At 71.6% G+C, this 56,096-nt stretch carries 52 protein-coding genes and 4 pseudogenes (1 of these 56 running past the window's edge); 35 read left to right on the top strand and 21 right to left on the bottom strand.

The window, feature by feature from the left end; genetic code table 11:
- The 4 genes and pseudogenes from IE271_RS29725 to IE271_RS29740 all read left to right on the top strand — a co-directional run.
- A pseudogene (locus IE271_RS29725) lies at positions 1-96 on the top strand (NADP-dependent oxidoreductase); the annotation flags it as partial.
- Positions 97-517: 421 nt separating this feature from the next.
- On the top strand, positions 518-997 hold the full coding sequence (locus IE271_RS29730; protein WP_190193566.1) for a MarR family winged helix-turn-helix transcriptional regulator: 480 nt from the start codon (positions 518-520) through the stop codon (positions 995-997).
- Positions 998-1,329: 332 nt separating this feature from the next.
- Positions 1,330-1,977 carry an SMI1/KNR4 family protein gene (locus IE271_RS29735; protein WP_190193567.1) on the top strand — a complete coding sequence of 216 codons (648 nt, stop codon included), beginning with the start codon at positions 1,330-1,332 and terminating at the stop codon, positions 1,975-1,977.
- A 258-nt stretch (positions 1,978-2,235) separates the two neighbouring features.
- Positions 2,236-2,463: a hypothetical protein gene (locus IE271_RS29740; protein ID WP_190193568.1), complete on the top strand. Its 228-nt coding sequence runs from the start codon at positions 2,236-2,238 to the stop codon at positions 2,461-2,463.
- 208 nt (positions 2,464-2,671) lie between these two features.
- Here IE271_RS29740 and IE271_RS29745 read toward each other — a convergent pair whose 3' ends face one another.
- Positions 2,672-3,631: an SDR family oxidoreductase gene (locus tag IE271_RS29745; RefSeq protein ID WP_190193569.1), complete on the bottom strand. Its 960-nt coding sequence runs from the start codon at positions 3,629-3,631 to the stop codon at positions 2,672-2,674.
- A gap of 350 nt (positions 3,632-3,981) precedes the next feature.
- On the opposite strand from IE271_RS29745, the gene IE271_RS29750 reads away from it, so the two are divergent.
- Both IE271_RS29750 and IE271_RS29755 read left to right on the top strand, forming a co-directional pair.
- Positions 3,982-4,311: a hypothetical protein gene (locus IE271_RS29750; protein WP_190193570.1), complete on the top strand. Its 330-nt coding sequence runs from the start codon at positions 3,982-3,984 to the stop codon at positions 4,309-4,311.
- Positions 4,312-4,718: 407 nt separating this feature from the next.
- The gene (locus IE271_RS29755; protein ID WP_190193571.1) at positions 4,719-5,222 is read left to right on the top strand and encodes a hypothetical protein; all 504 of its coding nucleotides are present in this window, start codon (positions 4,719-4,721) and stop codon (positions 5,220-5,222) included.
- A gap of 126 nt (positions 5,223-5,348) precedes the next feature.
- Here IE271_RS29755 and IE271_RS29760 read toward each other — a convergent pair whose 3' ends face one another.
- Entirely contained in the window at positions 5,349-5,765 is a 417-nt protein-coding gene (locus IE271_RS29760) for a winged helix-turn-helix transcriptional regulator (protein WP_190193572.1), read from the bottom strand.
- Between the two features lie 104 nt (positions 5,766-5,869).
- Between IE271_RS29760 and IE271_RS29765 the strand changes: the two genes are divergently transcribed.
- Together IE271_RS29765 and IE271_RS29770 are read left to right on the top strand one after the other, a co-directional pair.
- Complete coding sequence (locus IE271_RS29765) at positions 5,870-6,730, top strand: alpha/beta fold hydrolase (RefSeq protein WP_190193573.1); 861 nt, start codon at positions 5,870-5,872, stop codon at positions 6,728-6,730.
- Between the two features lie 163 nt (positions 6,731-6,893).
- Positions 6,894-7,388 (top strand): hypothetical protein, encoded by a 495-nt coding sequence (locus IE271_RS29770; protein ID WP_190193574.1) that lies wholly within the window; start codon positions 6,894-6,896, stop codon positions 7,386-7,388.
- Positions 7,389-7,476: 88 nt separating this feature from the next.
- On the opposite strand, the gene IE271_RS29775 is transcribed toward IE271_RS29770, so the two are convergent.
- Positions 7,477-7,836: a hypothetical protein gene (locus IE271_RS29775; RefSeq protein WP_190193575.1), complete on the bottom strand. Its 360-nt coding sequence runs from the start codon at positions 7,834-7,836 to the stop codon at positions 7,477-7,479.
- A 352-nt stretch (positions 7,837-8,188) separates the two neighbouring features.
- Positions 8,189-9,679 carry an alpha/beta hydrolase family protein gene (locus IE271_RS29780; RefSeq protein WP_190193621.1) on the bottom strand — a complete coding sequence of 497 codons (1,491 nt, stop codon included), beginning with the start codon at positions 9,677-9,679 and terminating at the stop codon, positions 8,189-8,191.
- A 330-nt stretch (positions 9,680-10,009) separates the two neighbouring features.
- Between IE271_RS29780 and IE271_RS29785 the strand changes: the two genes are divergently transcribed.
- From IE271_RS29785 to IE271_RS43425, 6 genes are all read left to right on the top strand, one after another.
- Positions 10,010-11,326 (top strand): sensor histidine kinase, encoded by a 1,317-nt coding sequence (locus IE271_RS29785; protein ID WP_229919634.1) that lies wholly within the window; start codon positions 10,010-10,012, stop codon positions 11,324-11,326.
- Positions 11,323-11,985, top strand: coding sequence for a response regulator (locus tag IE271_RS29790; RefSeq protein ID WP_190193576.1), 663 nt, complete (start codon positions 11,323-11,325; stop codon positions 11,983-11,985). Before IE271_RS29785 ends, IE271_RS29790 begins: the two co-directional genes overlap by 4 nt.
- An 811-nt stretch (positions 11,986-12,796) precedes the next feature.
- Complete coding sequence (locus IE271_RS29795; RefSeq protein ID WP_190193577.1) at positions 12,797-13,144, top strand: MerR family transcriptional regulator; 348 nt, start codon at positions 12,797-12,799, stop codon at positions 13,142-13,144.
- Between the two features lie 657 nt (positions 13,145-13,801).
- Positions 13,802-14,689 (top strand): septum formation family protein, encoded by an 888-nt coding sequence (locus IE271_RS29800; RefSeq protein WP_190193578.1) that lies wholly within the window; start codon positions 13,802-13,804, stop codon positions 14,687-14,689.
- 699 nt (positions 14,690-15,388) lie between these two features.
- Positions 15,389-16,366: a DUF8094 domain-containing protein gene (locus IE271_RS29805; protein ID WP_190193579.1), complete on the top strand. Its 978-nt coding sequence runs from the start codon at positions 15,389-15,391 to the stop codon at positions 16,364-16,366.
- 40 nt (positions 16,367-16,406) lie between these two features.
- On the top strand, positions 16,407-16,535 hold the full coding sequence (locus IE271_RS43425; protein ID WP_268256229.1) for a hypothetical protein: 129 nt from the start codon (positions 16,407-16,409) through the stop codon (positions 16,533-16,535).
- A gap of 325 nt (positions 16,536-16,860) precedes the next feature.
- Here IE271_RS43425 and IE271_RS29810 read toward each other — a convergent pair whose 3' ends face one another.
- Positions 16,861-17,772 (bottom strand): helix-turn-helix domain-containing protein, encoded by a 912-nt coding sequence (locus IE271_RS29810; protein ID WP_190193580.1) that lies wholly within the window; start codon positions 17,770-17,772, stop codon positions 16,861-16,863.
- Between the two features lie 104 nt (positions 17,773-17,876).
- Here IE271_RS29810 and IE271_RS29815 point away from each other — a divergent pair, with 104 nt between their 5' ends.
- The 3 genes from IE271_RS29815 (at position 17,877) to IE271_RS29825 (ending at position 20,581) form a co-directional block, all read left to right on the top strand.
- Positions 17,877-18,134: a hypothetical protein gene (locus tag IE271_RS29815; protein ID WP_190193581.1), complete on the top strand. Its 258-nt coding sequence runs from the start codon at positions 17,877-17,879 to the stop codon at positions 18,132-18,134.
- Positions 18,135-18,368: 234 nt separating this feature from the next.
- Positions 18,369-19,220 (top strand): Tat pathway signal sequence domain protein, encoded by an 852-nt coding sequence (locus tag IE271_RS29820; protein ID WP_229919635.1) that lies wholly within the window; start codon positions 18,369-18,371, stop codon positions 19,218-19,220.
- A complete protein-coding gene (locus IE271_RS29825; protein ID WP_190193582.1) occupies positions 19,217-20,581 on the top strand; it encodes a copper amine oxidase in 1,365 nt (454 codons plus the stop codon). The genes IE271_RS29820 and IE271_RS29825 overlap by 4 nt, the downstream gene beginning before the upstream one ends.
- Positions 20,582-20,712: 131 nt before the next feature.
- Here the strand turns inward: IE271_RS29825 and IE271_RS29830 are convergent.
- Positions 20,713-21,295, bottom strand: a pseudogene (locus IE271_RS29830) (SDR family NAD(P)-dependent oxidoreductase); the annotation flags it as partial.
- Between the two features lie 226 nt (positions 21,296-21,521).
- Here IE271_RS29830 and IE271_RS42405 point away from each other — a divergent pair.
- The 3 genes and pseudogenes from IE271_RS42405 to IE271_RS29845 all read left to right on the top strand — a co-directional run.
- Positions 21,522-21,887 (top strand): DUF4872 domain-containing protein, encoded by a 366-nt coding sequence (locus tag IE271_RS42405; protein ID WP_190193583.1) that lies wholly within the window; start codon positions 21,522-21,524, stop codon positions 21,885-21,887.
- Between the two features lie 193 nt (positions 21,888-22,080).
- Positions 22,081-22,518: a glutaredoxin domain-containing protein gene (locus tag IE271_RS29840; RefSeq protein ID WP_190193584.1), complete on the top strand. Its 438-nt coding sequence runs from the start codon at positions 22,081-22,083 to the stop codon at positions 22,516-22,518.
- 562 nt (positions 22,519-23,080) lie between these two features.
- Positions 23,081-23,233 (top strand): annotated as a pseudogene (locus IE271_RS29845) (GntR family transcriptional regulator); the annotation flags it as partial.
- A 455-nt stretch (positions 23,234-23,688) separates the two neighbouring features.
- On the opposite strand, the gene IE271_RS29850 reads toward IE271_RS29845, so the two are convergent.
- Positions 23,689-24,588, bottom strand: coding sequence for a LysR family transcriptional regulator (locus IE271_RS29850; protein ID WP_190193585.1), 900 nt, complete (start codon positions 24,586-24,588; stop codon positions 23,689-23,691).
- 195 nt (positions 24,589-24,783) lie between these two features.
- On the opposite strand from IE271_RS29850, the gene IE271_RS29855 reads away from it, so the two are divergent.
- The 3 genes from IE271_RS29855 to IE271_RS29865 all read left to right on the top strand — a co-directional run bounded on the left by IE271_RS29855 (position 24,784) and on the right by IE271_RS29865 (position 27,339).
- Complete coding sequence (locus tag IE271_RS29855) at positions 24,784-26,007, top strand: FAD-dependent oxidoreductase (RefSeq protein WP_190193586.1); 1,224 nt, start codon at positions 24,784-24,786, stop codon at positions 26,005-26,007.
- A 37-nt stretch (positions 26,008-26,044) separates the two neighbouring features.
- Positions 26,045-26,938: an alpha/beta hydrolase gene (locus IE271_RS29860; protein ID WP_190193587.1), complete on the top strand. Its 894-nt coding sequence runs from the start codon at positions 26,045-26,047 to the stop codon at positions 26,936-26,938.
- Between the two features lie 161 nt (positions 26,939-27,099).
- Entirely contained in the window at positions 27,100-27,339 is a 240-nt protein-coding gene (locus IE271_RS29865) for a hypothetical protein (RefSeq protein ID WP_190193588.1), read from the top strand.
- Positions 27,340-27,365: 26 nt separating this feature from the next.
- On the opposite strand, the gene IE271_RS29870 is transcribed toward IE271_RS29865, so the two are convergent.
- From IE271_RS29870 to IE271_RS29895, 6 genes are all read right to left on the bottom strand, one after another.
- A complete protein-coding gene (locus IE271_RS29870) occupies positions 27,366-28,019 on the bottom strand; it encodes a YrhB domain-containing protein (protein WP_190193589.1) in 654 nt (217 codons plus the stop codon).
- Positions 28,020-28,200: 181 nt separating this feature from the next.
- Positions 28,201-28,995 (bottom strand): MerR family transcriptional regulator, encoded by a 795-nt coding sequence (locus IE271_RS29875; RefSeq protein ID WP_190193590.1) that lies wholly within the window; start codon positions 28,993-28,995, stop codon positions 28,201-28,203.
- Positions 28,996-29,010: 15 nt separating this feature from the next.
- On the bottom strand, positions 29,011-29,772 hold the full coding sequence (locus tag IE271_RS29880) for an ABC transporter permease (protein WP_190193591.1): 762 nt from the start codon (positions 29,770-29,772) through the stop codon (positions 29,011-29,013).
- Positions 29,769-30,578, bottom strand: a complete 810-nt coding sequence (locus tag IE271_RS29885; protein ID WP_190193592.1) for an ABC transporter ATP-binding protein — start codon at positions 30,576-30,578, stop codon at positions 29,769-29,771. Before IE271_RS29885 ends, IE271_RS29880 begins: the two co-directional genes overlap by 4 nt.
- A gap of 282 nt (positions 30,579-30,860) precedes the next feature.
- Complete coding sequence (locus IE271_RS29890; protein WP_190193593.1) at positions 30,861-31,016, bottom strand: hypothetical protein; 156 nt, start codon at positions 31,014-31,016, stop codon at positions 30,861-30,863.
- Between the two features lie 48 nt (positions 31,017-31,064).
- Entirely contained in the window at positions 31,065-31,808 is a 744-nt protein-coding gene (locus IE271_RS29895; protein WP_190193594.1) for an SDR family oxidoreductase, read from the bottom strand.
- A 158-nt stretch (positions 31,809-31,966) separates the two neighbouring features.
- Between IE271_RS29895 and IE271_RS29900 the strand changes: the two genes are divergently transcribed.
- The 3 genes and pseudogenes from IE271_RS29900 to IE271_RS29910 form a co-directional block, all read left to right on the top strand.
- The gene (locus tag IE271_RS29900; protein WP_190193595.1) at positions 31,967-32,893 is read left to right on the top strand and encodes a LysR family transcriptional regulator; all 927 of its coding nucleotides are present in this window, start codon (positions 31,967-31,969) and stop codon (positions 32,891-32,893) included.
- A gap of 855 nt (positions 32,894-33,748) precedes the next feature.
- Positions 33,749-34,267 carry a DUF2716 domain-containing protein gene (locus IE271_RS29905; protein WP_190193596.1) on the top strand — a complete coding sequence of 173 codons (519 nt, stop codon included), beginning with the start codon at positions 33,749-33,751 and terminating at the stop codon, positions 34,265-34,267.
- A gap of 582 nt (positions 34,268-34,849) precedes the next feature.
- Positions 34,850-35,257: pseudogene (locus tag IE271_RS29910) on the top strand (LuxR C-terminal-related transcriptional regulator); the annotation flags it as partial.
- A 250-nt stretch (positions 35,258-35,507) separates the two neighbouring features.
- On the opposite strand, the gene IE271_RS29915 reads toward IE271_RS29910, so the two are convergent.
- Positions 35,508-36,341: a PIG-L family deacetylase gene (locus IE271_RS29915; protein ID WP_190193597.1), complete on the bottom strand. Its 834-nt coding sequence runs from the start codon at positions 36,339-36,341 to the stop codon at positions 35,508-35,510.
- A gap of 1,106 nt (positions 36,342-37,447) precedes the next feature.
- Here IE271_RS29915 and IE271_RS29920 point away from each other — a divergent pair.
- A complete protein-coding gene (locus tag IE271_RS29920) occupies positions 37,448-38,281 on the top strand; it encodes an inositol monophosphatase family protein (protein WP_190193598.1) in 834 nt (277 codons plus the stop codon).
- 39 nt (positions 38,282-38,320) lie between these two features.
- Positions 38,321-38,917: an NADPH-dependent F420 reductase gene (locus IE271_RS29925; RefSeq protein WP_190193599.1), complete on the top strand. Its 597-nt coding sequence runs from the start codon at positions 38,321-38,323 to the stop codon at positions 38,915-38,917.
- Positions 38,918-39,356: 439 nt separating this feature from the next.
- On the opposite strand, the gene IE271_RS29930 is transcribed toward IE271_RS29925, so the two are convergent.
- A complete protein-coding gene (locus tag IE271_RS29930; protein ID WP_190193600.1) occupies positions 39,357-39,983 on the bottom strand; it encodes a TetR/AcrR family transcriptional regulator in 627 nt (208 codons plus the stop codon).
- Between the two features lie 132 nt (positions 39,984-40,115).
- On the opposite strand from IE271_RS29930, the gene IE271_RS29935 reads away from it, so the two are divergent.
- Positions 40,116-41,567, top strand: a complete 1,452-nt coding sequence (locus IE271_RS29935) for an amidase (RefSeq protein ID WP_190193601.1) — start codon at positions 40,116-40,118, stop codon at positions 41,565-41,567.
- 504 nt (positions 41,568-42,071) lie between these two features.
- Here IE271_RS29935 and IE271_RS29940 read toward each other — a convergent pair.
- Positions 42,072-43,238, bottom strand: coding sequence for an epoxide hydrolase family protein (locus IE271_RS29940; RefSeq protein ID WP_229919637.1), 1,167 nt, complete (start codon positions 43,236-43,238; stop codon positions 42,072-42,074).
- A gap of 105 nt (positions 43,239-43,343) precedes the next feature.
- Here IE271_RS29940 and IE271_RS29945 point away from each other — a divergent pair, with 105 nt between their 5' ends.
- Together IE271_RS29945 and IE271_RS29950 are read left to right on the top strand one after the other, a co-directional pair.
- Positions 43,344-44,015, top strand: coding sequence for a TetR/AcrR family transcriptional regulator (locus IE271_RS29945; RefSeq protein WP_190193602.1), 672 nt, complete (start codon positions 43,344-43,346; stop codon positions 44,013-44,015).
- Complete coding sequence (locus IE271_RS29950; RefSeq protein ID WP_190193603.1) at positions 43,999-44,394, top strand: PPOX class F420-dependent oxidoreductase; 396 nt, start codon at positions 43,999-44,001, stop codon at positions 44,392-44,394. The genes IE271_RS29945 and IE271_RS29950 overlap by 17 nt, the downstream gene beginning before the upstream one ends.
- A gap of 31 nt (positions 44,395-44,425) precedes the next feature.
- Here IE271_RS29950 and IE271_RS42415 read toward each other — a convergent pair whose 3' ends face one another.
- From IE271_RS42415 to IE271_RS29975, 5 genes are all read right to left on the bottom strand, one after another.
- The gene (locus IE271_RS42415; protein ID WP_308435224.1) at positions 44,426-44,929 is read right to left on the bottom strand and encodes an aldehyde dehydrogenase family protein; all 504 of its coding nucleotides are present in this window, start codon (positions 44,927-44,929) and stop codon (positions 44,426-44,428) included.
- Between the two features lie 393 nt (positions 44,930-45,322).
- Positions 45,323-46,228, bottom strand: a complete 906-nt coding sequence (locus IE271_RS29960; protein WP_190193604.1) for an NADP-dependent oxidoreductase — start codon at positions 46,226-46,228, stop codon at positions 45,323-45,325.
- A gap of 716 nt (positions 46,229-46,944) precedes the next feature.
- Positions 46,945-49,230 (bottom strand): FtsX-like permease family protein, encoded by a 2,286-nt coding sequence (locus IE271_RS29965; RefSeq protein WP_190193605.1) that lies wholly within the window; start codon positions 49,228-49,230, stop codon positions 46,945-46,947.
- A gap of 65 nt (positions 49,231-49,295) precedes the next feature.
- Positions 49,296-50,051 carry an ABC transporter ATP-binding protein gene (locus tag IE271_RS29970; protein ID WP_190193606.1) on the bottom strand — a complete coding sequence of 252 codons (756 nt, stop codon included), beginning with the start codon at positions 50,049-50,051 and terminating at the stop codon, positions 49,296-49,298.
- Positions 50,048-50,563, bottom strand: a complete 516-nt coding sequence (locus IE271_RS29975; protein WP_190193625.1) for a PadR family transcriptional regulator — start codon at positions 50,561-50,563, stop codon at positions 50,048-50,050. The genes IE271_RS29970 and IE271_RS29975 overlap by 4 nt, the downstream gene beginning before the upstream one ends.
- Before the next feature lie 166 nt (positions 50,564-50,729).
- On the opposite strand from IE271_RS29975, the gene IE271_RS29980 reads away from it, so the two are divergent.
- The 4 genes from IE271_RS29980 to IE271_RS29995 all read left to right on the top strand — a co-directional run.
- Entirely contained in the window at positions 50,730-52,001 is a 1,272-nt protein-coding gene (locus IE271_RS29980) for an ABC transporter substrate-binding protein (protein WP_190193607.1), read from the top strand.
- 266 nt (positions 52,002-52,267) lie between these two features.
- Positions 52,268-53,914 carry a glycoside hydrolase family 13 protein gene (locus IE271_RS29985; RefSeq protein WP_190193608.1) on the top strand — a complete coding sequence of 549 codons (1,647 nt, stop codon included), beginning with the start codon at positions 52,268-52,270 and terminating at the stop codon, positions 53,912-53,914.
- 40 nt (positions 53,915-53,954) lie between these two features.
- Positions 53,955-55,283: an ABC transporter substrate-binding protein gene (locus IE271_RS29990; protein WP_190193626.1), complete on the top strand. Its 1,329-nt coding sequence runs from the start codon at positions 53,955-53,957 to the stop codon at positions 55,281-55,283.
- Positions 55,284-55,289: 6 nt separating this feature from the next.
- A protein-coding gene (locus IE271_RS29995) for an ABC transporter permease (protein ID WP_190193609.1) crosses the window boundary here: on the top strand, positions 55,290-56,096 show its 5' portion. It continues 558 nt past the right edge of the window; only the first 807 of its 1,365 coding nucleotides appear in the window; the start codon lies at positions 55,290-55,292; its stop codon lies off the right edge, out of view.

A 56,096-nucleotide genomic window follows, 5' to 3' on the forward strand; every position in this document is an offset into this window, starting at 1 on the left:
ATCGCCGCCGCCTACCCCCTCGCCCAGGCCGCCCGGGCCCAGCAGGCCGGCGACGCCGGCCACAACCGCGGCAAGCTCGTCCTCACCCTCGACTGAAACCACGGCGGACAGGCCGCGGCACCCCGACCGGCGGAGCGTTCCGTCGAGCGGGGTGCCACGGCTGCTGCCTGCACCTCGTGATCGAATACATGGCGAAGGAGACCCCCTCATGCCCAACGCCCCGCATGCCGAGCACCGTCGGCGACCTCCGCCTGCCGCACCGCCCGGCCATGACCGCGACGCCGCGGGACCGGCCCGTCCCGGAGGGTGCCCCGGCCGCACCGAACGCCGCCCACAACGCCCACTACGCCCGCCGGGCCTCGCACGGGCTCACCCCCACCGAGGAGCCCCCAGCCCTTTCCCGATGGTCAGGACTGCCGGCTGACCTTCAGCGCCCACCGCTCCGGCCACCTTCCACGGCGGCGCGACGGGCCGCACCGACCACCCACCCGCGCTCTTTGAGGAACGAGGAACAGCGATGACCGATCCCGCGGACAGGACCCCCAGCACAGCACGCGACGGACGCCTGAGCTACGCGGTCTTCCAGCTCGCCCGGGCCCACCGCGGCTACGCCTCCGCCATGCTGCGCGAGATGGAACTGCACCCGGGACAGGAACTGCTGCTCATGCAGCTGTTCGACCGGGACGGCCAGACCCAGTCCGAACTCCTGGAGAGCGTGGGCCTTGACCACTCCACCGTCTCCAAGTCCCTGCGCCGGATGCAGGACGCCGGCCTGGTCAGCAAGGAGCCGGCCGAGCACGACCGGCGGGCGGTGATCGTGCGGCTCACCGACAAGGGCCGCGCCATGAAGAAGCCGATCACGGCCATGTGGCGGACCCTGGAGGAGAGCTCCGTCCAGGACCTGACGGCGGAAGAGATCGAGGCATTCGTCACCGTCGCCTACAAGATCGAGCAAGCGGTCAAGGACCGAGACCGCCCCCACGGCGAACGGAGCTGAGTCCGCGCACCGCATCCCCGTATGCGGAAGGACCGGCAACACGCGGCGGACGACTGTGACCCCCGCCCGGCACGCCACCGAACCGATCGCCGATGAGGTGGCCGGGACACCATTGTGCGGCTGGCACCGGTCCCGTGACCCGCTGCCCGGCGGCATCGGGACAGTCGAGGGAGGCCACCCGACGACGCGACGTCCAGGCACTGGGTACCGGCCCCTTCGAAGAACCACCTCGACCCGCATCAGCGCCCGGTTGCCGACCGCGAACGGTGCGTGCGGTGGCGCCGTGCCTGCTGCCGCGCGAGGCCGGTGCGCCGGTCGGTACGGTGGCCGGCATGGACGAGCAGGAATTACGTGTCTTGCTGGGGGCGCAACGGGCGGCGGCCGAGGCGCGACAGGTCACCGACGCGTGGCGGCGTATCGAGGCGTGGCTGGAGGCGCACGCTCCGGGGACGCTGGCCGCGCTGCGGCCGGGCGCCCTGGTGACGGAGGTCGCCGCGCTGCAGGAACGGATCGGGGTGCGGATACCGCCTGGACTGAAGGCGTTGTGGAGGGAGCATGCCGGGGTGCACGACCTGCCTTGGGCTGCGTTCCTGCTCGGCGACTGGGCGCTGATGGACTTCGAATCGGTGGCCGAGGTGTACGAGCGGATGCGGGACTTCCATCGCCGCGACGGCAGTGAGGAGTGCGTGATCTGGCGCGCCGCGTGGATCCCCGTCTGCTCCTTCACCGCTCGCGACCACACCTCGGGCCTGTTCCTGGACGCCGAGACCGGGCGGATGCACCACTGGGACCGGTACGGGGACCGCACACCGCGCTACGAGTCCCTGACGACCTACCTGGAGGAGATGGCGGACCGGTTGGAGGCGCCGTCGCTGATGACGGGTGAGAGACCGGGCCTGCTGGACCTGCGCGCCCTGGTGTGGGGACCGCCGTCGGACGCCGGCCGGGCGGCCGCGTGGGAGCCCTTTTCCGAAGGCTGACGGAGCAGTCCGTGCGGGGCGACCACCTCGTTTCGTGTGCGAGGGCTTGCCATGCCTTTTCCTCGGCCCGTCGTAGATGTGGCATGTTCATGTATGAGACGCAGAAGGCGCCGGACAGGATCAGGATCTTGTGGGGTGGGTGCGTCGGTCGAAGAGGGGGAGGCCGAGTGGGGTGACAGGGACCACCTCGCGCACCAGGGAGGGGAATCCACGGATCGTCGTACGTTCGTGTCTCGTCGTGGAGCGCGTCGGCTGGCTGTGGCCGTCGCCGTCACGTCCGGGGTGCTGCCGTCGGCCGCGACGGCGACGGTGGCCGCGGACCCGCCCGCCGTCGCGGAGGCCGTGGTCCCGGCCGCCGAGCGCACGACCGACCTGGCGGCGTCGCTCCAGGCGCCCGAGCAGATCAGGGGCGCGGACGGGGCCGGCACGCTGCTGAGCGGTTCGAGCCGGCCGGCACGCTGCCGAGCGCGCCGCCCGGCCGCCTGACCGGCCGGGCCGGTCGGCTGCAGCGCTGCCCGACCACGAGGGGGACGCGCGGCCGTGCAGGATTTCTCACCCGGCCGCGGCTCTCACTGGCCGGCAGACGGCGCACCGACGTGGAAGCGGGAGATCGCACCGAAGGGCCTGCGCGTTCACTGCCGTGCGCACGCGCGGGCCCTTGCCTGCCTGTACGGCGTGGTGCGGTGCGGGAGTCTCAGCGGTAGTCGTCCGCCGTGCCGTCCTTTCCGCCGTACCTGACGTCCTCGAAGTACGCCCAGGCGTCCGGCCGACTGCCGTCCACGTCCCGCACGCCGTATGCCTCGGCGAGCTCCGCGCTGGAGGCGGACCTGCCGTTCCAGCGGGCCGCCCGGTCCGGGTCGGCGGCGAGTGCGGCGACCGCGCGGGCGAGGTAGTGCGGTGACTCGGCGATGGCGAAGTCCGGCTCCTGGGCGACGGCGTCGCGCCAGTTCTCCTCGCTCACGCCGAAGTGGGCGAGCATCTGCTCCGAGCGCAGGAAGCCCGGTGTGACGGCGACGGCCGTGCCCCCGTACTCCGCCAGCTCCTCGCCCAGCCCGAAGGCGATCCGGATCGGGGCGTTCTTGGCGAGGTCGTAGTAGAGGTTCTCGCGGTAGCGGCGGTTGGAGGCCGCGGTGCCGTCGGTGACCTCCACGTGCAGCGGCGCGTCCGAGCGGACCAGGAGCGGGAGGGCGAGCGCCGCGGTGATCACGTGCGAGCGCACCCCGAGTTCCAGGATGCGTAGGCCGTCGGCGAGCGGCGTCTCCCAGCTCTTCTTGCCGAAGACGGAGCCGGTGAGCAGGTGTTCGCCGCCCCAGAGGTCGTTGACGAGGATGTCGAGACGCCCCTGTTCGCGGTCGATCCGCTCGACGAGGGCGCGGACCTGGTCCTCGTCCAGGTGATCGGTGGGGACGGCGATGCCGGTGCCGCCGGCCGCCGTGACCAGCTCCGCGCTCTCCTCGATGGTCTCCGTCGTCCGGCCGACCTCGCTGGCGCGCTCTCGGGTGGTGCGGCCGGTGACGTAGACGGTGGCGCCGGCCCGGCCGAGTTCGACGGCCAGAGCACGTCCGGCCCCGCGGGTGGCCCCGGCGACGAGCGCGATCCGGCCGGCCAGTGGGCCCTCCTGGCCGGTGTACTGGGTGGTGGAGTCCTTGTCCATGCCACCACCGTGCACACTAAAGACGACAGCCCACGTCACCTTTTTCCGGGAAGTTCCCGCGCACACGGCCAGGCCGCGCTCCCGCTTCATGGAGTCGACGGCGGAGCGGCGGAGCGGGATGGCCCACCGCAGTACCCCGCTCGCTTCGGTGCGCTTGTGGTGCGGAGCTGACAGGACACACGCGGCGGACGTCCGTACGTGCACGCCGGCCTGGGCGGACGGCCGGTTCCGCCGTGGAGCACCGACCGTCCGGGCGTTCTTCGTCGCCTTCCGCCTGGGAGTGATCGTGGTCCGGTGCGTCCCCCGTCGCGGGTAGGTTGGATCACTGCTCCAAGAGCCGAGGGGGAGCCATGGCACTGGGACGCAAGGGCGCGCGGCGCATCGTCGTCGACGGCACGACCTACCGCTGGCGACTGCGACGCAGGCCGACCTACTTCCAGGGCCTGGCCTGGACACCGTGCACGTTCGCGGTCGAGCACGCGGACACCCCGGGAACGACGCTCGTGGTCACCACCGACCAGCCGCACCCGAGCAACTGGATCGGACGCGAGGCCGAGCCGGTCCTGCCGTCCGACGTCGCCCGAGTCATCGACCGTGCCCTGCGCGAAGGCTGGCTCCCGACAGCCCCGGGCTCCCCTTTCCACCTCGGCCTGTCCGCCGGCTTCACGCCCTCGCCCTGAGTGAAGCGGGGGAGTACCGCTTCAGGAACTCGATCCGAGCCGGTTCCGACTGCTGCGATCGACCGGAGCGACGGTCGGACAGGATGCCGATGAACGCTCCCGTCCTGTGTCGTCGGTGGCAGCCGTAGACGTCGGGTGGCCGCTCACGCCGTCAGCCGAGCAGCACGGCAGGGGGCGCGAGCGGGCGGTGAAGCAGCCCTTCGACGAGGCGCTCGCAGAAGCGTGCGCGGTGCCGCTCCATCGCGCTCCGCCTGCGCGAGTTCGCCGTCCTGGGCTCTGTGGCCGTGCAACCTCCGTGGCGGTGCGCAGCGTCTCCAACAGTGGCACACGGGCGCCCCTTCGACAGTGAGTGGCATACGGGCGACCGCAGCCGCTGTTCGCTCACCACATCGTTCGGGAGGCACCCCATGGCCCTGGTCGGCCTGTTCTGGATCACCGAGGACTGCGTCTACGTGGGGGCCGAGCCGGTCGGTGCGGCGACCGGGGTCCGGCTGACGGAGGACGGTGTCGAAACCCTGGGACTTGATCAGGGCAGGTCGTGGACGTGGAGCCAGGTGCGGCGGATCGAAGTCCGCGACGTGGCCGTGCGGTCCACCGCCCGGCGGCTGGTGTCCGTGGCTCTCGACAGCCTGCTCGTGGCGGTGACCGGAGACGGTGAGCTTCCGGCCTCCTACACGGTGTGCGTGGACGCCACCGACGGTCCCGTCGAGGTGAGCGTGGCGTCCGCCGTCGCCGGCGGCATCTACTCGCCCGTCGAGTACGAACTGTCCTGCGCGCTCCTGACACGGCTCGCCGACGGCGGTACGGCAGTCGGCGAGCTGCTCGCGTGGCGTCGTGACCACGCCACCGACAGCACCCCGTCCCGCGAGGAGCGTGAGGCACTGCTGCGCAAGTGGACCAGCAGCCACTGACCCGGGCCTTCGGCCAGGGCTTTCCGCACCGGACGCCGACACGCCACTGTCGTCTTCGTCAGCGCTGTTGTGCAGCCGGGCCCGGACGGAGCCGTTTCCCCGCGCCGCACGAGGTGCGCTCGCCTCTCAGCGCCGGGCCGGGGCTCCCTCGGGCTGCGGCCGCTGCGGAGCCGCCCGGTCGGCGAGGCGGTTGTTGCGTTCGATGGTGGGGACGTGCTGCTCGGCCCAGGACCGCAGCGCGGCGAGCGGTGTCTCCAGGGAGAGCCCCAGTTCGGTGAGCCGGTAGTGGACGTGGGGCGGCACGGTGGGTTCGACGCGCCGGGCGGCCAGGCCGTCGCGGACGAGACTCTGCAGGGTGGCGGAGAGCATCTTCTGCGAGATGCCCGGTATACGGCGCCGCAGCTCGCCGAAGCGGACCTCGCCCGGGGCCGCCTCGGCGAGCACCTTGACCGTCATGGAGGTCCACTTGGTGCCGATCCGGTCCAGCAGCTGCCGGGTCGGGCACAGCGGATCGAAGAGGTCACCGCGCTGGGACCTGGTCACCTGAAGCTCACCACCTGTGGGGAAAGTGCCGTCTTGGAGGCTCCCAGGATAGTTCCTTACCGTTTTCTGGTCACCGATGGTTACCACCACGTCCGGAGTTTCCCGTGCCCGAACTCAACCGCGTCCGGATCAACGGCATCGACGTCAACGTCGCCTCGGCCGGTACCGGACCCGCTGTCCTGCTCCTGCACGGCTTCCCCCACACCTGGCGGCTGTGGAGCGAGGTCATGGCGGACCTGTCCGCCCACTACCGGGTCATCGCGCCGGACCTGCGCGGGTTCGGCGCGAGCACCCGGGCCGACACGGGGTACGACGCGGGCGCCCTGGCCGGGGACGCCGCCGCCCTGCTGGAGGCGCTGGGGACGTCCTCGGCCACCGTGGTGGGGATCGACGCGGGCACCCCGCCGGCGTTCCTGCTGGCGATGCGCCGCCCCGACCTGGTGGAGCGGCTCGTCGTCATGGAGTCCCTGATCGGCACCCTCCCCGGCGCCGAGGAGTTCCTCGCCGGCGGCGCCCCGTGGTGGTTCGGCTTCCACGCCGCCGAAGGGCTCGCGGAAAGGGTGCTGGAGGGCAACGAAGCCGCCTACATCGACTGGTTCCTCACCGCGGGCACGCTCGGCGAGGGCGTGGCGGCGCCGATACGGGAGGCGTTCATCCACGCGTACACCGGGAGGGAGGCACTGCGCTGCGCCTTCTCCTACTACCGGGCCCTGCCCCGAAGCGCCGCCCAGATCGAGGAGGCGGTCGCCGGGGCGCGGCTGACAGTGCCGACGATGGCCATCGGAGCCCATCCGGTCGGCAAGGCGCTGGAGCACCAGCTGCGCCCGATCGCCGACGACCTCACCGGGCGTGTCATCGAGGACTGCGGCCACATCATCCCCCTGCACCGCCCCGACGCGCTGCTCGCCCTGCTGCGGCCCTTCCTGGCAGGTCGGCGTCCCGCGCCGATGCCGGCGGACCGCTGAGAGAACCGACACCCTCCGGCAACTCTCCGCCGTCGACACCGCGGTGATCCCGCTCAATGCCCTCGGCGGACTCCGAACGCCGGGACGGGCAAGGCAACGTGTTCCGAGGCGCCGCAGATTGACGCAGGCGCAACCTGCCCGCCCACGGGTCGTTGGGCGGGCCATGGGCAGGCAGAAGCAGGGCAAGCAGCACGGGGAGCGGCCGCCGACCCCCGCCGACGGAGTGCACGAGACCCTGTTCATCGTGGCGCGCGCCGAGTGGCTCGGCTACATCACCGGCCAGGGCGATCACCCGCTGGGGTACGCGACCGTCGGGGAGGACTACGACACGGTGATGGCGTCCGTCGCCGGCTTCGCCGACCACCGCAAGCAGGACGACGGAACGTGGCTGCCCTCCCTCGACACGCGCGACGGCCGGCCGGGGCGGACACTGCAGCCGCACGAGCCGGTGACCACGCTGCACCGATCGGTCACGATCGCCTCGTTCCTCGCTGACAGCAGCCTTCCGCCCGAGGCGGTCGTACTGCACACCATCGGCATGGACCCGTACCGCTTCCTCGCCGTCTACCGGGAGCAGCACCCACACCAGACGCCGGTCGCCTCGCGCATGTGGACCGGCATCCAGAACGTCAGGATGACTCCGGTCCCGTCTTCCTAGATCACGGTACGAACCGAATCGATGAGCGCGACGATTCGGTTTGCGGGCCACCGTCGCGTACGCCGGTGTGACGGACCGCCGGGTCGCATCACGCGGGTTGCGGTGGTTGTCCCAGGCCCGTGCGGCACGCTGCACGGGCCGCACCCGGTCGCCGGCGGCTGCTGGAGTCCCACAGCCGCCGCTGGGCCCGGGGGAGGGCGTTCAGGCCCTCGCCCGGCGCGTCCTCCCATGCCGGGTGTGCGGCGGTCTCGCGCTTCTGCGTCCATACCCGCGGGTGGTCCAGGGGGAGACCCTTGACGAACAGGTCGCGCTCGGGTGTCCGGACCAGGGCGGCGATGGCGTTGTTACGACCCGCGCTCACGGCCTCGGCGCCGGTCACGGTCCCGCTGTGCCTCTCGATCAGGCGCAGCACTGTGCCCGGCAGGTCGGTCAGGCGCGGTGTGGGCACGAGAGTCCTCCAGAAAGGGACAGGGTCGGGGCAGCGTCCCGCACGCGACGGGCATGGGTACGGGTACTGGTGCTGGTACTGGTACGGACAGCCTGGCAGCTGCGGGGCAGTACCGGCTGGAAGAGAGCTGGGAGAGAGCTGGGAGATCGACCCCGAGGACCTGGCACACCTCTCGTGGTAGTGGTGACCCTGCGGCCGGGGTCCAGGAAGGCTGCCTGGCCGCAGGCGACGTCTGGAGGGCGAGCCGCTGTGAACCACCGTCCGCGGCGGGGGCGCCGTGGACCGCACTCCGGCCGGCGAGGGAACGGCCGTGCCGTCGGCGGTGTGCCGTCTCCGTCCGCGGCACGGCCGGTCAGGGGCTGTTGCCCGGCGGGTAGACGCTGAGGTCGCCGTAGGCCGACAGAACGGCGGCCGGGTCACCGGGTTTCTGCCGCAGGGTGGCGTCCAGGAAGGCGAGCGTGGTCGCGGCGACGACGCGCGGGCTCTCGGTGCGGCCCAGGGAGCCGACCGCCGAGGGCACGGGCGGCAGGTACAGGGGGCCGTCCATGAAGGTGAGGTGTGCGGCGCCGGGGACGGTGAGCCGGTAGCTCGTCGCGGTGTTGAGCTGGAGGACCTCGGTGAGGCGGGGTATGTAGTGCGGGTCGGTGTCCGGGGTGATCGACTGGGTGAGCGCGAGCGCCGGCTGGTGGAGGGAGCGTGAGGTGGGGTCGTAGGGATAGCCGTCCAGATCGATGACGGCGTCGAACCGGCGGTCCTGGCGGGCTGCCTGCAGAGCGGAACCGCCGCCTATGGAGTGGCCGGTCACCGCGGCCCGGCCGGTGTCCAGACGCCCGGTCAGCGGGCCCGCGATCCCGCCTCGGTCCAGACGGCCCAGCTGCGTGAGGACGAAGCTGAGGTCGGCGGCGCGAACCGTCGCCCAGCCGGCCCCCAACTTCTCGTCCTTGTCCGGGTCGCCCGTGGAGGCGGTCCTGGTGCGAATCGTCCGGCCGTCGGCGAGGACGACGGCGGCGGAGTCGTACGGGTGGTCGAGGGCGGCGACCACGTAGCCGTGGCTGGCCAGTTCCTCCGCCCAGGCGGTGTTCTGGGTGCGCACTCCGCCCAGCCCGGGAGAGAACAGCACGAGGGGGAACCGTCCGCTCCCGTCGGCCACCGGAGCGTCGAAGACGGCATGGGTGTGGGCGCGCGGGACGCCGTCGACCAGGAAGCCGGGCAGGCCGACATGGCGGGCGAGGGCGTCGGAGACGGTGCGCGCCTCGTGCTCCGTGCGTCCGAGGTACCGGGCCCGCTGCGCGCTCGCGGGGCTCTTCCGCGCGGGATACCAGAGCTGGACCACGACCGTGCGCCGGTCGTGCGGGTCGGCGGTGGCGGTCTCGGGGCGGTGCGGGTCGGTCCACTGCACCACGCGGGTGCCGACCGCGAAGCGCCCCGACGGTTCGGGGAACACGGGTACGGGAAAGGCCCAGGCGGCCACCGGACCCGTGGCGATCAGGCCGACGCAGGCCACCGAACCCGGCAGCGCCGGCCACCATCGGACCCGCCGCACCGTCCGGCCGGTACGGCGTCGCAGCAGGGGGGAGAGGGCGAACGGCAACGCGACGGCAGCGCCTGCCAGTACCGGCAGCATCTGCCAGCGGATCCCCACCGCACTCAGCGCGATCGCGGACAGCACGAGAACCGCTCCCGCCGCGATCGTGACGCGTGGGCGGGCAGCGAAGGGAAGCCAGCGCGCCACCACCAGCGCGACGGCACCCGCCAAGGCGAGGAACTCCAGAGGGGACATGTACAGCCCCGCGATGATCTCGGTCACCCGGCCATCCTCAGGGCGGGGCACACGATGCCACATCGATCCCGGGTCGCCCTCGCATGCGACCGGAGTCGCCATCCGAGGCATGTCGCCGGTGCGACCGGAGTGGCATCCAGGCATCTCGCCCGTGCGACCGGAGTCGTAACCGAGCACGCCAGGTGAACGACGGTTTTGCGACCGTGGAAGGAAGCGGGACTCCTCCTGCGGTCGTACCTCGGCGCGGTGCCGTCAGACGGTGGACTCATGTGCTTCGCGAGCCCGCGGCCTACCGTGACAGGGCCGCGGTTCGCCGGGGAGCGCGGGGTGTGTCCTCCTTGGACCCGACCAGGCTCCGGCTGTACGCGGTGGCGGCCCCTGCCGGGGGCCGCCATGACGCTGAACCGACAGGGACGTGTGATGACCGAGGCGGCCGCAGAGCCGGGCAGCGCCCACCCGGTGCGCCACCGGGACCGCGTGCGGCGGACGAGGACGGCCGTACGGCTGACGGGGTACGCCGACCCGGCCCCCGTGCGAGCGGCGCGACCGGGGAGAGCCGCCCGGCGCCGGGGCCTTCGGCTGCCGCCCGTGGTGTGGGACTCGCTGTTGCCGGCGTTGCTCCTGCTCCACATCATGACCATGCGCGCCCCGCGGGAGCTGCCGGCGGCCGTGGCCCTCACCGCCGCTCTTGCGCTGCCCCTGGTGTGGCGGCGCCGGGCCCCGCTCACGGTGTTCGGCGCCGTGGCAGCCGCGGCCTTCGTCCAGTGGCTGATGGACCTCCAACTGCCGGCTGACGTCGCCTTGCTGGTGGCTCTCCACACGGTGGCCGCGAACTCGGGCCGGCGCGGCACGCTCGTCGCCGGTGCCGTCGTGGAGGGCGGGGCACTGCTGGCCTGCCTGCGCTGGGCGGCGGAGGGCGCATTCCCGACCCTCTTCGTCGCGGTGACCGCGATGGTCGTCGCCGCCGCCGTCCTGGGTGTGAACGTGCGGACCACGCGCGCCTACCTCGCGGCCGTGGAGGAACGGGCCGCCCGCCTGGAGCACCAACAGGACCAGCAGGCACGGCTGGCCGCCGCCGAGGAGAGGACACGTATCACCCGGGAGATGCACGACATCGTCGCCCACAACCTGTCCGTCATGGTCGCGCTCACCGACGCCGCCGTCCACGCGCAGCACCGGTCGCCCGACAAGGCCACCACCGCGATGCTCCAGATCTCCGAGACGGGCCGGCAGGCCCTGACCGACATGCGGCGCTCGCTGGGCATCCTGCGGACCGGCGAACCGGACGCCGAGCGCCACCCGCCGCCCGGCGTCGCACAACTGGAGACCCTCGCCGACCAGATGTGCGCCGCCGGGCTGCCGACCCGCCTCGAGGTCCAGGGCGGCCATGCGCACCTTCCCGCCACCGTGCAACTGACCGTCTACCGCCTGGTACAGGAAGCCTTGACCAACACCCTCAAGCACACGCCCACCGGCACCCACGCGAAGGTCCGGGTGCTGTGCTCGGCCGAGGCCGTCGCGGTGGACGTCACCGACAACGGCCCCTGCCCGCCACCTTCCGGCGTCACACCGTCCGGCCACGGCATCCCCGGCATGCGCGAGCGCGCGGCCGCCTACGGGGGGACGTTGCAGGCCGGACCGCTTCCGGGAGGCGGCTGGGGAGTCCGTACCCGCCTCCTTCTCGGCAGCAGCGGAGCGGCGTCCGCATGACGGTCCGCATCCTGATCGCCGACGACGAAGCGCTGCTCCGGATGGCCTTCGGCACGGTCCTGGAGGCCCAGCCCGACATGGCACCGGTCGGCGAAGCCGCGGACGGCGTCCAGGCCGTGCGCCTCGCCCGGGAGCTGCGCCCCGATGTCGTCCTCATGGACGTCCGGATGCCCGGGACCGACGGGATCGAGGCGACCCGGCAGGTCATCCGGGTCTCCCCGCGGAGCAGAGTGCTGATCCTCACCACCTTCGACCTCGATGAATACGCCTTCGCCGGACTCAGGGCCGGAGCGTCGGGCTTCCTGCTGAAGAACACCAGGCCCGAGGAGCTGCTCACCGCGATACGCGGTGTGGCCGCGGGCGACGCCGTGGTCTCCCCGCGGATCACCCGCCGCCTGCTGGAGCACCTCCGCCCGCACATCCCCGACGGCAGCAGCACCGAACGCGACGAACGGCTGGGCAGGCTCAGCGCCCGTGAGCGCGAGGTGCTCGTCCAGGTGGGCCGCGGCCGGTCCAACACCGAGATCGCGGCCACTCTGCACCTCGCGGAAGCGACGGTGAAGTCCCATCTGGGGCGGATCCTGCACAAGCTCGAACTCCGCGACCGGATCCAGGCCGTGATCTTCGCCTACGAAAGCCGCCTCATCCGCCCGGCATGACGCCGTCGCCCGGAGCCGCCCGTCCTCCCGGTCACCGCGATCGACGATCCGGCACTGCCGGAGGTGCCGGCCGACCCGCCGCCTCGCCCGAGGACATCGAGGACCTGGACGGCTGGACCCTGCACCGGCTCCGCCACAGTGTCTCCGTCACGGAGCCAGCGGGCGATCGGCGCAGCGGTGACGAAGCCGTCGCCAGGGCTTCGAGATCGTCCCGTGGCTCCTTCCGGGTTCGTCCCGGCGATCGCCCTGCATCGTTCGAGATCGACTACCTCGCTGTCGAACGCGAGAAAATCTATGTCGGCCGCAGTAGACATTCGACGGCGGCATGGGTATGCTTTCCCTCGTAGCCGCAAGGAGACAACAGGGCCCGGCAGAGACGAACTGCCGGGCGGCAGTACCCGCAGATGCAGTACGCAGTACGGTGCGGCGGTGGAGTTCCGAAGCCAGAGCGGTTGCAGGACGGCGACGGAGCTGACGGCCGGACCGGGTGGCCCGCAGTGATCAGGGGCCGCCATGAGCAGGACAGCAGTACCGTTCGATAAGTAATCGATCACGAGGGAAGAACGGAGGAGCTCGCGCCATCAGGATCGCCCGGGCAGAAGGTGTGGGCCCGGGTACCGCAGGACATCGCAAGTGAGGTGGTCTCCGGTCAAGCAACCGCGATCCCCGCGCCCCCGACAGCAGTCAGGTCGGGCCCGCGGACACAACGAGCCGGCGCAGTACCAAGGCCGGCGGATGGTCTAGCAGTTCCTTCGGGGCCCTGGTGCCGTACGGCACCAGGGCCCCTCCACACGTTCCGGAAGAGGTGTAAATGACAGCGGACGATTCCTATGACCGCCTTGATGACGATGATTACCCCGCCTACACCATGGGCCGGGCCGCCGACATACTCGGCACCACCCCCGGCTTCCTCCGTGCCCTCGGCGAAGCCCGCCTCATCACCCCGTTGCGTTCCAAGGGCGGCCACCGCCGCTACTCCCGCTACCAGCTGCGCATCGCCGCCCGCGCCCGCGAACTCGTCGACCAGGGCACGCCCATAGAGGCCGCCTGCCGCATCATCATCCTCGAAGACCAACTCGAAGAAGCCCAGCGCCTCAACGCCGAGTACCGCCGCGCCGCCGAATCGGCGAACCCGACGGCCCCGGACCGGGACGGCTGAGACCCGCACCCTCCCCAAGGGTCGGCGGGCACGCGGTTCTCCACATGTTCCATCGCCTGTCCTGGACAGTGTTCCGAGTCGGCCGATGCCCTCCGTCACGTCGGGTGGTCCGGCGAGGCCGTCGGCCGCACGGCCGTCGGGAGTCCGGCTGTCCCCTGAGGCGCACCTCGCCACCGTCCCACCATCTCTTCTGCGACCGGGACGGTCGCGAGGCGCAGCCGCTCACCCTCGTGTCGGCGGGAGGGCTCCCACAGGGGTCGGCCGTGCGGGGTGGACTTCGAGTCACCCCTGCCCATGCCGAGGCCGCAAAGGGAGCACGGTCGACGCGAGTACCGCGACACCGTCCTCCGCCCTGGTCACCACTCCTCGCCCATCTGCAAGAGCGCGGCGCCCACGGGTCGGTACCGGACCCGCTTCGACCGTCTCCGCCCCCGGCCCTTGGCCGATGCCCTCGCACGCCGCGGCAGCGCCCGGAGCCACGGAAATGTCACGGGTTCATTCCGGCTCCTGTCCGTGAGCAGCCCGGATACAACCCTTGCGGCCCGATGCGAGTCAGAGATGTCGCGATGAGGCGAGGGCCTTCGTACAGCCGGGCCACAGAAATGGCATACGATGCGCACGACTCTCATAAAGATCAAATAAGAGGATGTACACGTCATGGCCTTCCGTGCCCCCTACCGTTCCCTTCGCGGCATATCCGCCGTTGCCGCCCTGCTCGCGATCGGCGCGGTGGGATGCTCGGACGTCTCCGACGCCGTCGACAGCGCCAAGGACGGCGCGAAGAAGGCGGCGCGCCAGCGCTCGGTGTTCTCGCTGGACGTCGGCGACTGCTACAACCCGAACGGCAAGGCCGAGGGGACGGCGTACGCCGTCGAGATCGTGCCCTGCGACGAGGCGCACGAGGGCCAGGTCGTCGGCGAGTTCTCGATCGACGAGGGCAAGGAGTTCCCCGGTGACGACGGGGTCACGACGATCGCGGACAACCGCTGCCCGGTCGAGGCGCAGAAGTACTTCCCGGACACCTGGGCGCTGCCCAAGGGCGTCGACCTCTTCTACTACACCCCGACCAAGGAGAGCTGGGCGACGGGTGACCGCGCGGTGAGCTGCACCTACACCGCGGAGAAGGGGACGTTCAGCGGCTCGCTGAACACCGCGAAGTCCCTTGAGCCCGAGCAGACCACGTACCTCAAGGGGTCGAACGCGGTCTACGAGGCCCTGTGGGCGAACCAGCCCGAGAAGGACACCGTCGAGGACGACCTGGCCGGCTACAAGGCGCAGGCCAAGGCCGTCGCGGCCGCCCTCGACACACACGTCGAGGGCCTGAACGGCATCAAGGGCGCCGAGGTCGGCAAGCTCCGCGCGACGCTGACGAAGGCGGCCGGGAACTGGAAGAAGGCCGCGAACGCCGCCGACGCCGACGCCTTCTACCTCGCCTACGACCCGGCGTTCACCGACATCGACCCGAACAAGTCGGTCGCCGCCCGCAAGGAACTGGGCCTGGCCACCACCGTCCCGGCCGACGAGGTCGAGGTCTGGGCGGGCTGACGCTCCGCCGGATCAGCGGGGCCGGGTCCGTCGAGGACCCGGCCCCGCTTTCTGGTCCTCCGGGCCCGTAACACGGTTCGGGCATGAGGTGGGGCGAGGCATTCGGGGGGTCTCGCCTTTTCCCGGCGAAGGTGCGGGGCGTCCACGAGCTGCCCACCCGCCGGCGACGAACTCCGGCCGGGACGTCGTCCCGGAGGGGGCGGCCACATGCGGCTGCCCGTTCTCTCCCGCCCGCACCCGCGACGATGAGGAAGCGTCCGTGGGCGTCGCAGGGGTGATGACCGATGCGCCGCCGGACAGTGAGGCACGACGACGCTCGCGGGCCTGGGGTCGCACGGCGGACGTGCTGCCGCCTTCCCCGTACGACCGTCCGTGCCGCGATCACACGGTTCGTGAACTCCGCGTAAAAACACGCAAGTTGACTGCCCCATCGAAGGCGGATATACCTTCGGGTGCCGCCATCCGCGGAGCGGGCCGGCGTTCGAGCGACAGGGCCGAGGGCCTGTGTCAGTGAGCATCCGCTCATCCTGCAGTCGTCCGGTCATTCATTTGTCTGGTAGCCGTTGGACGTCAGGACGTGGGCCGTGATGCCCCGGACGGATGCCGCCTTGACACTCTTGCAGGCCTGTGCTTGCAGTTCCATTGGAGGAACACCGCACCATGCTCCGACTCCCTTCCCGCTCTGGAGCCTCACGCCGCGTGAGCCTGCTTGTCTTCGCCACGGCCGCGGCTGTCGCTCTGACCGCGTGCGGGTCCGGCAACACCAACCGCCAGGGGTCCGGTCGGTCCGTCGCAGGCGACTCCGGTGCTCGCTCCGGCAAGCAGGAGGTTCTGACGGAGGCGGCCGCCGGCCGCATCCTGGACGACTACGAGAAGGCCAACAACAAGGCCAACGCCACGCGGGACGTGAAGCTCCTGGGGTCGGTCGAGGCGGGACAGCTGAACGTGCAGAGCCGCGCCGAGTACGAGCAGTACGAGACCTGGTCCGAGGAGGAGAAGAAGGAGTACGGCGAGGAGTTCTCCTACGTGGACCGTCACTTCTATCTGCCCGATCCGAAGAGGGCGTCGTGGTTCGCGGTCGAGGCGAAGTACGAAGGGGACGACTCGACGGAGACACTGATGGTCTTCGACCGGGTGAACGGCAAGTACAAGATGATGGCGGCGGTGGACTTCGAAGGGGACATACCGCAGGCGGTCGTCGACAAGAACGGGCACGTCGAGGCCGTCGCCGGTTCCGAACGCGTGGGAACCCTCGCCCCGAACGAACTCGCCCCGGCCCTCAACGACTTCCTGGAGACGGGCGGCAAGGGCGCCGGCAAGGACCTGGCCACCACCGACGTCACCAAGAACTACCTCACCTTCCACCGTGAGCGCGAGGCCGACGGAACGACCACCACGTACCGCACCGGCGAGCCCGCGGGCTGGTGGAAGGCGTACTCCCTGCGCCTGGCCGACGGCGGGGTCCTCACCCTCTTCCAGAACTCCTACGTCACCGAGTACCGGATGACGGCGGAGTCGGAGACCGTCTTCCACCCCGACGGTGCGAGGGCGGTGTACGACGACACGGCGCGCGCTCTCGTCGTCGACGAGTACCAGAACCAGGTGCTGGCGACCCTGACTCCGTCGGACAAGCCGAAGATCCTCGCCACCTACGACGTGCTCGTCGACTCGCGGTGAGGACATCCCCGTCCCCTGCGCGGCTGGAGCGTGCCGGCCGGTGCTGACAGCCCTCCGCGACGCACTCGTCACCGAGGTCGACGGCGCACCCGCCACGGCGTACGACGGCATTCACGGCAGCACCGCCGCGGTCATGGCCGCCGTCGGCGCCGTACTGCCGCTGTCCTGACGACGGCCACCATCCCCGCAAGGGACACCGCGCCGACGGGAGTGCTCCGATGCTCCGGCGGCAAGCACCTCGATGACTTCGGAGACCCGGGAACACCCTCCGTCCGGGAATCCGGGCACTTCCCGCACCCGTGCACAGGCGACATCACAGCCCGTGAACGGAGTCACCGGCAGCCGCCGCCGAGGCGGCCGGGCCCCGTGGCCGGCCGCGCGGCAGCAGCGGGTCGGATCCCGGCGCGGCCGCGCCATGGCGTAGGCCCGGTCGCCGAGGGGACACCGTCGCCCGTTCGGCGCGGCCGCCGGCTCCGCCGGCGCAATACGGCCGGTCAGGCCCGGTCCGCGGCGCGGAGGGCCCGCGCGAGCCACTCCAGCTCCTCGGTCGCGTCGGGCGCCGCGTCCTGCCCGCGCACGCGGGCGACGAGCCTGCGGTAGCGCTCCGCTCCCGCTTCGATCCCGGCCTCCAGGCTGCGCAGCACGGCGGCCCGGTCGGCGTCGCCGAACAGCTCGGACAGCATCTCGGCCGCCGCCGGTCCCTCGGGGGCGAGGCCGCGTTCCCTGGCCTCCGCGACGGTCTGCACGGCCTGCCTGGCCCACCAGATGGAGGCCCCGGGGAGACGGCCCTGCCCCGGTGCGGGCGTGTTGAGCTCCATCCATGTGCGCAACCGCGCGCGGAAGCCGGGGTCCCGCACCAGTTCGGCCAGTTCGATCCAGGCGTCGACCTGCTCAGGCGTGGGGTCGTCGGGCAAGTCGACGCTGAAGGCGTTCAGGCGGTCGCGCAGGCGCGGCTCGACGTCGAGACCCCCGAACACCTCCTGCTTGAACTCGTCGATGATCTGCTCGCGTTCGGCGGCGGAAAGCCGCGCCAACCGGTTCATCAGTGCTGTCTCCTCAGCGGTCGAACCACGTGCGGCCACGGTGGACAGGACGGCCCGGCTCACCTTGAGCGAACGGATCCGCGCGTCGAGCGCGGCCACATGCGCGTCGGCGACCTCGGCGACCGTGGTCCGGCCGCTCAGCACCCGGCACACGTCGTCGAGCCCGAGGCCCAGCTCCCGCAGGGTGCGGACCAGTTCGACGCGGGCCACGGACCCGGCGTCGTACAGCCGGTAGCCGCTCGCGGAGCGGGCCACGGGCGGCACCGCCCCCTCGTCCGACCAGAAGCGCAGGGTACGCACCGGAATCCCGGTGCGGTGCGCGAGCCGGCCGATGGTGAGCAGGTCGCGGGGTTCCTCGTCCATGGGAGAGATCCTGGACCCTCCAGCCGCTGGAGACTCAAGCGTTTCGGTGCGACACCCCGTGAGTCCTCCGGAACCCTGCCGGGTCCCCCGTGAACCTGCTCCCCTTGTTCTTCGGTACAGAGGGCGGGGCGCCGGGCCGCATCGAAGCTCCGGCCGCCCAGGCGGTCCACCAGGCCGCGGACAGGACCTACGCCCGCGACCACGCTTCGACCGTCCTGCGGCGGGAGGCGCCCGAGGCGCTGCGCGCCGCCTGTGACCGGCTGCGGGAAGGACGGATGACCGGCCCGGACGGGGCGTCGGCCGCGCTCCGCGACCCGGGCACCTCAGCATCGTCGCGAGTCGGCCGGTTCTGCCGGGCCTGAATCGCTTCCGGTACCCGGAAAGGCCGTAGCCACGAGAGCCGCCCGCCGTCTCCCTGCGCCGTGGGCGCCTGTGCCGTCCGACGGGAAACCCCGTGGTCAGACGGTGAGCGGGCCATTCCGGGCGTGGGGTTCTCCCTGAGGAGAGACCGGTTCGGGCGGCGCGCCGTGGCGTGCGGGCTCCTACGTTGGCCGTGCGCGGGTTCCGCTGCGAGGACGTGGCAGGGAGGGAAGGGCATGAGGGACGCACGCAGTGCAGGGGCTGGGGAGCGACGGGTGGTGCCGCCGGCGGCGAGGCGTCGAGCGGCCCTGTGGAGCCTGGCGGGCGGCACGGTGCTGACCGCGGCCGCCACCGCCGTGATGATCACCGGGACCGTTCCTCTGGCGGCCACCGGCGCCGCCGGCCGGCCGCCGGCCGGCGGCGAGCCGACCTCGACGGCTCTGTCTCCCGTGCCCACTGCGGACGGCAGGACCGGGCCCGGCCCGTGGCGTGATCCTCTGACGACCGCGGAGATCGAGCGGGCGCAGCAACTGGCGCTCGCGGAGGACACGGACCTGCGCACGGCCAGCGAGAACGTCGAGAGGGAGCGGGGCAGGCCGCAGTACCTCGGCACCGATCTGGCCGAGAGCCCACCGTCGGTCGGCGGCGTCTGGGAGCGCAAGGTGGTGGTCCGCTTCTACGACTACAGGGACGACACCCTGACCCACAAGACGGTCGATCTCCTGACGCAGAAGGTCGAGAGTTCCAGGACGGTACGCGGTGTCCAGCCTCCCCCCACCCGGGAGGAGGCGCGGGAGGCGGCGGCGCTGCTGCTCGGCGACCCGCTCGGTGACGGCCTGCGGCAGGACTTCGCCCGAGCCACCGGCGGCGAACTCACCCGTGTCGAGCAACTGCAGGTCACGGGCTGGACCTACGAGCCACGGGGCATCCAGAGGGGTCCGCTCCGCGCGTGCGGCGCCGAGCGCTGCGTCCAGGTGTCCACCCGTGTGCCCGACGGCCCGAGGATCAACGCCGACAACTACGTGATCAACCTCAGTGACCGCTCTGTGCACCGCCTTCGAGCCGAGAGCGGAGGGCTTTCCTCATGAAGAAAGTGTTCCGGCCCCTCACCACGGCCGCGTCCCTGGCGCTGCTGCTGCCGTCCGCACTGCCCGCCGCTGCCGGGGCGGCGGACGCCACGCGGACAGGCGCGGACGCGCGGAACGCCCCTGCCCGCGCCTGCAGCCCCGACAACGCCATCGAGCACACGCTCAGGGGCGGCGGTACCTGGCGGATGTGCTGGCACGACACGCGCCTGGAGGGGCTCGTACTGGAAGACGTCACCTTCCAGCCCAGGGGGGAGGCGGAACCGATCAGGATCCTGCACCGCGCCTCTCTGGCGCAGATCCACGTCCCCTACGACAACGGCACGGCCGAGTACTCCGACCTCACCGAGGACGAACTGGGGGCCCACGCCAACCCGCTGCGTCCCGAGGACTGCCCCGGCGGTGCCCTCAGGCAGATCCGGAGCAATCTCGCGACGCGGGGAGAGACCGTCAGCGGTCTGTGCGTCACCACCCAGGAGCGCGGTTTCGCCTTCCACGGCGACAACGCCGACCTGCCCCGCAGCGTCCACCGGGGGAACGAGGCCCAGCAGGGCCAGGACCTGGTCGTGTACACGGTCAACGAGGCCGGGCACTACCACTACATCAACCAGTGGAACTTCTCCGACGACGGCACGATCACACCGAGGCTGGGGGCCGCGGGGAACCTCTCCCCGGACGACTTCAACGCCGCGGACGGCACCGGCTGGCCGCTCGGCGAGGGCGCCAGGGCCTACTCCACCAGCCACCACCACAACGTCTTCTGGCGGCTGGTCTTCGACCCCGACGGCACACCGACCTCCCGGGTCGAGCAGTACGACACCCGGCAGACCGGCCACTCCGCGAAAGAGCCCAGGACCCCCCTGCACGAGACCACCCGGACATCCGTCGACAAGGAGACGGGCGGCCTCACGGACGCGGACACCCAGCGCTGGTGGCGCATCGTCAGCAAGTACGAGAACACCGACGGGCACCCGCGCTCCTGGGAGATCGTCCACCACAACCCCCATCGGTACGGCGGGCGGCCCTTCACCGAGAAGGACATCTACTTCACGGAGTACAAGGCGGGCGAACGGTACGCCAGCGACAACAGGATGTCTCCCGAACTCAGCCCCCTCGAACACGTCGGGCAGTTCGTCGGCGGCGAGAAACTGACGAGGCCCGTCGTCTGGGTGCAGGTGGGGTACCACCACATCGCGCGGGACGAGGACCAGGCGCCCATGCCGGTGCACTGGCAGAGTTTCCAGATCGTTCCGCGCGATGTGACGGCGATGAACGCGCTCACGCCGGACCACCTGCGCCTGCCCCGCTACAACGGCGGCGGTCACCCCGCCCACCACCCGCCCTCCGGCAAGGGCGACAAGTAGACCCCTGACCCGGGACGGCAGGACCGGCCGGTCCTGCCGTCCCGGGCCGGGGTGCGAGACAGGCGGCCTCGCGTCATCGGCGGTCGCGTATTCCTCGACGAGCGAGGGCCTGTGGTCACCGTGTGCGGCCGCTGTCGGGGTGTCGATCGCGCCGGGCGCGACCGCCACCACCCGGACCCCGCGAGGTGCCAGCTCGACCGCCCAGCTGCGGGTCAGCGACTCCAGCGCGGTCTTGGTCGCCGCGTAGACAGAGCTGCCGGGCCAGGCCCGCTGCCCCACCGACGTACTCACATCGACGATCACTCCGCCGGACGCCTCAAGGGACGGCAGCGCGGCCTGCGCCAGCAGGATGGGGGCGATCAGGTTGGTGGCGATCTGCGGCACGATCGTCTCCGGCTCGAGCGTGCCGAGGGCACCGCTGCGCACGATACCGGCATTGTTGACCAACACGTCCAGCCGGCCGTGCGTCTCCAGCGCGGTCCGGATGATCAGCTCGGGTCCGCCGTCGGCGGTGATGTCGGCGGCCAGCGGGGTGATCCGGTTGTGCCCGGCGGCGGTCTCGTCGAGCGGTTCGGCCCGTCGGCCGACCGCGAGGACGTGGGCGCCCTCGGCGGCGAAGGCGCGGGCGGTCGCCCGGCCGATCCCGGTGCCGGCCCCGGTGACGACGACGATCGTGTTCCTCCGAGGTGCGGTGCTGCTGTCCATGCCGGCCATCGTTCAACCCTGCCGCCAGCGGCAGGGTCAAGCGGCGCCCGGTGGGCTTGTCACCGTCTGCGCACCCACCCCGCGGGCAAGGGCGAGCGCCGCAACCCGGGCGAGCGGGACTTCATCGCGCTGATCGACGGTGTCCACCACTCGCCAAGGCACCGATCACGCCGGTACGGGACCGTCTCGACGCCCACGTCTCCCTCGCCCTGCGCGAGCTGACCGCCGAGCGTGCATGGCCGACGGTGCTCTGCCGCTTGCCTGCGCGCCCGGCCCGGTGGGTGTGGGCGAGCCCGCAGCACCCGTCGATCCGGTCTTCGGCGCACCACCGGGCGCAATGGGTGTTCGAGGACCGGATCCGGCCGAGGACGTGCCGGGCGGCCAAAGGAGCGGTCCACACCACGCGGACGATCGATGCACCGAGGCGGCCACCCTGTGGACGGAAGTCGCAGCACTGATCGCGAAAGCCGGTGAAACCGGCGACGCGCAGTCGCCGGCGCGGACAGGTGCCGTCCTCTGCGACCTCGCACGCATCGAGCGCGAAGCCATGCGGGCGCTGAACCGCCTGAGCAGCGAAGCCCCACGCGTCACCCGGTCCTGACCGCCGGACGTGATCCCGGCCTCGGCCGCGGCGGCGCCGTGGTCCGTCGCTACGGCCGCCGTCCGGACTGCCGCGCCGCCGGGGCCGCCGCTTGCTCCTGAACCAGGAGGATCTGTGCAGCACGGCTGCCGCATCACGGAGCAGAGGACCGCGCATGACGCAGGCGTGCGACTCGCCGATAGCCTGTGGCGTCATGACGCGCACTTGGATCTTGCCGGTACTGCTCGTGCTCTGCGGCTCGGTCTTTGCGGCCGGGCGGGTCCTCAGCGGGAGCCCGGGGGAAGCCGCCGCACTCCTGCTGGGGTTCGTGCTGCTCGCAGGCGTGACCTCGCCCCTGGTCTTCCCGAGATCGATCGGTGCGCTGGAGGCGCAGCGCCGCAGCGCGGTCGACGGCCATCCGATCGTCTACTGGCGGCCGGGCTGTACGTACTGCCTGCGGCTGCGCGTCCGGTTGGGACCGAGCGCCCGCCGGCTGCACTGGGTCGACATCTGGCGGGATCCGGAGGGAGCGGCGGTGGTGAGGGCGGCCAACGACGGCAACGAGACCGTGCCGACCGTCGTCGTGGCGGGCCGGCCGCACACCAACCCCGAGCCAGGATGGGTGCGCGAACAGCTCCGCCCCTCCGCATGATCGTCAGCCGCCGCCGTGCCCGGGGACTGTCCGGGCCCGTCCGCGTCGGCCACCCGGAGGATCTCCCCGCGGGCCGTGCCGACGGGCCAGTCCTGGTGGGCGTTGCCGACGAGGTGGGAGAGCCCGAAGTCCCACGACGTGTCGCGGCGCCCGGTGCCGATGGGCGGCCGGTCGGCGTCGAGACCGTCACGGACGACCCGCCACCACTGACGTGATCGGTGCCGGCCTCACGAAACGCGACGCGAACCGAGCATGCAGCCCCGCCAGTACCCTGTCCCACTCCTGAACCAGACCCACCCCGAGCTCAGCCACACAGCAACTCAACCACACGCAATTGTGCTTGCAGTGCTAACACCCGCCTCTGACAAGTGCCGTGGCCCCGGGGAGAGCGGCCGGTGAGTCCTGCGACTGCGGATGCGCACCGGCATCCGTTGAGATGAAGCCGGAGTGATCCGTGGACTGCTGTGCGTGGAACACGCGCCCCAAGTCTCCTGCGCGACGCCCGGACCGTTCCCTCCGGGATGTCGCCGCGCAGGCGCGGCCCGGTGCGGCGGCCCCGGGGGCCGACCCCGTCCCCAGCCACCGCGCGGTGCTCGACGCCGTCCGCGACCAGGACCCCGCCCGCGCCGAACGCGCCATGGTGAACCTGCTGGCGAAGGCTGTCGCAGACCTCGACCACCTCACGCGCGTACCGGACGTCGCGCCGCGGTCCTGAGCCTCATCGCTCCGCTTCGCGCCCTGGACGCACCCGCCGGCCTCGACCGCCGGCGGCGGGAGCAGGCCGACTCGACGCCTCCGGCGTCCGGTGTCCGACGTTCACGTCCGCGTCCGCACCGAGCGGCAGACCCCGAGTGCGAGGTCCGCCGCGCGGTGCGCTCCGAAGCGGCGCGCTCCGCGGCGGAGGGCGCGGCCGACGGGTTCGCCCGCGGCCACGGCATGCGACGCTGCCGCCACCGAGGCCAGGGCGAGGCTCACGTCCGGTTACGTCCTGACCGCCGTCACCGTCGGGCGACTCGGCGGACGGCCGGCGGTGGGAGGAGAACCCCCGCCCCGACGGCCGACGCGGCCTTGCGGAACCACCTCGACCGGTACGAGATCCCCGGCTCGTCTCGTGGTGAACCCTCGGCGCCCGGCCTCGGCGTCTCCGGGATCCCGGACAGTGTCACAAGCTCAGGACTGCTCCACGATGCGTCCCGCCCGTGTGGCCATGTGACGCAGCCAGATGTGGGCGGGATCCCGTTCGTGCGCGGGATGCCACCACAGGGATTCCAGCAGGTCGCCCAGTTCGAAGGGGAGGTCGGCGATGGTGACGCCCTGGTCGGCGGGGTGGAGGCGGGCGACGCGCTCCGGCATCAGTCCGATGCGGTCGGTGCCGCGTACGAGGTGGGGTACGGAGAGGAAGTCCTCCGTGGTGATGGAGGACCGTATGCGGATGCCTTCCTGGGTCAGGCGCGGCATCGTGGAGAGCGCAGAGAAGGGGTGCTGGTAGGCGAACACCCAAGGCCGGTCCGACAACTGCTCCCGGTCCAGCGGCCGGTCGGCGGTGTCGGAGGAGACCACGCAGACCCAGCGGTCCCGGTAGAGCTGCAGCATGGGCATGTTCACCAGGACGCCCTGGGGCAGCACGATCGCGTCCACGGCCCGCAGATGGTCGGAGGCGCGGTGCACGAACCGGGCGGTGCTGTGGTGGAACGTCAGACGTACGTGGGGCGCCTCCCGTTGGACCAGATCGGCCAGGACCCGGCCGAAGACCGGCAGGTGGCAGTCGGACACGACGAGGGTGAACTCGTGTTCCGACTGTTCGGGGTCGAAGTCGGCGCGGGTCTGGAAGACCCGGTCCGTCCAGCTCAGGGCGAGTGAGGTCTGTTCGGCGAGGCGCTCGCCCAGGGCGGTCAACTCGTAGGAGTTGCCCACGCGGGTCAGGAGTTCATCGTCGAAGTGGCGGCGCAGGCGGGCCAGGGCGGCGCTGAGGCTCGGCTGGCTGAGTCCGAGGCGCTGGGCGGCGCGTGTCACGCTGCGTTCCTGCAGCAGGGCGTCCATGGAGACGAGCAGGTTGAGGTCCGGACTCACGTCCCACCCCTTCGTAGGGCATCAGCTTCATCTATAACGGACATCAGTGAATTCAGCTTCCCTGATGAAACAACGCCCGGCAAGACTAGGGCACCGCGAGCCCGGGGACGTAGCCGCACCGGACTCCGCGTTCTCGGCAGGGCCCCGCGCCCGCCGCATCGACGCGTGGAAAGTTCTAGAAGGGCAGGGACGCCGATGTCGTCGTTTCACGTTCTCATCGCCGGCGGAGGAATCGGGGGCCTCTGTCTGGCGCAGGGATTGAAGAAGGCCGGAATCAGCTGCGCCCTCTACGAGGCGGCCCCCGGCATCGTGCGCACCGGATACCGGCTGCACATGAACGCCACCGGCGGCGGCGCGCTGAAGGAGTGCCTCCCGGAGAACCTGTACGAGCTGTACATGCAGACCTCGCGGATCGCACCGCGCCGCGAGGTGTTCGTCATGCTGGACAGTCAGTGCGAGGAGATCGGCGCGCGCCCCCACCTCGGGCCGCCGAACGACCCCGACTGCCCGCACACCGCGGTCGACCGGCGCACGCTGCGCCAGATCATGTACACGGGCCTGGAGGACGTCGTCCACTTCGGCCGCACCGTCACCGGCTACGAGGAGGACGGCGACAAGGTCCGCCTGCTCTTCGCCGACGGCACCTCCGCCACCGGCGACGTGCTCGTCGCCGCGGACGGACTCCACTCCCCGGTACGCCGTCAGCGGCTGCCCGACATCCCCACGGTCGACACCGGCATGCGCTCCGTCGCGGCCCGCGTCCCGCTCACCGACGACCTGGTCGCGACCCTGCCCGAGGCCCTGTTCGACGGCTTCGTGCTGGCGAGTTCGGCGGACGGGGTCAACTTCTCCCTCGGTGCCTGGCAGCCCCGCCGCCCCGTCGCCGAGGCCGTCGCGGACCTCGCCCCGGACGCGGACATCGACCACGTCGAGCCGTACATGATGGTCCACTGCGGCTTCACCGAAGGCAGCCCCTGCCTCGCCGGCGTCCCCGACCTGTGGAGCGCCGGCCCCGAGCAACTGCACTCCGTCATGCGCGAGGCCGTCCGCGGCTGGCACCCCGCCGTCGCCGAACTGGTCGAGCGCGCCGACCCGTCCACCCTCGCGCCCATGTCGGTACGCCGCCTGGAGCCCGCCGACACCTGGGAGACCGGCCGCGTCACCTTCCTCGGCGACGCCATCCACGCGATGCCGCCCTCCTTCGGCTCCGGCGCCAACACCGCCCTGCGCGACGCGGCGTCCCTGGCCGGCGCCCTGGACCGGGCGGTCAACGGCGGCGGCGACCTGCTGCGGGAGATCGCCGCCTACGAGCAGGACATGCGCGCCGAGGTCTGGCCGATCTTCCGCGCCTCGGCCGACCCGCGCTCCTTCGAGCAGGCCGACTTCCTGCCCAACGACGTTCCCGTCGCGAACCGCTGATCCCCCCGCACACCCGCCTACTTCTTGGAGAAGCCCCATGCCCGTGGTCGAGGACATCGAGTTCACCGTTGACGGCATCACCCTGCGCGGCCGGCTGACCCGCCCCGACGACGTCGAGGGGCCGCTGCCCGTCGTCATCCTGCAGGGCGGCCTCGGCGGACCGGCCGAGTCGATGAAGTTCCAGGCCCAGGGCTTCGCCGAGCAGGGACTTGCCTGTCTGGCGTACGACCACCGCTGCACCGGGTACAGCGGCGGCGAGCCCCGCCAGCTGTTCGACCCCTGGCAGCAGTGCCGCGACCTGCGGCACGTCATCACCCACCTGACCCTGCGCGACGACATCGACGGCGACCGCATCGGCCTGTGGGGGATCAGCATCGGCGGCGCCAACTCCCTGTTCGTCGCCGCCACCGACACCCGCGTCAAGGCCGTCTCGGCGATCATCCCGCCGGTCAGCGGCTGGAGCGCCCGCAAGCTGCAGCCCGCCGACACCCTCGCGGAGTTGGAGGCGCTCATCCCTGTGGACCGTCAGGCGCAGGCCAAGGGTGAGCCGGCCAGGACCATCCGGCTCCACGGCGAGCCCGCGCCCGGCGACCCCGTCATGTTCAGCGACGAGGAGGGGCTGGAGTTCGTCGAGAACATGATCCACAACCTGCCGAGCTTCAAGAACGCCATCACCGTCTCCACCCTGGACCACCTCTTCGAGATGGAGGTCCGCGCCTACGCCGAGCGCATCACCCGGCCCACGCTGATGATCCTCGCCAGCCAGGACACCGTGGCACCGGTCGAGGAGGCACGGGAGATGTTCGAGCGCATCCCCGAGCCGAAGGAGCTCATCGAGTACCCCGGCCAGCACTACGAGATCCTCTCGAACCACTTCGGCGAGATCATCGCCCGCTCGGCGAAGTGGATGGCCGAGACGCTCGCCCAGTAGCACCGCACACCGTTCCCACCGCGCGCCCGGCCCGTTCGCGGCCGGGCGCGCGGCTCCGCCCGTGCGTCCACCCGCGCCACCGGGCGACCGATCCACCGAGAGGCCCCTCAGGACGCGTCCCGCCCCGTCGGCCGACTCCCACGTCGGCGGAGACGAGGAGGGTGCTGCTGCCGCTGGTCGGCGGCGCGTTCCTCGTCGTGCTCGGCGAGCCGATCCTCGGCGTCGCCGTTCCGTCGATCATGCGCGACCTGGACGTCAGCGCCAGCACCGCCCAGTGGGCCGCCAACGCCTGCATGCCGACCATGGCGACCGCCATCCCCACCGGCGGTTCCTGCTGCGCCGCGTGGGCGCCCGGCGGCTCTTCGCCATCGCCATGGTCCTGTTCAGCGTCGGCGTCCTGACGGCCGCGCCGACGCACCCCTTCGCCCTACTGGTCACCGCCCGTGTCGTCCAGGCGCGCGGCGCCGCGGTCATGACGCCCGTGCTGATGGCCACGGTCGCCGCCATGGTCCCGCCGGCTCCCGCTACCCGCACCGGGTCGAATGGTTTCTACAGCGAGCACCCGGTCGAGAGGCTCTACGAGTTCCCTGATGGCCACAGCCGCGAGCCGCGCTGGAGCGTCACCTTCCGTCAAAGCGCTCACGTACTCGAGGGCCTCCGCAGGCGACAACGCCGGCAGTCTCCGGCGCAGGGTCCGCGCAGCGGGCTTGCGTCCGTGCGTTGCGGCGACTCCGCGTATCACGTCATGCAGATCGTCCACTGCGGTGCGTACCGGCAGACCCCGGATGCGGGCTCGGTAATCCGCCTCCCACTGCCCCGTTGCCGCGGAAACGACACCGATCCGGTGCAGTCCTCCGTCGACGCGGTCGACCAGATACGGTCCATTGCCGACCAGCGCGAACCGCGGGTTGCGCGTGCGTACGAACTCCTCGGACTGCCAGGAGACGATCCAGACCAGCTCGTGCTCCTTCACATGAACCACGGCCGTACGCATCGCACCCGCATCCGTGGCCCGCCACTCCTGATAGTCGCGCTCCAACTGTTCCGCAACAGCCTGAACCGCGGCTTCTCGCTCGATCACGATGCAGCATCCCGTACGGGCCCGAGACCCGACCAGCCAATTCCCGCTGCTCAAGACCGCGGAGAAGAGGGCCGGCAGGGTTCGCTGATCGATTTCAGGAATACGACAGCCGTGGAACGAGCGCTCCGCACCCGCACCGCCGCGCACCCGGACAACGTCGCATCGGGCTCCTGACCTGCCTTTACGATGGCGGCAGCTCAGTGTCGAGCCTGTCGGCGGGCACTCGTTCGATGCGGGTCCAGCCCTTCCAGCCCCGCTCCTCCAGGATCGCCAGCAGCCGCGCGGCGCCCGGTGAGGACTCGACCATGGTCGAGTCCAGCAGGTCGACGAACTGGTCGTCGATGCCGTCGTCACCGCCCACCTCGCCGGCCTCCACAGCGCGGATCATCAGGCGCTCCAGGAGGTCGGCGATCTCGACCATCCGCAGATCGTCCACCGGCCAGTCGAGTGCCTCGTCGAGAATGCCGTAGAGCTTCACCATGTCGGGGTCGTCCAGCTCCTCGTGCTTCTTGGCGATCACGGCGTCGATCCGGTGCGGCACCTGGGCGGCGATCATGATCCAGGCGTCCCGCTCCATCTCGATGTAGCGTTCCTCGACGCCGAGACCGCGTAGCCGGTCGAGGTAGTCCACGACGCTCTGCGGGAGTGCCAGGTGCTCACCGGCGGCGAGCCGGGCGAGTCGTCTGCGGGTGTCCTGCAGCCGCCGGATCTCGGCGCGCAGGTCCTTGTCGATCTCCTGGACGCCGCCGGCGAACTCCTCCGGGCCGGCGCCGAGGAGTTCCTGCACCCGGGCCAGCGGCACACCGGCGTCCGCAAGGCTGCGGATCCGGATCAGCCGCACGACCGCGGCAGCGTCGTAGATCCGGTATCCGGACCGGTCGCGCTCGGGCTCCGGCAGCAGCCCGATCTGGTGGTAGTGGCGTACCGCCCGTACCGTCACCCCTGCGTACGCCGCGAGCCGGCTGATGGTGAGCATGGGTCTCAGACTGCCTCAGGCGACCTTCCGGCGATAGGTGGCCATCGCAAGCACGTACGCCGCGACGAGGGTGCCCGCGCACCAGGCGAGGGCGGTCCAGATGTCGTCGCCGACCGGCCGCTGGGCGAACAGGTCGCGGATCGTGTTGACGATGGACGTCACCGGCTGGTGCTCGGCGAAGGCGCGCACCGGGCCGGGCATGGTCTGCGTCGGCACGAACGCCGAGCTGACGAACGGCAGGAAGACGAGCGGGTAGGCGAAGGCGCCCGCGCCCTCGACCGAGGTCGCGGAAAGCCCGGGGATCACGGCGAGCCAGGTCAAAGCCAGGGTGAACAGGAACAGGATGCCGGCGACCGCGAGCCATGCCGGCAGTCCTGCCCCGGTGCGGAAGCCCATGAGCAGCGCGACGCCCACGACGATCACGAGCGAGATCAGGTTGGCGACCAGCGAGGTGAGGACGTGCGCCCACAGCACACCTGAGCGTGCGATCGGCATGGACCGGAAGCGCTCGAAGATGCCGCCCTTCATGTCGGTGAACAGCCGGTAGGCGGTGTAGGAGATGCCCGACGCGACGGTGATGAGCAGGATGCCGGGCAGCATGTAGTTCACGTACGGAACCGACCCGGTGTCGATCGCGCCGCCGAACACGTAGACGAACATCAGCATCATGGCGACGGGCGTGATGACGGTCGTGATGACGGTGTCCACGCTGCGCGTGACATGGCGCAGGGTCCGCCCCGTGAGCACGGCGGTGTCGGCGAAGAAGTACGTGGTCATCCTTGTCCCCCCAGGTGTTCCGTGTCGGCGGCGTCGCTGTTGTCGCCGCCGATGATCGCGAGGAAGATCTCCTCCAGGGTCGGCTGCTTCTCGACGTACTCGACCGTGGCGGGCGGGAAGAGCCGCTTGAGTTCGGCGAGCGTGCCGTTCGCGATGATCCGGCCCTGGTGGAGGATGGCGATCCGGTCGGCGAGTTGCTCGGCCTCGTCCAGGTACTGCGTGGTGAGCAACACGGTCGTGCCGGAGCCGGCGAGTTCCTTGACGGCTCGCCACACCTCGATGCGCGCCTCGGGGTCGAGACCGGTCGTCGGCTCGTCCAGGAAGATCACCGGTGGATCGCCGACGAGGCTCATCGCGATGTCCAGCCGGCGGCGCATCCCACCCGAATACGTGGACACCTTCCGGCTGCCGGCCTCGGTCAGTGAGAAACGCCCCAGCAGGTCGTCCGCGACGGCGCCCGGGTCCTTGAGGTGGCGCAGCCTGGCGACGAGCACGAGGTTCTCCCGGCCGCTGAGGATCTCGTCGACGGCCGCGAACTGCCCGGTGAGACTGAGGGACTCCCGCACGTTCGCCGGTTGCGCGGCGACGTCGAAGCCGTGAACGCCCGCCGTCCCCGCATTGGCCTTCAGGAGCGTGGCGAGGATCCTCACGATCGTGGTCTTGCCCGCCCCGTTGGAGCCCAGCAGGGCGAAGATGCTGCCCCGCGCCACGTCGAAGTCCACGCCGCGCAGCACTTCGCGCTTCCCGTACGACTTCTCCAGACCCCGCACGCGTATCGCCGGATGGGCGGTCGATCGGGTCGTCATGGTCATCTGCCTCCTTCGGAGAGCTGTCCGGGCGGGTGCGAGGAAGCTCCTGCCGGAAGGATGGAGGGCTGACCCAGCGTCAGGGTCAAGCCCGCTCCGACCGCGGCGCCCGGATCGCCCGCTTCGACGGCGAGCAGTTCCCCCCCCCCGCAGACGCGGAACCGTCTGCCCCGCCGGAAAGCGGTCGAGCTGCTCGTGCAGGACGTCGACGCCGCGTCGCCCGGTGGAGGAGGCGATGAGGTCTGCGGGCGCGGGGGCCTCGTAGGCGGAGAACAGCCGCCGTCACATCTCCTGGCTGCGGGGTTCGGAGTCGATCAGTGTGCCGTCGAGGTCGAAGAGGGCGGCCGCGATGTACAGGGTGAAGGCCGCTTCGGCCTGTGCTGTCCTGGGCACGCCGGTTGCGGCGGCCGCGGCGCTCGGACCGCTGCCGTCGCGCACGTCCTCCGCGCAGACCGGTACGGGCTCGGCTCCTTGCGGCGCCGCGCGTCAGAGCTGGGAGCCGCCGCCGTCCACGGCGAGTTCGGCGCCGGTGGTGAAGGTTGCCTCGAAGGCGAGGAACACCACCGCCCTGGCGACTTCGGCGGGGGTGTCCAGGCGCAGCATGGGGTTGTCGGCGGCCATCTGCGCCTTGGTCTGCTCGGCGGCCTGCCTCGGCATCGACTTCTCCAGGATGCCGGAGTCGATCGGGTCGGGGCTGACCGCGTTGACGCGGATGCCCCGCGGGAGCAGCTCCCGGGCCAGGCTGCGGGTCATCGAGCGCAGCGCCGCCTTGCCCGCCGCGTACGCGCTGAGCATCGGAAGCCCCAGTACGTTGACGACCGACGTGGTGAGCACCACGCCGCCGTCCTCGGCCAGTAGCGGAGCGAGCTTCTGCACCGTGAAGTAGGGGCCCTTGGCGTTGACGGCCATCAGCTGGTCGAAGAGCTCTTCGCTGGTCTCCTCGAACGGCGCGAAGCCGTTGACACCCGCGTTGGCGAACAGGGCGTCGACCGTGCCGAACCTGGTCTTCACCCGGTCGGCCAGCGCCTCGATGTCGGGCAGCGAGGCGGCGTCGCTGCGGACCGCGACCGCGTTGCCGCCGAGCCGGTCGCGGGCTGCGTCCAGGGCGGTCCGGTTGCGTCCGGTGATCAGCACGCGTGCCCCTTCGTCCACGAGCAGCTGCGCGGTGGCCAGGCCGAAACCGCTGCTGCCACCGGTGATCACTACGTTCCTGCCCTCGTACTTGCCCATGGCGGACACACTCCATCTGCGAGAAACGGCTGTGGGATTCGGTCCGGCCGGTCGCTCCCGGCCCGACATCATCGAGTCAACAACCGCCCCCGGCCGGGCGTCCAAGACCCGTTTCGCACCCCGTCATGCAGAAACTGCATCACGAGTAGGCTGCCGGTATGACCACCGAAGTCCCGTCCTCCACCCCGCCCGGTCCCGGCCCGGACCTGGATCTGCGACTGGTCCGGTACTTCACGGTCGTGGCCGAGCATCTGAACTTCGCCCGGGCGGCCGCCGCGCTGCACGTCGCCCAGCCCTCCCTGAGCCGGCAGATCCAGCGGCTGGAGGACGCCCTCGGCGTACGCCTGCTGGAGCGCACCACCCAGGGCAGCCGCCTCACCGCGGCCGGCGCGGCCTTCCTCCCGCGGGCCCAGACGCTCCTGCACACGGCCCACCAGGCGGTGCTCACCGCACGCGCCGCCGCGCCGCCCCGCACGATCACCATCGGCTACGTCGAGGACCTCCTCGTCACCCCCGCGGTACGGGACCTGCGCCGCCGCCATCCCGAGGCCCACGTCCGCACCCGCCACCTGGACTGGGACGAGGCCCGCGCCCTGCCCGAGGGCCGGGTCGACGCACTCGTCGTGCGCACCCCGCTCCCGGTTCCGGGCGACGGCCTCGACGTGACCGTCCTCTACGACGAGCCCCGGGCACTCCTCGTGCCCGCCTCCCACCACCTCGCCGGCCGGGAGTCGGTCACCCTGGACGACTTCGCCGACGAACCCCTGGTGGCCTGCGCGGGCATGGCCGCGCTGTGGACCGGTTTCTGGCGGTTCGACCCCCGCCCGGACGGCAGCCGCGCACCGCTCGGCCCCCTGCTCGTGGACACCTTCGAGGACAAGCTCGAAGCCGTCGCCGACAAACGGGCCGTCGCCCTCGTGCCGGCCGACGACCGGCGCTGCACACTCCGCGACGACCTCGCCACCGTCCCCGTCGAGGGGATCGAGCCCTGCCAGGTGGTCGTCGCCACCCGCTCCGCGGACGCCAACCCGCTCGTCGCCCACTTCCGTGAATCCGCCAAGAACCTTCTCGTCCGCGCAGCCTGACGCGCCCGGGGTTCCGGGCGGCCCACCTTATGTGGCCGAGCCGGACGTGAGAGCAGAACCTGCGTCTGGCGCGCCCCGCCTGCTTGGCGGCCGCCGCGACGGCCGCCCGCTTCGCGGGGTCGGGGAAGCGCAGATTCATTGCTTCGGGCTCTGACATGGCCCCCGTGGTACCAGCGGTACCACGGGGCGTCTCATGGTCCGACCGAACCGACTACGACTTCGGTGATTTCCACACTCCGAGCGTGCTGCGGATGCAGCACGGCGAGCCCGGCCGCCTGCCGCGCTCGCCGGCGTCTTCGGCCTGGTCGAACCCGGTGCCGACGGCGGTGCCCTCACCGTCGAGCCGGCCTCCGGCGGTCATCTGCCGGCGGGGCTGTGAACGAGTGATGTGACTGAGGCAGTTGGGGTTACCGGCGGTCGCCGTCACCGCGTGCTGCTCGGGCGCATCGCAACCGAATAGGGGTCCGCGAGGAGAGCGCGGCCGCCTCGCAGTAAAACATGTGCATGCGCTGCTGAAGGGGCGCACGCGCTCTGATGCGACCGAAAGGGAGCGATCAAGTGTGGCGTGCCATCACTTGCGGTGGCGTCGCTCCACGCGCCCCACGCACGGGCTGCAGCGGTACGCGAGCGACGCACCACCAATACCGCCTGCCTCCTGGGCCGGGCACCCCAACGGCACTGACCGAGGCCCCGCCGGGCCCGGACGGCGCGGACGTCGCACCCGGCCTGCACTCTTCGATCTCCCGTGGCAGTCCAGGGGATCCAAGGTCGCCACTCTGCGCTGGAGTCCTCCGGACGGTTCGGCCCGCGCTTTGGTGAGGCGGGTGCTCAGGGGCGGGTCGGTAATGTGTGCGGGTGGAGTACGAGGGTGTAAGCGAGTTGACAGAAGCCGAGTACCGAAACGTCTGGGACCGCTTCTACGCGGAGTTCGCATTCCGACCGAGCGTGAACCCGGCCGAGTGGCCTGCCATCAAGGAGCCCTCCGATTCCGTCACGTGGAGTCTGGCGTCACTGGACGAAGACCCGCACTACACGCGTCTGGACCGTTTCGTCGCGCTTGTGGAGCAAGGGCTGACTGCGTGCGTCGAGCCGGAGGCCAGGCTGTTCGCGCTCGACTGGCAGCACATCTCCTACTCCTTCGCTCCGCACCGGGTCGGCGGGCAGGGACAGCGACCATGGCCGCTGAGCACCTACCCTGACGGCGATTACTACATCTACCTCTCGGCGGACTTCCGGCTCGGCAGCTTCGGGCACCCCTGGGAGTCCACGGTGTGTCTGTTCGGCCGGGAGCTGCTGAACGCGGTGGCGAACGACATCGACGACGTCCTGGGGCCACCGCTGCGCCGTGCTGGTCGCAGGCTGCCTGCACCCTGACGTCCGCTCCCATCCCGTACTGCGCGAGAAGCCGCGTCGCCGACCGTGGAGCGGTGCGAGCGCGGTCGAGCGGGTGTCCGTGGGGACCTCGTCCGGTGCCTGGAGGGAGCTGTCCGTGTCGGCGCAGGTGGCCGCGAGACGGCTCACGGTGGCCGGAAGAATCCCCCGCCGCCTGTGGATTCACAGGTGCTCGGCCACCTCGGTGTGCCGTTCCGTTTCGCTTCTCCGGTCTGTGCTGTGCGCAGACAAGAGACACCCCAGGACGGGATGGCACTTCCGCGCGCGGTTGCCGAGGCCGGACAGCGGGATGAGCCGTCCACTGCCTGGGAACGTCGTTGATCAAGCTCGTCGCCCGAGGGGACGGCCCTGAGGGGTGGGGCATGGGCTGAATCGGGGCGGAGGGCCCCGACCGCGGGACCGCACCGTATGCGATCGTGCGCGATACGCCCGTACGTGCGCGGTCGTTCCCACAGGCAGCGTGCCACCGACGATGTCTTCTCGCCGACGGGTAAGATCCGGGAGATTCAGCGGACGCGCGTGCGCGGTGAGCGCACTTGCGTGACCGTCGCGAGGGGGAACTGCATGCTCGTCCTCAGCCAGTACGTGGAACGCTCCTACGCGCTGCGCCTCCTCGACTCGGACGGCGGAGCCGGAGTGGGCTACCTGCTCAAGGAGCGGGTGAGCGCGGTGGCCGACTTCACGACCGCGATCGAGCGGGTCGCCGCCGGCGGAACGGTGGTGGACCCGGAAGTGATCCACCGACTTCTCCGGCTGCGCCAGGACCCCCTGCAGCGGCTGAGTCCCCGGGAACGCGAGGTGCTCGCGCTGATCGCGGAGGGCCGCACCAACGCCAGTCTGGCGGCGCACCCGTTCATCAGCGAGGCGGCTGTGGACAAGCACATCGGCAACATCTTCAACAAGCTGGATCTGCCGGTGGACACCGACGGCCACCGGCGGGTGCTGGCGGTCCTCGCCTTCTTGCGGGCGTGAGCCGTGGCCTTCCGCTCGGTGACCGCGGCCGGGAGCCTCGACCTGTGCGGTGGTCAGGTGGTGTGGGGGCCGGCGCGGTGTCGGGCCGGAAGTGCGGGCCCTCGCCGACACCTGTCGACGAGGGCCCGAAGACGGGCTTTCGGAGCGGACCTGGCGTGGCCGGGCCTGCGGGGCGCGCCGTGCTCGATCGCGTCGCGCGATCGATGTGCTCTCCCGGCCGGCAGGCCGGGCGGGCGGGCGGGCGGGCGGGTCAGCGCAGTCCGGCGAAGAGGTCGTTCTCGGGTGTGGCCGCGCCGGTGGTGTCCTGGACGCGTACGAAGGTCTCCATCCCCATCAGCTCGCCGAACCTCTCCTTGCCCATCTTGAGGAAGAAGATGTTCTCGCCCTGACTGGCGTGCGCGGCCAGCGCGTCGAACTTCTGGGCGCTGAACGCGGTGGTGTCCACCCACGTGGTGATCTCGTCGTCGGGCAGGCCGATCTCGGCCATCGCGGCGGCCTCGGCCGGGTCCGGCTCCGGCACGTCCTCCTGGAACTCGCGCATGATCTCGCCGAACCGCTGCATCCCCGAGCGGGGCATCGTGGTCCAGTACACCTTCGGCGTCAGCCCGGTCGTCTCCAGCGCCGCCATCGTGATGCGGTGGGCCTGGATGTGGTCGGGATGGCCGTAGAAGCCGTTCTCGTCGTAGGTGACGACCACATCGGGCCGGTAGTGCCGCATGAGGTCCGCGAGCCGGGCCGCGCCTTCCTCCACGGGGGTCTGCCAGAAGGATCCGGGGGCGTCGTTGCTCGGCCAGCCCATCATCCCGGAGTCGGCATAACCCAGCATCTCCAGATCGCTGATCTTCAGGACCTCACAGCTCGCCTCGAGTTCTTGCCGGCGCATCGCGGCGACCGCCGCCGGATCGTGCCCGGGATCGCCCGGCTTGACGCCTCCCGGTCCGTCACCGCAACTGCCGTCGGTACACGTCACCAGAACCGTGCGGATGCCTTCCGCCGCGTACCGCGCGAGGATCCCCCCGGTGCTGGTGGCCTCGTCGTCGGGGTGGGCGTGTACTGCCATCAGCGTCAAGGGCCGGTCAGTCATGAAGCAGTCCTCCTGTAAAAAAAGCCTGGTCCAAGTGCGCGGTGGGCATACCGCGATCCTGGGGCCCGGATCGTGGTGGGGCGGGCGACCTGGTGGCCCCCGTGTCTCCCGCCCGAGCGGCGCCGGTTCCCCGATGGATGCAACCGTGCCGACCGGACCGGCTGTTCCCGGCGCGACCGCTTGGTTTTCCAGAGGTCGGCATTTCAACGTGACCAAGGTACAGGCGCGACCCGCATGCCCCAGCGCCACGTCGGACTCGGTGAGTTCGAAGCCCGTCCGGTCGAGGTGTCGGCCGCCACCTGAAGCGCTCAGTCGCACACCTGAAGCGCTCAGTCGCATCCGGGCTCGCGGATTGTTCGAAGCGGGGCTGCTACCACTCGAATCGCCGGTGCTGCACATGCGTGAACCGCGCCTTTTCGAGGCTCCCGCGCCATTCGTCCGCATCCTGTGTGTCCATGATGCGGCGACCCGTCGCATTGCTTCCTCGAGCGCGCCGGCGATCCGTTGCCGCGAGAGCCCTCGGAGCCGACCAGCGCGGTACGCGCCGGACCGTGTAGCCGCACGGCGGTGAGGGCCTTGACGCGGGTGAGCGGGCGCCCTTACCCCACGACGATGACGTAGTGGGCCCCGGCCGCCTGCTCGGCGCGGATCTCGGGCGCGGGCGGGCGGTTCGCGCCCGCGGCGAGGACGGCCTCGCCGCGGACGCACCTCAGGGGCGCCGGTGCCTGGTTCCGCGATGAAGCGCAACCGCACGCCAGGCGCCTGCTTGCGCACGGCGGCGCGGAGCACGGGACCACTGGGGGGCGTCGTGCGCCCGGTGCGTACGAGGATCCGACCCCCGTCGTGCGCCGGATCCGGCCGGGGCCTCGGCTCGTCGCGAGGCGGTGATGTGCAGGCGATCGGCCGCCGCGGCCACGCTGCCGTCCTCCAGGAGGGCGTCGAGCGAGGTGAGGAGGTGCGGATTCAATTGCATGAGAGTCATTGCAAACGTGTTTTACATGCACTTGAGGTTAATGATTGTGCTCTCTACCTTCGAGACGTGGGCGCAACCGCACACGGTGTGGCCCGATCGACCGCATCACCCCTTCTCAGTTGGGAGTACCGCCATGTCCAAGTCGGTTCAGCACGTCGGTGTCACCGCATCCGCCGACCCCGTTTCCGACGCGGAACTGCTCGCGCAGACCGCGCTCGCGGTGGAGGCGGCGGGTTCGGCGCTGCGGGAGCGCTTCGGCGACGTCGTCCGCTACGAGACCCGCGAGGAGTTGATGCGGGCGCTCGCCGCCAACGACGACGCGGCCCTCGACATCCTGCGCCCCCGGCTTGCGGCCCTGCGTCCGGACGCGGGCTGGGTGGAGGACGAGCTCGCGGGCGGGGCCCTGCCTTCCGGCGAGTGGTGGATCGTGGATCCGGCCGAAGGCAACGTCAATCACCTGCACGCCCTGCCGGATTGGGCGGTCACCGCCACTCTCGTGCGTGACAACCAGCCGGTGCTCACCGCGGTCCACCTGCCGTTGACCGGTGAGACCTACACCGCGCTCGCGGGCGGCGGCGCCCACCTCGACGGCCGGCCGCTGCGCGTGTCCCGGACCGCGGACCTCGGTCTCGGCCTGGTGGCCACGAGCCAGGCCAGGCCGGACGAGGACGAGAAGGTCGTGCGGCGCATCGGCTCCTCGATCACCGCGATGCTCTTCGACGCGCTGGTGGTGCGCGCCTCCGTGCCCGCGACCCTGCACCTGCTGAACGTGGCCGCCGGTCGGATCGATGCCTTCTGGCAGTTCGCCGGGGCCCGCGCGGACCTGCTTCCGGGGGCGCTGCTCGTCGCCGAGGCCGGCGGACGGCTCTCCGATGCCGAGGGCCGCCCCTGGACCCCCGGGAGCGAGAGCTTCCTGGCCGCCGCCCCCGGCGTGCACGCCGAGGCCGTCGCCACGCTCTCCCGCTGACCTCGCACAAAGCACAAGTACCGGAAGGACCGGATCAACATGACCAAGATCGCCGTACTCGGGAACGGTCGCGTCGGCGGCGGCCTGGCCACAGCCCTCACCCGGGCCGGGCACGAGGTGACCGTGGCGGACCGCTCGCCGGGCTCTGCCGCCGCCGCTGCCCGGGCAGCGCGGATCGTCCTCAACGCCACGCCGGGCGCCGGCTCGCTGGAGCGGCTCGTCGCGCTGCGCGAGGAGCTGCGGGGCAAGATCCTCGTAGACGTCTCCAATGCCACCGTCGACGGACCGGACGGACTGCCCGCCGACCTGCTCTACCCGGGCTCGAGCCTGGCCGAGCAGCTCCAGGAAGCGCTGTCCGACACGCGTGTCGTCAAGACGCTCAACACCATGCTCTTCACGGTGATGACCGCGCCCGCCGCGCTCACCCAGCCGCCGACCGTCTTCCTCTCCGGCGAGGACCCGGAGGCCAAGCAGGTCGTCCGCGGGCTTCTCGCGGACCTCGGCTGGCACCAGGACTGGATCGCGGACCTCGGCGGGATCGGGACCGCACGGGCCACCGAAGCCGCGGTCCTGTTCGTCCCGCATGTGATCCGGTCCAGCGGATTCACGCCCTTTGCCGTCTCGATCGCCCGCTGACAGCCCCGACGCGCCTCTTCGTGACGCATGACCGTAAAACGCGGCGAGCCACCATGCCCCACCCGCGCTCCGGACACCGGAACGACGATCACGCTTGAGTCTGCATCAACACCGAAGCCCTGCGCTCTCCCTCAAGGAATGGCGCGGGGCTTCGTCGCATTCCAGGGCCGGCCGACCAGGAGACCCCAACCTGGCCGGGCGGGTCCGCTGCCCCTGCCTGCAGGACGGGCTCCGGAGCCGGCGCGGGTCGTGCCATGCGAGAAGGGCGGCTGGGCGGTTGCCGGGGAGTGCGTCTGCTCGGCGGGGAGGCAGCCGCCTTGGCATGGCGCACGCCGCCGCCGACCACCGCAAGGTGGTTGCCGTCGTGTCCGGACGATTGCCGTCCGGGACGCCCCCGTCGCCCGGTCGACGGAAGACCGGGGCTGTGGATCCGAGGCTGTCAGTCGACGGTCGCCCGGGGTGAGCCGAGGGGCGGACGGTGCCGGTCCACGATCCCCTCGACGATTCTCATCAGGCGGTCCCCCGCCTGATCGATGCTTCCATTCTGCGTGCTGACCTGTGCGCCTTCGAGTACGAAGGTGATCTCGGCCGCGGCCTGCTCGGGGTCGGGCAGTCCGGCCTCGGTGCACATGCCGACCAGTCTGCGGGTCTGGTGGGCCTTGTGCTTCTCGATCACCTGCCGTGCGGGATGGGAGCGGTCGGGCAGTTCGGCGAGTGTGTTGATGAACGGGCAGCCCCGGTGCGAGACGGCCGGCAGTCCCTCGGCGATGAAGCGGGCCAGGCCCAGGATCTGCTCCCTGGGTCGGCCGGGGTACTCGGTCCGGACCCGGTCGAAGGCCGCCTGGTAGTCGGCGGCGACGATCCGCATCCACTCCGCGACCAGCTCGTCCTTGGTTTCGAAGTGCCGGTAGATCGCCATTTTGGTGGTCTCGGCCTTCTCGGCGATCGCCTGGACGCCCACCCGCCGGATTCCCTCTCTCTGGAAGAGCTCTTCCGCCGCGTCGAGGATGCGCTCACGGGGCGGCAGTTTCGCCACCCTGCTCGGCCTTCTGACGGTCGATGCCATGACTGCTCCGTGACGTCCGGTCGGGTGCGGGCCCCTGGTCCCACTGCCCTTACGATACCATTCCGTTCCACACGATACCGCTCGGTATCACTAGGGACTCAGCGGTATCGTCTTGTCCGATGGGAGATGAGAGTGAGAGTTGCCGAGTACGTGAACTACGACGCGGTCGGACTTGCGGAACTGGTGGCCGCAGGGGAGGTGACCCCCGCCGAACTGCAAGCAGCCGCGCTCGAGGCCACGCAGGCGGTCAATCCGCAGATCAACGCCATCGTGGAGACCTGGCCGGCCGACGACGAGCCCGAGCCCGGCAGCACACCGCTTGCCGGGGTCCCTTTCCTGGTCAAGGACATCGGCGTCGCCATGGCCGGGCGACGCATGGAGATGGGCAGCCGCCTTGCGGCCGGCAACGTCGCACGCGCCGACTCCTCCCTGATGCGGCGCTTCCGCCGCGCCGGACTGGTGACGTTCGGACGTACCGCGACGTCGGAGATGGCCTACAGCATGACGACGGAACCAGTGCTGTACGGCGCGACCCGTAACCCGTGGAACCCGGAGCGGAGTGCGGGCGGATCCAGCGGGGGCTCGGCGGCGGCTGTCGCTGCCGGAGTGGTTCCGGTCGCACACGGCACCGACGCCGCCGGCTCGCTCCGTGTCCCCGCCGCCCACAACGGCCTCTTCGGGTTGAAGCCCACCCGCGGCCGGGTCTCCATGGGCCCCGACTTCGACGAGCTCTTCAGCGGCCTGGCCGTGCACGGCAGTGTCAGCCGTACGGTGCGCGACAGTGCGGCCCTGCTCGACCGGATCCGCGGTCCGGAACCGGGCGACCCCTACTTCGCCCAGCAGCCGTCCCGGCCGTACACGGAGGAGGTCGCCCGCCATCCGGGCTCGCTGCGCATCGGGGTCCTCACCCAGGCATGGGGCGGACGCCGCACCGCCGCGCCGGTGGCCGACGCCCTCTCCCGCACCGCGGATCTGCTCGACTCGCTCGGCCACCAGGTGGAGGAGGCCGAGGTCGGCCTCGGGGCTCACTGGGAGGAGTTCGTGCTGGCCAACGCCCGTCTGTTTACGGCGAACCTCGCGGCCTCGGTCGACGAACTGGCCACCGCCTTCGACCGGCCCGTCGATTCCTCCACCCTCGAACCGGCGACCCTGTCCGGCTACCACTACGGGCGGCGGGTCAGCGGTCCCCGGTTCGTCGCCGCCCTCACGATCCGCAACCGGGTCGCCCGTAGTCTGGCGCGGTACTTCGACACCCACGACATACTGCTCACCCCGACCGTGCCGGAGCTTCCCTCGCCCCTGGGCGCCCATGCCGAGAGCGCGCAGAGGCTGGACGGCCTCGGCTGGATCGACCGCGTCTTCGGCCGCTCCCCGTTCACCATGCCGTTCAACACGGCGGGCACGCCCGCCATGTCCGTGCCGGTGACGGCCGACGCCGGAACGGGGCTCCCGATCGGGATGCAGTTCGCCGCCGGATACGGCCTCGAGAGCCGCCTCTTCCGCCTCGCCGGCCAGCTGGAGCAGGCAAGCCCGTGGTCGGGTCGGATTCCCGCGGTGTGGGCGGGGAATCGCACGGGCCACTGAGGAACGCTCCTGAAGCCGGGAGCCCACGAGCCGTACCGACCAGCCCGCTGCCTACGCGCACGGGGAGCGTCCGCGCCACGTGGCCGTGTCCTGCCCGCCTGCCGTGAGGGGCGGATCCCTCTGTGTTCCGGCCGGCATACGCCCGCCTGGGGCCGCGCCCTGGGCCTGGCTCCGAGAGCCGGCCGTGACCCCCGGTCCCAGGCACGGCACCACCACGGCCAACCGCTTCGGGCGGTGCCGCTGCCCGGACCGCCGCACCGCCGAGGCCGCCGCCCGCCGGTGAACCTGAGCGACGGCCCTGTCCGCTCGCCAGGGCCGGGCGCGGTCGACCTGGATGGGCGAGGGCGCGGTCGACGTGGAGGGTGTCCGCCGCGCGCCGGCCGCCTTCCCTGCCGCTCGCGACGCGGTCGCCCCTGGGGTCCGTACCCGGGTCTGGGACGAACGGTGACGGGACCGGTGGGGGAGAGGCGGTGCGGTGCGCGTCCGGCACCGTTCCTTGCCCGTTCAGGCCGTGGGACCACCGGGACGTACGGTCCGGAAGGTGGTGCGGATCTCCTCGGTCAGGGCGGCGGGCTGTTCGAGGGCGGCGAAGTGCCCTCCGCGGTCGAGTCGGCCGTAGTGCAGGAGGTTGGGGTAGCGGCGCTCGATCCAGCGCCGCGAGGCCTGGACGGCCTCGCCGGGGAAAATGCTGAACCCGGCCGGGGTGGGATTCGGCTCGGTGGTGCCGCCCGGCTCGTGCCGCGCCTCCCAGTAGAGGCGCGCGGAGGAGGGACCCGCGTTCGGCAACCAGTACAGCATGATGTCGTCCAGGATCTCGTCGCGCGGGACGACCGTCTCGGGGTCACCGTCGCTGTCGGTGACGTCCTCGAAGAGGGTGTAGATCCAGGCGGCGAGTCCGGCGGGGGAGTCCGCGAGGGAGTAGCCGATGGACTGCGGCCGGGTGGCCTGTTCCTTCGCGTAGCCGGACAGGACGCTCTCGTAGCGCTGCGCCCTGGCCAGCATGCGCTGTTCTTCGGGCGTCGCCGCCTCGATCTCCTCGGTGGTGGGGAAGACCAGGGGCAGGTTGACGTGCATGCCGAGGAAGCCCTCGGGGGCCTTGCGGCTGATCGCCTCGACGACGGCGGATCCCCAGTCGCCGCCCTGCGCGACCCATGTGCGGTGGCCGAGGCGGTCCATGAGCTCGATCCAGGCGTCGGCGACGCGGGAGACCCCCCATCCGGTGGTGTGCGGCTTGTCGGAGAAGCCGAAGCCCGGCATCGAGGGGATCACGACGTGGAAGGCGTCCTCGGCCCGGCCGCCGTGCGCGACGGGGTCGGTCAGCGGACCGACCAGGTGACGGAACTCGAGGACGGACCCGGGCCAGCCGTGGCACAGCAGCAGCGGCAGCGCCGAGGGCTCGGGCGAGCGGGCGTGCAGGAAGTGGACACCGATCCCGTCCAGGACGGTGCGGTACGACCCGATGCCGTTGATCTCGTCCTCGCAGCGCCGCCAGTCGTAGTCGCGGGCCCAGTGGTCGCACAGGGCGCGGATCCGGTCGAGCCGGGGGCCCTGGTCCGCACCGGTCTCCCGGTCCGGCCACCGGGTGTCGGCCAGCCGGCGGGCGAGCCGGTCGAGGTCCCGCTGATCGACCGAGACGGGGAACGGCTCGATGGCCGTGGGCTGTGAAGGCACTACGGGTCTCCTTGTCGGGACGGTGGTGCGGTGCTGCACCCTATCCACAAAGTGGAAGCGTTTTTCAACTTGAGAGGCCGGCCTCAACTTTGTTACGTTCGGCGCATGACCGAACGTCCCCTGCGCCGTGACGCCGAGCGCAATCGGCAGCGTCTGCTGGAGGCGGCGCGAGAGCTGATGGCCCGTGACGGACTCGGAGTGCCCTACGAAGCGATCGCCCGTGCGGCCGGAAGCGGCATGGGCACTCTCTACCGGCGCTTCCCCCAGCGGCAGGACCTGGTGGACGCCCTGTTCGCCGAGCACGTCGAGGCCGTGGCGGCCCTGGCCCGCCAGGCACTCCGGGCCGACGATCCATGGACCGGCCTCACCTGGTTCATGGAGCGGCAGTTCGAACTCGAAGCCGACGATCGCGGTCTGAGCGAACTGCTGCGCGGTGCCCGACAGGGGACCGACCGGCTGGCCCAGGGGTGCGCCAGGATCGCGGAACTCGCCGCGCAACTCATCGAGCGCGCGGTCCGCGCGGGCCGGTTGCCGAGCCACGTGGTCCCCGGCGACCTGGAGACCGTCCACCTCATGGTGGGGGCGGTGATGGACGCCTCCCGGCAGCACGACCCCGCCCGATGGCGACGTGCACTGGCCGTGTCGCTCGCCGGACTCCGCCACGCCGAACCGACCCGCCCGCGCGAGGAAGAGGAAGCCGACACCCACCCCCGAAAGGCCCCGGTCCCCCCGGCATCACCGAACGGAGAGCACGCCCACCATGTCCCTGCCCCCTGAACTGGTCGACATCCTGCGCACACCCGCCCTGTGCTTCCTGACCACCCTCATGCCGGACGGCTCACCCCAGATCACCCAGACCTGGGTCGACACCGACGGGGAGAACATCCTCGTCAACACGGTCCCCACGCACCAGAAGACGCGCAACGTCGAACGCGATGCGCGCGTCGCCGTCGCCATCGCGGACCCGGACACGCCCACGCGGTACTGGGGAGTCCGGGGGCGTGTCACCTCCACCACCACGCAGGGAGCCGATGAACACATCGACGCGCTGTCGCACAAGTACCTGGGACGCCCCTACCCGGGTTTCGCCGACGGAACGCAGCGACGCGTCCTGCTGACCATCACCGCCGACCGACTGCACACTCCGCGCGCCTAGGTTGTGTCTTCGAAAGATCTTTGAGGACGGATCACGGCTGGGCGGTCCGTCGCCACGAACCGCCCGATGCGGAGCGGAAGTCCGGCTGGCCGCCGCTGCCCGCCTCCTCGCGTGGTCGGAAGCGGTTGGACGACCGCCGGGTGGCGGGCGCCGGCCGGGAGGAGGAGGTACGAAGCTGTGCGGGCATGGCCGGCGGGACGTTCCACGGGGTGATCAGCAGGCTCGGCCCCACCGGCTGGCGCATCAGGACGGTCCTCCCCGAGCCGCCGGGCTCGACCGTCCAGTCGCCGTGGATGCGCACGGCCTCCTCGGAGAACCAGCGCAGGAACTCGGCTCCGCAGGCGACCTCCGCCCGCGACTCGGCCAGCGACTTGCCCCTTTCCAGCGTGATGAGAGCAGCGCGATGTCCTCGGTGCGCGCGATGAGGAGATCGTAGGCGCGTCGCAGGACTTCCCCCGCTCGCGCGGCGCGGTCGCCGCCCACGAACTCCGCGCCGCCGACGCCGCGTCGAGGGCGTCCTCCGGTGAGCCGTCACTCGATCAGCGGGCCCTTCTCCACCCGGTCGAGTACGCCGGCTCCGGATACGCCGCCGCTCATCCTCGCAGCTCCCTTCTTCCTCGCCGTAGTACGACAGGCGTCACTGTGCGGCACCGGACGGCGGCTGTCACGGTGGGGGAGGTGCGGAGCGGGACTCCGTGCGGACGGGGCGCCGATCTTGGGCGTCGCTGTCTGCGGGTATACGCAATCAATGGTCACGTATCCACTTCTGGCCGGGCGCCCTGCCTGTGTACACGGGGCGCCCAGCCAGCATCGGCGGGTGCGGGGGACGGCGCTTCGCCGGTTGCGGGACCGTCGGCCGTGGCCTTCCACCGGGACCGCTCACGGATGCGGCGCCCCGCGCGGCGGGGCCCCGAACAGTGGGACGAACTCAGATGCTGACCACGACCTTCCCCCGCGTGTGTCCGCGCTCGGCGTACGCGTGCGCTTCCGCGATCCGTGCGAGCGGGTAGGTCCGCTCGACGCGCGGTGTGTAGCGGCCCTGCCGGCCGAGTTCGCCCGCTTCGGCGAGGAGCGTGGAGTCGTTCTCCGCGCCGGCCAGATGCACACCCAGGCGCTGCGCATTGGTGTAGTCGGCGACCGTCGACACGCGAGCGGGGTCGCCCACGATCTTGATGAGGTCGGCCAGGGACCCGGAGGCCGCGGTGTCCAGGGCGATGTCGACACCGTCCGGAGCCAGAGTGGCGAGGCGCTCCGCGAGGCCGGGGCCGTAGGTGGTGGGAACGGCTCCGAGGGAGGTGAGGAAGTCGTGGTTGCGCTCGCCTGCCGTTCCGATCACGGTGGCGCCCCGAGCCACCGCGATCTCGACCGCGGCACTGCCCACGCCTCCGGCGGCGCCCTCGACGAGCAGGGTGCGCCCCCGCAGGGGACCGAGCGGCTTCAGCCCGCCCATCGCGGTCACCGATGCCAGACCGGCGCCGGCGGCCTCCTCGTCGGTCCACGTGGCGGGTGCGTGGGCCCAGGCCGAGAGGACGGCCAGCTCCGCCGTCGCCCCGGTGACGCCGCCCAGCCCGAAGACACGGTCGCCGATGCCCACCCCCTCGACGCCCGCACCGATCTCGTCGACCACGCCGGCGGCGTCACGCCCGGGAATCGCGGGCAGGTCCACGGGGAGCAGCTCGCGCACCGCGCCGGAGCGCACCTTCCAGTCGACGGGGTTGACGCCGGCCGCCGCGACGCGGATGCGGATCTCGCCGGGTCCGGGGTGCGGGTCCGGCACCTGCTCGACCACGAGGGTCTCCACACCGCCGTACTGGTGATAACGGACTGCGCGCATGACGTTCTGCCCTTCCACGCGGCCTGGACCGGCCGTACGTGAGATCAATGGGATGCATGGCCGGCGAGCGCCGACGCCTCCTACGCTAGAACCTGACGTCGGTGTCAGGTGCAAGTCCGGCGGGCCGCCCGGACGGAGGAGGACCAGTGCGCATCGGCGAGGTCCCCGAGGAGGCGGGAGCGAGCGTCCGTGCGCTGCGCTACCACGGGGAGGGGAACAGGACCTGCTCCGGGCCGACCGCAGCCCTTCGTCGAGGCCGGACACGCCGTCGACTTCGCCTCCCCGGCGGAGTACTGCGGCCGCTGGACCGGCACAGCGCGGACCCCGAGGTCGCGGGCGAGGACTGCGCCCGCTACGTGGCGCACGCCGAGCAGGCGCTGCGCGCTTTCGGTCCGCTCACGGCACTAGCCACCCCGGCGGTCCGGCGTACAAGTCCTACACGGTACGGGACGGCAACCTCTTCACCGCTCAGAACCCCGCCTCCAGCGCCCCCATGGCCGAGGACGTGATTGCCGCTCTGCGGTGACGCCGCCGGTCCCGGCGACGAGGGGATGCTGCCCTGACGACAACAAGGGTGTGCCGATGGCGGTCACCTGTCCGGAGGCGGGCCGGGCAGAGGCCGTTCGGCCGCCGTGCTCACGGCCCCGGAACCGCGCGGACGGGATGACCGGCAAGGACGGGGCCGGTGCGCAGGTGCGCCGGTTCGCGCGCGCCGCTCACGCCACCGCGTTCGAGGCGTCCGCCGGCCGGCGGCGTGTCGCGCGATGCGCGGGAAGGGCCGCGAGCACGGCGGCGCCGAGCACGGCCGCCGCACCGAACGACAGCAGCAGGCCCGCCGGGGGATGCTGGGCCAGACCGGCGCCCATGCCGCTCGCCGCACCCTGCGCGTCGATCAGACGACGGGCGAGTGGCAGGCCGAGGACCAGACCGGCCAGGACCGCGGCCAGGACGGTGGAGGCGGTGGCCGTGACGGTGATCGCGGTGATCTGCCGGGGGGACAGCCCGATCGCCTTCAGCGCGAGGAGATCCCGTTCCCCCTCGCGCATCATGCCTCCGATCGTGGTCAGCAGTTCGACGAGGCCGATGAACGCGAGGACGGCCAGGAGGCCGACGACGACTCCGCGCAGCGGGGACAGCCCCTCGGCGGGGTTCGCCACGGTGTACACGTCGAGGCGCCCGTGGGCCGCCGAGGACAGTTCCGCGGCGACCGTGCGGGGGTCCTCGCCCGGGCGTAGGCGCAGCAGGTGGACGTCGGCCCTGAGACGCGAATCGTTCTCCTTGAGGGTGTCGAGGGAGGTGGTGATCACGTGGCCGCCGTTGCCGGGCTCGACGGTGCGCCCCACGATGTGCAGGACCTGCGGCCGGTCCCCGACGGTGACGCGCACCCAGTCGCCCACGCGCACCTGCAGCAGGTCGAGCAGTCCCTGCCCGGCCACGGCCTCGTCGGGACCGTGTGCGGGGCGGCCCTCGACGACGGCGTACGGGTAGGGGTTCCCGCGGGTGCCGAAGCCGCGCAGCGAGATGGTGCCCGTCTGGCCGGGGACCAGCGCGGTCGTCTCCACGCCCGGGACGGCGGCGGCGATGCGCGGATTGTCCTCGAGCAGCGCGCGCGTGGCGGCGTCGTCCGGGCCGTCGCCGACGCGGACGGTGAGCGCGGCCACCGGACCGGTCCGCCCGGACCCGCTGTGGAGGCCGTCGAGGGTGGCCCACGCGCTCATCGCCACCACCATGAGCAGCAGGGGCAGCGTCAACCGGGCGACCGTGGCGAGGGACCGGGACCGCCGGGCGAAGGCTTGGTGCCAGCCCAGCACGAGGGCAGGGGGCACGCGCCGGCCCAGGGCGGCGCGGGCCGCGGCCGACAGGCGGCCGCCGGGTGCCGCGGCGGGCCGGGGGACGGGCACCGGTGGCACCCGCCCGGCCCGCCACGCCGCCAGTCCGGTCGTCGCGGCGATGAAGAGGACCGTCCCGGCCGGTACGACGAGCAGCGCCGTGGTGTGCCCCGGCAGCCCGCGCCACACGTCCACCGCCTCGCCGAGACGCCCCGGTATCCGGCCGCCGAGGGCCGGGACGAGTACGGCCGCGGCCACGGCGCCCAGCAGGGCGTACGCGACGTGCTGGAGCAGGAAGACGCGCACGACCTGGCCGGGGGTGAAGCCGATCGCCTTCAGGACCGAGATGTTCCTGAGGTGGCCGCGGACGCGGGTGACGATCGCGCCGTGCGCGGCGAGCCCCGCGGCCAGCAGCGCGCCCAGCCCGAACAGTCCCAGTATCTGGCCCAGCAGCCGGTTGTCGCCCTGTGCGCGGTCCCGGGCCTCCTTCCAGGTGGACACCTTGGTGACCGCGTCGGCGCCCAGGCCGGTCACGGCGCGCTGGACGACGTAGGCGGTGTCCTCCGGGTCGGCCAGGCGCAGTCCGACGACCCGGCCGTCGGGTGTGCCCAGGGCGGAGGGCGGCAGCCAGACCAGCCCCGGCTGCTGTCCGGGGTCGTACTGCGGCTCGGCGCTGTCGGCGATGCCCACGACGGTCAGGGCGCGGTCCGTACCCGACAGGCGCACGGTGTCACCGGGCTCGGCCAGCAGGGCGCCGGCCAGACTGCTCTCCAGGACGACGCCGTCGGGGTCGGCCGCGCGCAGCCAGTGGCCGGAGGTGAGCAGCGGGCGTCCGACGGACGGCTGCCGGGAGGAGGTGCCGCGCAGCTCCACCGAGGCGCGGGCGCCGTGCAGGGCGAGCGTGGCGGAACGTGTGGGGTAGGGGCCCGCGACGGACTCCACCCCGTCCAGGCCGGACAGTGCGCGCGGCTCGGAGGAGGCGTCGGTGTGGAGCCACACGTGTGCTCCGCGGGTCTGGGCGAACGTGCGCTGCCAGGGGTTGGTGGCGTAGACGAAGAACGCCATGGCCAGCAGCAGGGAGGCGACGATCCCCACGGTGGCGAGCACGATGAACAGGGCTTCGCCGCGATGTCTGCGCAGGTCGGAGTGGGCCCAGCGCGCCATGGCTCGCATCGGGCTCAGCCCTTTCGCGGGTGGGTGCGCGGGCCGGTGCCCGGGAACTGGTCGTGCACCGTTGCTCAGTCCTTGAGTTCCAGTACGCCTGATATGCCCGTACGGCGGACCTGCGGTGCGCCGCTCGTCAGTTCGGCGTCGTCCGCTATCCGTCCGTCGAAGAAGCTGATGACCCGGTCGCCGGCGCTCGCCAGCCGGGCGTCGTGGGTGACGAGCACGATGGTCTGACCGCGGCGGTGGAAGCGCGACAGCAGTCGCATGACCTCACGGGTGCCCTTGCTGTCCAGGCTGCCGGCCGGCTCGTCGGCGAGCAGCAGCGGCGGGTGGTTGACCAGGGCGCGGGCCAGGGCGACCCGCTGCTGCTCGCCGCCGGACAGTTCGCCGGGCATGCTGTTCTCCTTGCCCGTCAGACTCAGTTCGGCCAGCAGCTCCTCGCGCCGTGCGCGTGCCCGCTTCGGGGGGACGCCGGCCAGCAGGGCCGGCAGTTCCACGTTGTCGGCGACCGACAGGTCCGACACCAGGTTGAAGAACTGGAAGACGATGCCGATGTGCTTCCTGCGCTTGACGGCCCACCGCGCCTCCGAGTACCCGTCGGTGCTCTCGCCGGCCAGGTGGATGCTTCCGGAGTCCGGGCGCTGCAATCCGCCGAGCAGGTGCAGCAGCGTGGACTTGCCGGCTCCGGAGGGACCGGTGACGGCCACGAACTCGCCCTGCCGGACGGACAGGTCGACCCCGCGCACGGCCCGGACGGGGCCTCCGTCGCCGTGGTGCGTCTTGACCAGGCCCTGCGCCCGCAGCAGGGGAGTGGGACGGTCGCTCACTCCGTGTCCTCCAGTTCCTCCTGGCACCGCTCCAGCCAGTCGAGGTCCGCCTGCAGGTGCAGCATCGCGCCCTCGATCAGCAGATGGGCGATCCGGTTGTCGCGGTCCTCGGCGGCGGCCAGCTTCGACAGGGCGCGCATGGTGTTGAGGTACTGGCGCCGTTGCCGGTTGATCAGTGTGATCTGGTCGGCGAGACCGGTCCGCGGGGCGAGCGCGAGCTTCATGAAGAAGTCGTCCCGTACCCGTGGTTCGTCCGCCGTCTCCTCGAACCAGACGTTCAGGGCCTCCCGTCCGGCCTCGGTGAGGCGGTAGATCTTCTTGTTGGGCCGGCTCGACTGCTCGACTTCTTCCCCCTCGATCAGCCCTGTCTTCTCGAGGCGGCCGAGGGTCACGTAGATCTGGCCGATGTTCGGCTGAGGGTACGCGGAGCCCAGGAGTTGCTCAAGGTCCTGCTTGAGTTCGTAGCCGTGGGCCGGACCGCGCGCCAGCAGGGCGAGGAGGGGCAGCCGCACGAGTGCTCCCTTCCCCATGTCCGTCCCGGGTTCCGCCCGGCGGCCCCGGACCGGTCCACCGGGGGCCGTCTTGATCGAAGGCCCTAGTATCGCGCATACCTAACAGGTATACATGGTTCCGGACTCCGGGCGAGGGTGCCCGGCGCCGGTGAGCTGGGAGGGACCCATGCGGTGCACGCATGCCGCCGGCCGGGTCCTCCTCGTCCTCGTCGTGCTCCTGACCGGATACGCCGCTTCCGGTGTCGGAGCCGGCACAGCGGGCGCCGGAGGCCGCGGCCCGCTCACCCTGGCCACGGCCGGGGATCTCACCGGCTATCTGCGGCCGCTCCTCGAGGGGTGGAACCGCGCCCACCCCGCGGAGCGGGTGACCCTCGTGGAGCTCCCGGACTCGGCGGACGAGACGCATGCGCAGATGAGCACCGACCTGCGCGACAGCGACCGGGGCCGTTTCGACGTCCTCAACATCGACGTCAACTGGACCACGCAGTTCGCGGCGGCGGGCTGGATCCGCCCGCTGCCCGGCGACCGCTTCCCGCTGCGCAGCTTCCTGCCGCCGGTCGTCGGCACGGCCACCTACGACGGGCGGCTGTACGCCGTCCCGTACGTCACCAACGCCGGGCTGCTGCTGTACCGCAAGGACGTCCTGGCCGAGGAGGGCGTGCCGCCGCCGCGGACCTGGGCCGAGCTGGAGCACGCGGCGAAGACCGTCGCGCCCAGGCACGGACTGGACGGGTACGCGGGCCAGCTGCTGCCCTACGAGGGACTGACCGTCAACGCCGCCGAGGCCGTCTACTCCGCGGGCGGCACGATCCTCGGCGACGAGGGCGCACGGGTCACCGTCGACTCGGCCGCGGCCCGTGAGGGCATCGGCTTCCTGGTCCGCGGCGTGCGCGAGGGCTGGATCCCGCAAGAGGCGCTGACTTACAAGGAGGAGGAGTCCAAGCAGGCGTTCCAGGACGGCCACCTGCTCTTCCTGCGCAATTGGCCGTACGCCTACGCCGTCTCCTCGGCCCAGGGGTCCCCGGTGGCCGGCGAGGTGGGGGCCGTCCCCCTGCCCGGCCCCGACGGGCCGGGCACGAGCGTGCTGGGCGGCTCCAACCTGGCCGTCACCTCGCACGCCCGGCACCCCGAATCGGCCGTGCGCCTGATCCAGTACCTCACCAGCGAGCCCGTGCAGCGGCAGGTGCTGACCCGCGGTGCGCTGCCGCCCGTACGCGCCTCGTTGTACGAGGAGCCGGAACTGATCCGCCGGTTCCCCTATCTGCCGACGCTGCGCGAGGCCGTGCTGACGGCCGAGCCGCGTCCCAAGAGCCCGAATTACGACCAGGTGAGCCTGGTGGTCCAGGCCGTCGTGCAGGACGCGCTGGCCGGACGGCTGACACCTGCCGAGGCGGTGCGGCGCCTGGCGCGCGAGCTGACGGCCGTGTCCTCGCGCTGACCCCGAGGGGACGCCTTCCGGGAGCCGTGCGCGCGGCCGTTCCCGTCCCCGGCGTCGGCGCGGGGCCGGCTGATCGTTCTCCATTTCCCGGCTCACTACATACACGTTAGGTATACGCGAGCTTCGTCAGGTGCCCGGTATGGGCGATAAGTAGTAAGAGGACGCCCCCAGTTGCGTACGCATGCCGCTCGATCCATTGACACCCGCGCGTCACGCCTACTTAACATGCATGCATAACCCACACCACGCACAGACAGGTTGACGGGGTGAGTGACAAGCACACCGACGCGCACCGCTGGTGGCGCGACGCAGTGATCTACCAGGTGTACGTCCGCAGCTTCCTGGACAGCACCGGGGACGGCATCGGGGACCTGGCCGGAGTCCGCGCCGGCCTGCCGTACCTGAGAAAGCTCGGCGTGGACGGGATCTGGCTGAGCCCCTTCTACCCCTCGCCGCAGCACGACCACGGCTACGACGTCGCCGACTACTGCGACGTGGACCCCGTCTTCGGCGACCTCGCCGAGTTCGACCGGCTGACGGCCGCCGCCCACCGGCTCGGCATCAAGGTGCTGCTGGACATCGTGCCCAACCACAGCTCCCTCCAGCACCCGTGGTTCCAGGAGGCGCTCGCCTCCCCGGCCGGCAGCGCGGCCCGCGCCCGCTTCCACTTCGCCGACGGCCGCGGCCCCGACGGCGCCGAGCCGCCCAACAACTGGCACTCCATGTTCGGCGGCCCGGCCTGGAGCCGCGTCACCGAACCGGACGGCACCCCCGGCCAGTGGTACCTGCACATGTTCACCCCCGAGCAGCCCGACTGGAACTGGCGCAACCCCGCGGTCGGCACCGAGTTCGAGCGGGTGCTGCGCTTCTGGCTCGACCGCGACGTGGACGGCTTCCGCATCGACGTGGCCGCAGGGCTGTTCAAACACCCCGCCCTGCCCGACTCCCCGGACCCCGAGGCCGACGCCCGCACCCGCGACTCCGTCAACCCGCTCGCCTGGAACCAGCCCGAGGTGCACGACGTGTGGCGCCGCTGGCGTGCCGTGTGCGAGGAGTACACCGCCCGCGACGGCCGCGAGCGCCTGCTGGTCGGCGAGGTGTCCGTGCCCAGCGCCCGTGAACAGGCCAAGTACGTCCGCCCCGACGAGCTCCACCAGGCGTTCTTCTTCGACCTGCTCAGCGCCGCCTGGGACGCCGACTCCTTCCGCAAGGTCATCTCCGAGGCCATGCAGGACATCGCCGGCACCGGCTCCACGGTCACCTGGGTCCTCAACAACCACGACCAGGTCCGCACGGTCACCCGGTACGGCGAACCGACCCCCGAGGGCAGCGGACTCGGCCCCGCCCGCGCCCGCGCCGCAGCCCTGCTGATGCTGGCCCTGCCCGGAGCGGCGTACATCTACCAGGGCGAGGAACTGGGCCTGCCCGAGGTCATCGACCTGCCCGACGACGTGCTCACCGACCCCATCTTCCGCCGCACCGGCAAGCGCGCCCGCATCCGCGACGGCTGCCGCGTCCCGCTGCCCTGGTCCGGACAGGCGTCCCCGTTCGGCTTCACCTCCGGCGTGGAGGGGACCAAGCCCTGGCTGCCCCAGCCCGACTGGTTCGCCGAGCACGCCACCGACCGCGCGCTCGCCGACACACGGTCCTTCTGGCACCTGTACCGCGACAGCCTCCACCTGCGCGCGCTGCTGCCCCAGCTGGGCGAGGGCACGCTGCGCTGGCTGGAGACCGAGCCGGACGTGCTCGCCTTCGTCCGCGGCGACGGCCTCGTCTGCGCGGTCAACTTCGGCACGACCCCCACCACCGCCCCCGTGTCCGGTGTCCCCCTGCTGGCCAGCGCCCCCTGCCCCGACGGAGTCCTGCCCGGCTCCACCGCGGCCTGGTGGGTCGCCCACGACACCGGCCTGTGAGCTTCCCCCGTCCACACCCGCACACGAAAGAACATCGATGATGATGAGACGACGCACCACCCTGCTCAGCGGCTGTACCGCCCTCGTCCTGGCCCTCGGCGCGACCGCATGCGGAGGCGGGGAGCCGGTCGCGGCCGGCGGCGGCGACCAGGCGCTCAGCGGCCAGACGGTCTCCGTGGCCGGTGTCTGGTCCGGCAGCGAGCAGAAGAACTTCCAGAAGGTCCTGGACGCGTTCACCGAGAAGACCGGTGCCGAGACCCGGTTCGTGCCCACCGGTGACAACGTCTCCACCGTCGTCGGCAGCAAGATCGAGGGCGGTGACGCCCCCGACGTGGTCATGGTCCCGCAGGTCGGTGTGTTGCAGCAGTTCGCGAAGAAGGGCTGGCTGCGGCCGCTGTCGAAGACCACCGAGAAGAGTGTGGACAGTGGCTTCGCGAGCGTGTGGAAGAAGTACGGCAGCGTCGACGGCACCTTCTACGGCCTGTACTTCAAGGCCGCCCACAAGTCGACCGTGTGGTACAGCCCCGAAGCCCTCGACCAGGCCGGTGTCGAGGCCCCCGAGACGTACGACGACATGCTGAAGGCGGGCCGCGTCGTCTCCGACTCCGGTCTCGCCGCCTTCGCCGTCGCCGGCCAGGACGGCTGGACGCTCACCGACTGGTTCGAGAACGTCTACCTCTCCCAGGCCGGACCCGACAAGTACGACGCGCTCGCCGCGCACGACATCGCGTGGACGGACGCGAGCGTGGTGAAGGCCCTCACCACGCTCGGCAAGCTGTTCAAGGACGAGCAACTGCTGGCGGGCGGCCAGAAGGGCGCCCTGAACACCGACTTCCCCGGCTCCGTCGAGAAGGTCTTCGGCCCCCAGGCCGAGGCCGCCATGGTCTACGAGGGCGACTTCGTCGCCGGGGTCGCCAAGGACCAGTTCGGCCGCGCCATCGGCGAGGACGCGGACTTCTTCCCCTTCCCGGCGGTCGGCGGCGGCGAGGCGCCCGTCGTCAGCGGCGGCGACGCGGCAGTCGTCCTCAAGGACGGCAAGCACCCCGAGGCCGCCATGAAGCTCCTGGAGTACCTCGCCACTCCCGAGGCCGCCGCCGTCTGGGCGAAGGCGGGCGGCTTCCTCTCCCCGAACAAGGACCTGGACCCGGCCTCCTACGGCGACGACGTCACCCGCGCCACCGCGGAGTCCCTGGTCGCCGCCGGTGACTCGGTCCGCTTCGACATGTCCGACCAGGCGCCCGCCGCCTTCGGCGGCACCAAGGGCGTCGGCGAGTGGAAGATCCTGCAGGACTTCCTGCGCGACCCCTCCGACCCCGAGGCGACCGCGGCCCGGCTGGAGGCCGCGGCGGCCAAGGCCTACGAGGACTGAGCCGCCATGACCACCGCACTCGTGAAGGACGCACCGAGCACCACCCCGCCCGCGCCCGCCCCCGCCGACGGCCGGCGCCGGGCGCGGCGGCGGGGACGGCTCGTCGCCCTGCTGTTCGTGCTGCCCGCCCTGCTCCTGCTGGGCGCGCTCGTCGTCTACCCCGTGCTGTTCTCCGTCGGCCGCAGCTTCTACGACGCCTCCGGCACCCGGTTCGTCGGCGGCGACAACTACGCCGAGATCTTCCGCGACCCGGCGACGCTCAAGGCCATCCGCAACACCGTGATCTGGGTGGTCGTGGCCCCGGTGCTGCTGACCGGACTCGGCCTCGTCCTCGCCGTCCTGGTGGAGAAGGTCCGCTGGGCCACCGCCTTCAAACTGCTGATGTTCCTGCCCATGGCGGTCTCCTTCCTCGCCGCCGGCATCGTCTTCCGGCTCGCCTACGACGAGGACCCGGACAAGGGCGTGCTGAACGCGGCCGTCGTCTCCGTCCACGACGTCTTCGAGGGCGCCTCGCCGTACCCCACCGTCCGCGCCCGCGACGGACAGGGCCTGCACAAGGACGAGGACGGGTCCTACCGCACGGAGGCGGCCGTCTCCCCGGGGCGGACGGTGGCGCTGCCCCTGGTCGGCCTCCCCGCCAAGGACCTGCCCGACGACGCCGCCCCCGCGTACGGGGCCGCCGCCCGCGAGGCCGGCCCCGACGAGCTGCGCGGCACCGTCTACCTGGACTTCGTCCCGGGCGGCGGAGGGAAGCAGGGCGAGGTCGACCGCGAGGAGAGCGGACTGCCCGGGATGACGGTCGAGGCGGTGCGC

This window comes from Streptomyces minutiscleroticus (genome assembly GCF_014650875.1).
Lineage (GTDB): Bacteria > Actinomycetota > Actinomycetes > Streptomycetales > Streptomycetaceae > Streptomyces > Streptomyces minutiscleroticus.

Excerpts from the sequence above, each read along its gene's own strand:
- IE271_RS29730 (WP_190193566.1), top strand. The coding sequence starts at position 518 with ATGACCGATCCCGCGGACAGGACCCCCAGCACAGCACGCGACGGACGC.
- IE271_RS29735 (WP_190193567.1), top strand. The coding sequence starts at position 1,330 with ATGGACGAGCAGGAATTACGTGTCTTGCTGGGGGCGCAACGGGCGGCG.
- IE271_RS29745 (WP_190193569.1), bottom strand. The coding sequence starts at position 3,631 with ATGGACAAGGACTCCACCACCCAGTACACCGGCCAGGAGGGCCCACTG.
- IE271_RS29750 (WP_190193570.1), top strand. The coding sequence starts at position 3,982 with ATGGCACTGGGACGCAAGGGCGCGCGGCGCATCGTCGTCGACGGCACG.
- IE271_RS29755 (WP_190193571.1), top strand. The coding sequence starts at position 4,719 with ATGGCCCTGGTCGGCCTGTTCTGGATCACCGAGGACTGCGTCTACGTG.
- IE271_RS29770 (WP_190193574.1), top strand. The coding sequence starts at position 6,894 with ATGGGCAGGCAGAAGCAGGGCAAGCAGCACGGGGAGCGGCCGCCGACC.
- IE271_RS29780 (WP_190193621.1), bottom strand. The coding sequence starts at position 9,679 with ATGTGGCATCGTGTGCCCCGCCCTGAGGATGGCCGGGTGACCGAGATC.
- IE271_RS29785 (WP_229919634.1), top strand. The coding sequence starts at position 10,010 with ATGACGCTGAACCGACAGGGACGTGTGATGACCGAGGCGGCCGCAGAG.
- IE271_RS29790 (WP_190193576.1), top strand. The coding sequence starts at position 11,323 with ATGACGGTCCGCATCCTGATCGCCGACGACGAAGCGCTGCTCCGGATG.
- IE271_RS29795 (WP_190193577.1), top strand. The coding sequence starts at position 12,797 with ATGACAGCGGACGATTCCTATGACCGCCTTGATGACGATGATTACCCC.
- IE271_RS29800 (WP_190193578.1), top strand. The coding sequence starts at position 13,802 with ATGGCCTTCCGTGCCCCCTACCGTTCCCTTCGCGGCATATCCGCCGTT.
- IE271_RS29810 (WP_190193580.1), bottom strand. The coding sequence starts at position 17,772 with ATGGACGAGGAACCCCGCGACCTGCTCACCATCGGCCGGCTCGCGCAC.
- IE271_RS29820 (WP_229919635.1), top strand. The coding sequence starts at position 18,369 with ATGAGGGACGCACGCAGTGCAGGGGCTGGGGAGCGACGGGTGGTGCCG.
- IE271_RS29825 (WP_190193582.1), top strand. The coding sequence starts at position 19,217 with ATGAAGAAAGTGTTCCGGCCCCTCACCACGGCCGCGTCCCTGGCGCTG.
- IE271_RS42405 (WP_190193583.1), top strand. The coding sequence starts at position 21,522 with ATGGCCGACGGTGCTCTGCCGCTTGCCTGCGCGCCCGGCCCGGTGGGT.
- IE271_RS29840 (WP_190193584.1), top strand. The coding sequence starts at position 22,081 with ATGACGCGCACTTGGATCTTGCCGGTACTGCTCGTGCTCTGCGGCTCG.
- IE271_RS29855 (WP_190193586.1), top strand. The coding sequence starts at position 24,784 with ATGTCGTCGTTTCACGTTCTCATCGCCGGCGGAGGAATCGGGGGCCTC.
- IE271_RS29860 (WP_190193587.1), top strand. The coding sequence starts at position 26,045 with ATGCCCGTGGTCGAGGACATCGAGTTCACCGTTGACGGCATCACCCTG.
- IE271_RS29875 (WP_190193590.1), bottom strand. The coding sequence starts at position 28,995 with ATGCTCACCATCAGCCGGCTCGCGGCGTACGCAGGGGTGACGGTACGG.
- IE271_RS29880 (WP_190193591.1), bottom strand. The coding sequence starts at position 29,772 with ATGACCACGTACTTCTTCGCCGACACCGCCGTGCTCACGGGGCGGACC.
- IE271_RS29885 (WP_190193592.1), bottom strand. The coding sequence starts at position 30,578 with ATGACGACCCGATCGACCGCCCATCCGGCGATACGCGTGCGGGGTCTG.
- IE271_RS29895 (WP_190193594.1), bottom strand. The coding sequence starts at position 31,808 with ATGGGCAAGTACGAGGGCAGGAACGTAGTGATCACCGGTGGCAGCAGC.
- IE271_RS29900 (WP_190193595.1), top strand. The coding sequence starts at position 31,967 with ATGACCACCGAAGTCCCGTCCTCCACCCCGCCCGGTCCCGGCCCGGAC.
- IE271_RS29915 (WP_190193597.1), bottom strand. The coding sequence starts at position 36,341 with ATGACTGACCGGCCCTTGACGCTGATGGCAGTACACGCCCACCCCGAC.
- IE271_RS29920 (WP_190193598.1), top strand. The coding sequence starts at position 37,448 with ATGTCCAAGTCGGTTCAGCACGTCGGTGTCACCGCATCCGCCGACCCC.
- IE271_RS29925 (WP_190193599.1), top strand. The coding sequence starts at position 38,321 with ATGACCAAGATCGCCGTACTCGGGAACGGTCGCGTCGGCGGCGGCCTG.
- IE271_RS29930 (WP_190193600.1), bottom strand. The coding sequence starts at position 39,983 with ATGGCATCGACCGTCAGAAGGCCGAGCAGGGTGGCGAAACTGCCGCCC.
- IE271_RS29945 (WP_190193602.1), top strand. The coding sequence starts at position 43,344 with ATGACCGAACGTCCCCTGCGCCGTGACGCCGAGCGCAATCGGCAGCGT.
- IE271_RS29950 (WP_190193603.1), top strand. The coding sequence starts at position 43,999 with ATGTCCCTGCCCCCTGAACTGGTCGACATCCTGCGCACACCCGCCCTG.
- IE271_RS29960 (WP_190193604.1), bottom strand. The coding sequence starts at position 46,228 with ATGCGCGCAGTCCGTTATCACCAGTACGGCGGTGTGGAGACCCTCGTG.
- IE271_RS29965 (WP_190193605.1), bottom strand. The coding sequence starts at position 49,230 with ATGCGAGCCATGGCGCGCTGGGCCCACTCCGACCTGCGCAGACATCGC.
- IE271_RS29980 (WP_190193607.1), top strand. The coding sequence starts at position 50,730 with ATGCGGTGCACGCATGCCGCCGGCCGGGTCCTCCTCGTCCTCGTCGTG.
- IE271_RS29990 (WP_190193626.1), top strand. The coding sequence starts at position 53,955 with ATGATGAGACGACGCACCACCCTGCTCAGCGGCTGTACCGCCCTCGTC.